Raw genomic sequence first — 57,083 nt, forward strand, 5'->3', positions numbered from 1 at the left:
CATTCATTGTGTCTTCCATCTTGAACCGGGCTTCCCGGTCGTACATGAAAGACTCTTCCTTGTTCAAAAAATGATTTTTGTTACTTGGAGTCGCACTCACGACATCCCTCCATTGCTTAATGGAAGGAAGCCTAGCCGGCGAAATTTAACAGAGTGTTTTGAAGTCCCAAATCAGAACAACTCCTACTGCATATCGCAAGATCACAGTAAACGGATGGTTACTCCTAGATGCGGTAGGCCTTACCTTCTGCATCGAAAAGGTGCAGTTTCTTGAGGTCTGCTGAGAAGCGCATCGTCTCGCCCTTCTTCACCTGTAGAATGCCGGGGATCTTGGCGATGATCGGCTCCTGATCAGCCAAGCCTTCGATATAAAGCAGCGTCACCTCGCCGAGCGCCTCGATGATTCCGATCTGGCCTTCGAAGAGATAGTCCTCGCCTGAGGCAATCGACAAATCTTCCGGCCGCACTCCGAAACTGGCCGTCTTGCCCTTTTCCGAAGCCGCCGTCGGCACCGGCAGGCGCACCGATTTTCCGCCCTTCAGCGCAACCGTGGTCGTCTCGCCGGTTTCCGTAACCGTGGCCGGGATGATGTTCATAGCCGGCGAGCCGATGAAGCGGGCGACAAAGAGGTTTTGCGGCCGCTCGTAAAGTTCGAGCGGGGCGCCGACCTGTTCGATCCGGCCGGCCGAAAGCACGACGATGCGGTCGGCGAGCGTCATCGCCTCCACCTGGTCGTGCGTCACGTAGACCATCGTCGTGTCCGGCATCGAATCCTTCAGCTTGGCGATCTCGATGCGGGTGGCGACGCGCAATGCCGCGTCGAGATTGGAAAGCGGTTCGTCGAACAGGAAGACCTTCGGATCGCGGCAGATGGCGCGGCCGATGGCGACGCGCTGGCGCTGGCCGCCGGACAGTGCCTTCGGCAGGCGGTCGAGATAGGGAGTGAGCTGGAGGATATCGGCCGCCGCACGCACCCGGCGGTCGATCTCGTCACGGCTTTCCTTGGCGATCCGCATGCCGAAGGCCATGTTGTCGTAGACCGTCATATGCGGATAAAGCGCGTAGGACTGGAAGACCATGGCAATGCCGCGCCGCGACGGCGGCACCTCGTTGACGAGTTGGCCGTCGATGAACATCTCGCCGCCGGTGATGCTTTCGAGCCCGGAGATCATCCGCAGCAGCGTGGACTTGCCGCAGCCTGACGGCCCGACAAACACCACGAATTCGCCTTGGCTGATCTCCAGGTCGATGCCGTGCAGCACCTTCACCTGGCCATAGGCCTTGCGGATATCCTTCAGAACGACACCAGCCATGCTTTCCTCCCCTTTGTCATCGTTACGCGTGATGGGCGAAGAACGCCCCCCAGGCCGGTAGTTCGACACGCCTGCCTTCAAGCCCGCTTTCGAAGCCGTGGCCGGTCAGCACTTCCCAATCGCCGGCCGGCAGCTCGGTTGCCGTTTCCGTCGCGCTCATGTTGAACAGGCAGAGCACCGTCTCGTTTCCGTGTTGGCGTTTGTAGCCGAGAACAGCGCCGTCCTCGGCCAGGAACTCGATGTCACCCTTGGCAAAGGCCGGATGCTGCTTGCGGAAGGCGAGGAAGCGCCGGTACTGCTCGAGCACCGAGGCCGGGTCGCCGTATTGAGCGCCAACGGCCCGAAGCTGATGTTCGACCGGGATCGGCAGCCAGGTTTTCTCCGCTGTGGAGAAGCCAGCCTGCAGCGCCTGGCTGTCCCAGACCATCGGGGTGCGGCAACCGTCGCGGCCCTTGAATTCGGGCCAGAATTGGATGCCGTAGGGATCCTGCAGGTCGGCATAGGCGATGTCGGCCTCGGTCAATCCGAGTTCCTCACCCTGGTAGATGCAGACGGAACCGCGCTGGGACATCAGGATGGCCGACGCCATCTTGGCGTAACTGTCGCGATCGAGAACGTCGTGACCCCATCTACTGACATGGCGTACCACATCGTGGTTGGAAAACGCCCAGCAGGCCCAGCCGTCCGGTGCAGCGATGGAGAACGCTTTCTGCACCTCGGAGACCCGCGCCGGCGTCAGCGGATCAGGCGCCAGGAATTCGAACGCGTAGCACATCTGCATCTTGTCGTTGCCGGACGTGTATTCGCCGACGATTTCCAGACCACGCTGGCTGTCGCCCACTTCGCCGACGGCAGCAATCGCCGGGAACTCGTCGAGCACTGCGCGGAAGCGCCTGAGGAATTCCAGGTTCTCCGGCCGGTTCTTGTCGTAGAGATGCTCCTGGAAATTATAGGGATTCACGGCCGGCGCGGTCGAGGCGTTGCGGCGCGAGGGATCGAGCGCCGGGTTGTCGCGCAGGTCCTTGTCGTGGAAATAGAAGTTGATCGTGTCGAGCCGGAAACCGTCGACGCCGCGTTTCAGCCAGAAGCGGGTCATGTCGAGCAGCGCGTCCTGGACTTCCGGATTGTGCAGATTGAGGTCCGGCTGCGAGGTCAGGAAGTTGTGCATGTAATATTGCATGCGGGTCGGGTCCCAGTGCCAGGCCGACCCGCCGAAGATCGACAACCAGTTGTTGGGCGGCGTGCCGTCCGGCCTGGCGTCGGCCCAGACATACCAGTCGGCCTTGGGATTGAAACGGCTCGACCGGCTTTCGATGAACCAGGCGTGCTGGTCGGAGCTGTGCGACATGACAAGATCGATCATCACCTTGATGCCGAGCCGGTGCGCCTCGGCAATCAGGCCGTCGAAATCCGACAGCGAACCGAACATCGGATCGACGTCCGTGTAGTTCGAGACGTCGTAGCCGAAATCCCGCATCGGCGACGGGAAGAAGGGCGAGATCCAGATGGCGTCTGCGCCGAGCGCTGCCACATGCGGCAGGCGGGCGGTGATGCCCTTCAGATCGCCGATACCATCACCGTTCGAGTCCTGATAGGAGCGCGGGTAAATCTGATAAATAACGGCCCCACGCCACCAGTCCTTGTCCGGTGCTGCGGGGGCTTCTGCTGAAACGCTCATTCAATGTCCTGTTGTCGTTCGATGTTGATCAGCCGCCCTTGACGGAGCCGGCAAGCAGTCCGCGGACGAGATATCGCTGAAGGGCGAAAAAGACGATAATCGGCACAACGATTGTTATGAAGGCCGAAGCTGTCAGGATTTCCCACTTTCCACCCATGGAGCCCAGAAGCGCGTTCAGGGCGCCGGTGAGGACCAGTTGGTCCTTGCCGGTGCCGAGGAAGACCATGGCGACGAGGAGGTCGTTCCATGTCCAGAGGAACTGGAAGATCGAGAAGGACGCGAGCGCCGGGAACGACAGCGGCAGGATGATCTTGACGAAGATTTCGAAATCGCTGGCGCCGTCGACGCGGGCGGATTCGATGATTTCCCGCGGCAGCCCGGAAATGTAGTTGCGCAGAAGATAGATCGCGAGCGGCATGCCGAAAGCGGAATGCGCAAGCCAGATGCCCGCGTAACTGCGAGACGGCACGCCAAAGAAATTGCCGATCTCATTGTACATCTTCAGAAGCGGAATAAGCGACATCTGCAAGGGCACGACGATCAGCCCGACGACCAGGGCGATGATCAGGGCACGGCCGGGAAACTCCATCCACGACAGGGCATAGGCTGCAAAGGCGGCGATCAGGATCGGAATGATCGTTGCGGGAACCGCTACCGTCAGCGAGTTGACGAAGGACTGGCCGATCCCTTGGGAGGTCAGCACCGTGCGGTAATTTTCGGTGGTGAAGGATGGCGGAGTGGCAACGGACAAGTAAACGCGTTTGCCGCGGCCCTCGAACGGCGCATTCTTCGAATAGGTATAACTGCCGTCTTCGTTGATGGTCAGCGTCTCGCCATTGCCGATATCGGCGGGCTGCCCCGCTGTAAATTCCGTCGGAGCGGCAACGCGGGTACCAAAGGCGCGCACGGTGCCGCCCTTCCCTCCCTCGAAGGCCGAACCGGAAATGACGTAGTTCGCGCCTTCCTGCTTGGCTGTCGAAGGCTCGCCGAGGCGTGCGGCACTCGTCTCGGCGGCGCCCGTAAAGGCGGTCCACCAGCCCGAGGCGGTAATCTGGCCCGCTTCCCGGAAGGAGGTGACGAGGATGCCGAGCGTCGGGATCAGCCAGATGATGCAGATGACGAGCACGGAGACGTGGACGATAAGGCGCGGAAGGCCGATACGGCGGAGGCTTGCGGCTGCACTCATCTCAATGGCCTCCCATTTCCTTGTTCGCCTGGCGGATGTTCCAGATCATGATCGGCGTGACGGCGGCCATGATGACCAGCGCGATGACCGCGCTTCGGCCGCTGTCGCCCCCGCCGCGGAACATCCAGTCGAACATCAGGTTTGCGAGAACCATGGTGTTCCACTGGCCGTTGGTCATGGTCAGCACGATATCGAAAACCTTGAGCACAAGAATGGTGATCGTCGTCCAGACGACGGCGATCGTGCCCCAAATCTGCGGCACCATGATCTTCCAGAAGATCTGCCAGCCGCTGGCGCCGTCGATCACCGCCGCCTCGATCGTCTCCTCGGGAATGCCGCGAAGTGCGGCCGACAGGATGACCATGGCAAAGCCCGTCTGGATCCAGATCAGGATCGCCATCAGGAAGAAGTTGTTCCAGAACGGCAGCGAGATCCATACCTGCGGCGAGCCGCCAATGGCCTGCACGATGGCGTTGAGGAGGCCGATCTGCGTTTCTGTGCCGCCGCGATATTCGTAGATGAACTTCCAGATGACCGAAGCGCCGACGAAGGAAATCGCCATCGGCATGAAGATCAGGCTTTTGGCGATATTGCCCCACCAGATGCGGTCGGTCAGAACCGCGATGACGAGGCCGAAGAAGGTACACGCCGCCGGCACCACGGCGAGCCAGAGGATGTTGTTGAAGATGGACTGGCGGAACTGCGCGTCCTGGAGTGCCCAGCGATAATTCGCGAGGCCGACGAAATTGCCGCCCGACCGGTCGTAGAAGGAAAGTATGAAGGTCGCGACGACCGGGTAAACCAGATAGACGACCAGCAGGATCAGCGCCGGGCCGAGGAACAGCCAGGGGCGCACCATGGCGCGGCGGTTGAGATTAACGGAGGCGGCGCGGACATTGTCCACCGGCACGGGAAAGACTGCTTGCAGGATCTTGTCGGAGAGCCAGTAATACAAGGCACAGACGAAAACGCCGGCGATCACGACGCCGACGGCTGAAACGATCTGCGATATCATCCCTCTCCCCTTTTCACCGTATTTGCGTAGCTTTTGCTTGTACCGCGCCGGCGTCCGGCGCGGTCATATTTGAGAACCTATGGGGAAGCTTACTTCAAACCGTCCCATGCCTTCTGGATGTCGGTCCCCACCGTCTTTGCATCCTTGCCGCCGACATAATCGACCATGCCGGTCCAGAACGCTCCGGCGCCGATCTTGCCCGGCATCAGGTCGGAGGCATCGAAGCGGAAGGTCGTGGCGGTGGTCAGGAGTTCGCCCTGTTTCTTCAGCACCTCATTGGCGTAGGTATTCGAATTGGCCTCCTTGAAGGGCGTCAGGAACGATGACTGCGCCATCCAGACCTCGTGGGCGATCGGCGTCTTCAGGAATTCGATGAACGCCTTGGCGGCCGGCGAATCCTTGGTGATTGCGAACATCGTGCCGGCGCCGAGGACCGGCGTTCCAAGCTCCGGCTTCGAAGCGTAGGTGGGCAGGTAGAAGAAGTCGGCATCGGTGCCGAGTTTCGTACCCGGCGGGAAGAAGGACGGCACGAAGGATGCCTGGTGATGCAGGTAGCACTTCGGAGGAATGCCGAAGAGGCCCTTCGGGCTGTCGCGGAAGTCGGTGGAGGAAACGGCAGCAACCCCGCCGCTCACATATTTCGGGTTCTTGGCGAACTTGCCGAATTCATCGATCGCGCCAATGACGGCCGGATCATTGAACTTGACCTCGTTGCTCACCCACTTGTCGTAGACTTCCGGCTTCTGGGTGCGCAGCATCATGTCCTCGACCCAGTCGGTCGCCGGCCAGCCCGTCGCGCCGCCGGAGCCGAGACCGATGCACCACGGAACTCCGCCATCCTTGACGATCTGGTCGCTGAGCTTGATCAGGTCCTCCATGGTTTTCGGAACCTCGTAGCCCGCTTCCTCGAAGTTCTCGGGCACATACCAGACCATGGATTTGAAATCGGCCTTGAAGGGGAAACCGAAATAGGCCTCCTTGCCGTCCTTGCCCTTGTAGGTGCCGTAACGGATCCAGTCCCCGCCCGAGCCATAGTTGGTTTTGACCCAGTCGGAGTTCTCCTGGCCGAGCGAGGTCAGGAACCCCTTGGCGGCAAGATCGGCCAGCAGGCCGGGTTGCGGAATGATGGCGATGTTCGGCGGAGAACCGGCCTGCGTGTCGATGACGATCTGCTGTTCGTAGTTTTCCGACGAGGAATAGCGGCCATTGATGCCGGTCGCGGCATTAAAATAGGCCAGAACGCTGTTGAAGAGCACCTCGTCCTCGCCGCGCCAGGGGCCGAAAAGCGTCAGGCTCTGCCCCTTGAGATTGGCGTGGGCAGCCTTGTAATCCTCATAGCTCTTCCAGTTAAATTTCGAATCCTGGCCGGGCGCGAATTTCAGCTCCTGGGCGACCGCGCCACCGGCAACGAGCGCTGCCAGCGCGGTGCCGATCCAAAATGATGCCTTCATGAAATAACCCTCCCGTTGTCCCGACTTTTGCTACCTTGCCGGGAGTTCACAACACGGGAGAGATTTAACGCTCTTGCGGAGGAGTCAACCCCTTCGCAAGCGACTTGGAACAAATGAAAAAATCCGTTCGCGCAGGATCAGAATCCGGGTGCGGTTTTGCCGGCTGTGCGATAGGCGGCGATCACGGTGTTTGCCATCAGCATGGCGATCGTCATCGGGCCGACGCCGCCCGGAACGGGGGTGATGGCACCAGCGACTTCGGCGGCTTCCGCATAGGCCACATCGCCGACCAGCCGGGTCTTGCCCTCACCCTTGTCGGGAGCAACCACGCGGTTGATACCGACGTCGATCACGGTCGCTCCCGGCTTTACCCAGTCGGCCTTGACCATCTGCGGGCGGCCGACGGCGGCAACCAGGATATCGGCGTTGCGGCATACGGATCCAAGATCCTTCGTCTTGGAATGCGCCATGGTGACGGTCGCGTTGGCAGCCAAGAGCAGCAGCCCCATCGGCTTGCCGAACAGGTTGGAACGGCCGATGACGACAGCGTTGAGGCCGGAAAGATCACGGCCGTGTATACGGTTGACCAGAAGCATAGCGCCGGCCGGGGTGCAGGAAATCAACCCGGTCGCCAGGTCTCCGGTGGCGATCTTGCCGGCGTTCACGACGTGCAGACCATCGACGTCCTTCTCCGGCGAAACCGACAGGATGACCGGCTCGGCGTTAAGGTGCTTCGGCAGCGGGAGCTGGACGAGAATGCCATGGATGGATGGGTCGGAGTTGAGCTCGGCCACCAGCTTTTCAAGCGTTTCCTGGCTGGTGTCCTCGGGCAGGCTATGCTGGATCGATTTGAAACCGCACTGCTTGGCCATCTTGCTCTTGGAATTGACATAGGCGTGGCTGGCCGGATCGTCACCGACGATGACCACCGCAAGGCCCGGTTTCACGCCGGTTTCGTTTTCGAGCGAAGCCGATGCCTCGGTCACCGCCGCGATTACAGATGCTGCCGCCTCCTTACCATCGATCACCACAGCCATGCGCACCTCCCGCTTGAAACGGCCACCAATGTATACATTGAGCATGTTCTCAATTTGCCCATCAACGCCCTATGCTGGTCGCAGACAGCAAATGCAAGCGGATTCGATGTCGCAGGCTTGTTATCCTCGGGAGGCGTTCCGGCGGTCGGAATAGACCTGAACCCGTTCGCGCAACTCCGCCATGTTACGGCGAAGCTCGCGAAGTTCCTCCGCCTTCCGGACCTCCTCCGGCGATGGAACCGGGCGACGAGGTGCGCCATAGGACGGCCCATCGGCAAGACGGCCCGCCATGACGGCGGCGACCAAGAAAGGAAGCTCCGCCTCCGAAGCCGGACGGCGATTGACCATCAGCATTTCGCGGATGTGATCGGCAAGCGGACTGTCGTTGGCCGGCGCCGGATGGCGCGGGCGCCGGGAAGGCTCCGGCTCATAGGTCGGCCGATCGTAAGCCGGGTCCTCGGAGAGGAAATCCTGTTCGTCCAGATGCTCCGCAAGCAAGTCCCGGTCAACAATCAGCGCGGGCTCGTCGGCCTGATCCATTTCGTCGGCGGAGCTCGCGGGCCGCAGCGTGCGGCGCCTCAAAAAGACCAGGGCGACGCCGAGGGAGAATCCGATCAAGGCGCCTACGCCGGAAAGCTCGGCGGATGAGGGACCCATCACGGCCGCGGATGCAGCCACGGCCGGAACGACGACCGAGACTTTGGCCTTCGATGCCTTGGCTTCGGAGCCGTGCAGCGCTTCGAGGTAATTCCGCCGCGCCTCGTCCACGGCAGCTTCGAGAGCCGCAAGCCTTGTTCCGGAGTCGGCTATTTCCTTGTCGTCGGGTTTCTTTGCCTGCCGCGCCTTGAGCTCCGCCAGATGTTTGGCTGCCGCGGCCTCTTGCTGACGAAGTGAGCTTCCGAGCTGCTTCAGCGCGTCCTGAATGTCGTTTTTCACATCCGCCAGCGCTGCCTGAGCCGCAGCAAGCCGTGGATGACGCGGGCCGAGATCGCTCGAAAGCTGGTCAACGGCAAGCTTTGCCTCGACATGCCTCTGCCGCTGATAATCGAGGCCGGTATATTCGAGACTGTCCGGCAGGGGCTTGTTCAGCACGTCCGAAAGCTTCATGGCGGACGCCTGTGCCGCCTTCTGCTTCAGCTCGCCCAACTGCGCCGTCACCTCGTTTATCTCTGCCGCGAGCTGCTGTCCCTCGCCCTCGGTCCGGCGCAGTTCGGCGAGCTTCTGCGCGTCGGTCTCGGCGATGAAGCCGGAAAGAGCGGCCTGCGCATGTTCGAGCGTCTGGCGCAGCTTCTCCACGACCGGTGCGGAAGATTTCGTACCTGAGAAGGCAATTTCATCGTGAAAAGTGTCGCCGAGCATGTTGGCGATGCGAGCCGCCTCTTCCGGCTCTCCCGCCGTGACGGAGATCGCAAGCTGGCCGGCGCGGCGGTCGTAGCTCGTTACGATCGCCTGAGAAAGTCGCTCGCGCAGCCGGTTCTCGGCCTCGGACACCGTCATCGCCTCACCGGAGACGATATCGGACACGATCCTGACGACGCTCGGGCGGTCGACCGAAAACTCGCTGTCACGGCCAAGATTCAGCGCGCGGATGACGTTGTCGAGGTTGGTCCTGGAGCGGAGCGCGGCAGCAGCCGTATTGATCGAGCCTTCGCTCGCCGCTTCGACCTTCAGTCGGGTCTCGGCGCTGAACTGATGCGGAACCGTCTCGACGAACAGCAGCGGCAAAAGAGCGCCGATCACCGTGAGGGCGCCGACCTTGAGGGCGGTGGATCGCAGTCCGGCGAACACGGAACCGTTGCCGGCGAGCAGTGCTGCCGGGTCAGGGTTTCGGTCGTCTTCGATTTTCACCGACTGATACATGGGATGACCGCGCTAATCTGAGACCGCCGGCATCCCGCGGGCAGTCCTCTGATTAAGGCAGTCTAAAATTTCATGGCAAAGAAAAGGTTAACCCGTCAGGCGAAAGACGGGAGCTGCGACGAGACTGCCGCCGTGGGCAGCATGCGTGCCGATCTGCCATCGATGAAGCCGGAGAGCCCGGTCCCGGTCATGACCACCAATGCGGTGCGGACCGAAGCAAGCCGGCGTTCGATCCGCCGTTCCTGGGCAAGGCTCGCCGCATCGACGAGGATAAGATCGAAACCCTGCGAGATATCCTCGTCGAGCGCGACCACCGCCACGTCATGCCAGGGCGCGTGGCGGGCAAAATGCTCGCGCAGCGCCTCGGTGCGACCGCTATCTTCGCCGACTATGCCGATGCGATGGCGCTTTTCCAGAAAACTCAAAAGGGCCGGCACGAAGGTTTTGGCCGAGAAGCGCACCGGCGCCGGTTTTTCATGACGCGCTTTGGCGAGGATACCGAAAGCGCGTCCGCCACCCGGCAGAAGCACCCTACGGCCCAACTGATTGCGATAGGCAGGATCGACCATCTGGCGCAAGGCCGTCCGCCCGTCCAGGAAACCGAGCGTGGTACGGTTGCCGCGCAGCGCGATGAGGCTCTCCACGAGGCCGAGCGCGGCATTCCATCCGAGATCGCATACGCGTTGGCCGACCAGGGTCCGGGCCGACGCGGATGCCAGGAAGTCTCCGGATGCGTTCATCGATACACTCCCATGGGGCAAGACCAACTCGTCCCCAAGGTCTAACAGCGCGCTCTGAAATCGCCTTTAAATCGATTGGTAAAATGCGAGCCATCGCCATATTTCCGAGGCTCCTGCAACAAAAAGGCCGACCATCAAGGCCGGCCGGTATTCGCTGTATCGACGCCGGGGCGGTCGTCAGTGGCCGGTCGTGGGCGACGCTTTCGGATCTTCGATCTTCACGCCCTCGACAATCTTCTTGCCCGGGTTCGGGTTCTTGTTGCCGCGCGATGCGTTGTTACGGATGTCTTCCTTGGAGAGGTAGTCGAGCTGTTCGACCAGGACCTCCGCCACCAGTCCATCGCCGAGCTTCTTGTTGAAGTTGTCCTTGATGCTGGTGCGGAATTCTTCGAGGTTGAACGCGCCGGGCTTGCTGAGATCGACCATCTGGTTGCCGATCAGCAGCGTGAAAAGCTGGTCCGTCGTCAGTTCGGTGATCGGCAGCTTGGTATTCTTGATCTTTTCCTTGTCCATCATGAACGAGACACGGCTCAGGAAATACCCGGTGATGGCACCGTCCGCGATCATCGGAATGGTGATCGATTCGCCGCGCACCAGTTCGAGAAGCTCCTTCCGCCTGGCCTCTTCGTCGACCGGCGCAGGTGCTGCGGACATCTGCACGGAGAAATACACCGCCCCAAGCGTGACGATGCAGACCCATAGACCAGTGAGAAGGAGCTTGACCATCAGGCCTCGCCGTAGGTGAACTGTTCTTGGGTGTAGGTACCGTCGTCGTCCGCATCGCGGGCAGCGTTCTTCAAGAGATCGGCGACAGCGCGAACAGCGTGAAGATGCGCCTCGACCCGGCGGGCATTGAGCGCCAGCTTGCTCTTCAACCCGTGCATCTGATCGATATGGCCGGTGGCAAGCTGCTTCGGATCGGTGCCGCGGAACAGCATGGTCAATTCGTAGAGGCAGCGGCTTTTGTGCGCGTTCGACACTTTCAGGTCGAACTCCGGATCGCGGCCGATCCGTTGATTTTCGTTGTCGATTATCATCTCCAACCGGCCAAGCACGGTCTTGATGCGATAATCATTCGAAACAACTTCCATATTCTCTGCCCCAGTCTGATACATGTCAGGCCTCATTCTTCTTTTCGACGCCGAGAACCTGTCGCTCGAAATCGGTGATCATGCTCATTGCGCGGCTACGATCAGTTTCATTGGTGGTCGGATTGACCGTGGCCTGACGTTCCGCACGGGCGAGCGCCTGCGAATACATCTGCTCGGCAATACCGACGCCGCCCTTTTTCGACATCTCGTCGGCGATCTTCTCGGCCATCATGCTCTTCCAGAATTCACCGGCGGAGCCCTTGCCGTAAACTTCCTCGGTCTCCTTTGGGAGCATGGAATTCACGAATGTCGAAAGAACCGATGCTTCAAACTTGCGGTACTCCTCCGGCATTTCTGCGACCTTCTTCGGTGCCTCCGGATTGCCGAGACCCGCCGCCGTGCCGGGCGTGTCGATGAATTTCATGGCGGCACCAAAACCCTTGCCGTTTTCGGCAAGGCTGGTCGCGGCAAAGGCCGCCTTGTTCGCCTTGAGCTTGGCCTGCGCTTCCTGAACGGCCGTCGGATCCGCGGCGCGGACGACGTCCATGACCAGATCGCTCGGGAGTGAAATCGCCACGTCAACTCCTTTCATGACTGCCGCGAGCCGCATCCCTAAAGGTGCAAGAGCGCAGCAACAGATTGAAATGGCACATGATCCCGCCCGACCTCGATCGAACCGGCAATCAGTGCAATGACGAGACTATGAAGGTCGAAGCTTGCTGGAGGCTGGCCAGTCTATTTCACCTGCTCAAGGGCGAGCGTGATATCGATGAGCTCGTAGATCGCATCGTCGGCCACTTCGCGGTCTTCGTGATCACGGGCGTCCTTCATGTTCTCTTCCAGGCGGTCAGCCTTGGTCCGCTCCTTGAGCACCTTCATTTCCTGGATCTGCTGGACGCCGGCAAGCTGGCGTTCCTTGGTGGTCAGGCGGCCGAAACGTTCCGAATAATGCTGGGAGAACTGCCGGTGTACCGGGTTCATCGAGCCGATCGCATCGATGACGTCTTCCATCGACTGATTGACTTCGGCACGGTATCGGGTCGTCGCAGCAAGCTCGTGTTCGGCCATCGTCTCGAGATGCCGCTGGACCGCCACGAGGCGCTTGAGCTTGTCCGACCGCTTGACTGGGCCTGCCATTGCGATCTCCTAGAAGGACCTGAAGATCGGCGCGAAACCATCCGCGTACTGGCGGATAAAGGCGGCGATCGACAGATAGAGAAGGAAAAGCCCTCCCATCAGCAGAAAGGGCGTCGAGATGAAGAAGATCGGGATCTGCGGCGCCATCTTGTTGATGAGGCCGATCGCCACGTTGAACATCAGGCCGAAGATCAGGAAGGGGCTTGCCAGCCGCAACATGATGATGGTCGACGCGCGCAGCGTATCTGTCAGCGTGATCAGTATCTTCTGCGGATCGATCAGCGCGCCGACCGGCGTCGCCGCGTAAGAATCGACCAGCGCGCGGAACACGATGTGGTGGAAGTCCATTATGAACAGCAGCAGCAGGCCGCTCAGCGTCAACAGAATGGTCAGCTGGTTTTCCTGCGAGTCTTCGAAAACGTCATGACCGCCCGGCGCCGTGAAACCGATCGACATGGTCAGGATCGTGCCGGCGAATTGCATGCCGAGCGTATAGAGCCGGGCTATCAATCCATAGACCGCGCCGATCGAGGCCTCGGTGAAGATCAGGCCGAGATAGGTGGCAGTCGGCTCGGAGGCTTTTGGATAAATCTGATCCCAGAGGACCGGCAGCACGGCCATGGACAGGGCGACCGCCACGAACAATCGCACCTGAACCGGCACGCGGCCGCTTCCCAGCCCCGGAAGAACCATCACGCACGTACCCATGCGGCAAAACGCAAGGAAAAGTGCGAGAATGGTCCCCTGCGGGTCTGTGATCATGCGAGAATCGTCCTTTGCGGACAGTCTATCACGAAATGGCGCCCAGTATCTTGATTTCGAGGCCCTTGGCGAGTTCCACATGGGAAAGAACCGGCAGGGTCGCGAACAGCCGCTCGATGATCATGCGGACGTAGGACCGCGTTTCCGGCGAGGTGACGAGCACGAACGGCAGGCCGCGGTCCATGAATTCGCGAATGACCTTGGTCGCCTGTTCGCTGAACTCTTCGAGCGTGCGCGGATCGATGTCGAATTCGACCACTTCGCCCTTGCCGTCGCGCTTGAGCGCCTGGTGGAACAGCATGTCCCATTTGTTGCCGAGACGGAGTACGCGCAGCACTCCGTTGTCGGCGAGGTCGCCGCAGAGCTGCTGCGACATGCGAACACGCACGTGCTCGACGATCTGCTCCGTCTTGCGCACATGCGGAGCAAGCTCGGCAACCGCTTCCAGGATGAGATGCAGGTTGCGGATCGAAACGCGCTCGGCGAGCAGAAGCTTCAGCACCGCCTGCAGGCCGGAATAGGACATGTGCGACGAGCAGATCTCGTCTGCGAGCTTCTTGTATTCCGGATCGAGACGCTCGATCAGGATCTTCACGTCCTTGTAGGAGAGAAGCTGCGGCAGGTTGTTGCGGATGACTTCCGACAAGTGGGTCAGCACGACCGAGACGTTGTCGATCGGGTGGAAGCCTTCACGCTTCAAGTCTTCGGCGAAGGTTTCGAGAATCGACACCGCCGGCATGCCGAAAGCGGGTTCGCGGATCTCGTCGCCCGGAATGCTCGGCTTGCGGCCGGACCCGGTGACCACGAGGACGTCGCCAACCCGCAGGGCGTTCGACGCGATGGTCGTGCCGTGGATACGGATCTGATAGGATTTTTCCTGGATCGAGATGTCGTCCGTAACCTTGATTTCCGGCACCACGAAACCGTACTGGGTCGCGAACTTCTTGCGCATCTTGCCGACGCGGAAGGCGAGCTCCTGGTGAGCGCCAAGCAGACGGGTGGACACCTGCTTGCCGAGAGCGAGCTCGATTTCGGACGTCTTGAGAACCGACTTGACGGAGTCCTTCTCCATCTCCTTGGTCTGGACGACCTTCTGCTCCTCGTCTTCGCGACGAGCCTTGTTCTCCGCCTCGATACGGCGCGGAACAAGCCAGGCGCCGAAACCCATCAGGCCGCCGAGCGCCATGAAGGGCAGGAAGGGCAGTCCGGGGACGATTGCCAGAAGCGCCATCAGGCCGGCCGACATCGAAAGGGCGCGCGGATAGCCGCTCAGCTGATCGACGACGGCCTTGTCGGTGGAGCCGGCGGTGCCGCCGCGGGTGACCAGGAGGCCGGCTGCGAGCGAAACGATGAGGGCCGGGATCTGCGTGACGATACCGTCACCGACCGACAGCTTGACGAAGACATCAGCGGCTTCGCCGATCTGCATGTCGTGGCGGAAATAGCCGATGATGATGCCGCCGAAGATGTTGATGGCGGTGATGATGAGGCCGGCGATCGCATCGCCGCGAACGAATTTCGACGCACCGTCCATGGCACCGAAGAAGGAGCTTTCCTCTTCCAGCTCGGAACGCCGGCGCTGGGCTTCCTTCTCGTCGATGATGCCGGCGGAAAGATCCGCGTCGATCGACATCTGTTTGCCGGGGATGGCGTCGAGGGTGAACCGGGCGCCGACTTCCGCGATACGGGTGGCGCCCTTGGTGATGACGATAAAGTTCACGGTGACGAGGATCATGAAGACGATCACGCCGATCACGAAGTCGCCGGACATGACCAGGCCCGCAAAGCCCTGGATCACGTTACCGGCAGCGCCATGGCCCTCGTTGCCATGCGACAGGATCACTCGCGTCGTCGCGATGTTGAGCGACAACCGCACCATGGTGGCGATGAGCAGGATGGTCGGGAAGGACGAGAAGTCCAGCGGCCTCTGGATCCACAGCGCCACCATCAGGATCAGCACCGAAAACGCGATCGAGAAGGCAAGGCCAAGGTCGATCAGGAACGGCGGGATCGGCAGGAAGAGGATGCAGAGGATGGCGACGATGCCGCCCGCAAATCCGAGGTCGCGACCGTTCGGGGCTACTTTCGGAATGGATAATGAAGGTGGTTGCGCCATGACTTCCCCGTCTCTTCATGAGATGGCGGCAGGAAATACTCCTACCAGTTCATGTCCTGACTAAAGGGCGAAGCTTGCGCGAAGGTGGGTAGATGAAAAAGGACAGGCGGGCAGCAACCGGGTCAGAACCCCGATTGCACCCGCGAGAATACCAGATTGGCAAAAAGATTGATCTGGCCACCGATAAACGGCGCGGTAATGCCGATCGTGATCATGATGGCGACGATTTTCGGCACGAAAGTCAGCGTCATCTCCTGGATCTGCGTCAGAGCCTGGAGAAATGCGATCAGCACGCCCACGACCATCGCCACAAGGACCGCGGGACCGGAGGCGATCAGGATCGTCCAGATCGCCGCCTGCATGATATCAAGGGCATCGGCTTCATTCATTGCGCCGGTTCCGTCTGCTTTAAGGTTTCGGCATCATGCCGCGTCGTCTTGGTCACCGGCGTCGGCAGTGGTCGCCGGAGGTTGATTCGAAAGAATGATTCCAGGCTGTATGAGAACCTTATCACCCTTGTCGGTGATCGCCACCAGACCGTCGGAATAGATTTCCACCTGTTTGATCATGCCGGTGGTCTTGTCGTCGGCGCTGGTGATGTACTTGCCGATCATATCGGCGGCCTGCGAGAACGAGTTCGCCTGGATAAGCGACTGCAGGTTCGAGTTCATCTTCACGGACTGCTCGACCTGCGAGAAGGTGGCGAGCTGGGCAATCTGCTCGCTCGCGTCCATCGGATCGGTCGGATCCTGATACTTCATTTGGGCGATGAGGAGCTGCAGGAAGTTGTCGTAGTTCAGGCCTGCGGCCGACGCGTCGGACGATGCTGCCTTGCCATTGCCCGATGCATAAGGGTTGTTGGTGTTGATCGAGTCTACCGCCACGGTGCGATCTCCTTGCGAATCCGCTCGACAGTTGCCGGCGCGATTTCCCGATTGTTGAGGATGCGGTCCTCGATGGAGTAGAGCGCGCGGATTGCCTTCAGAGCGTCGAAGGCGCGGCCCGATGCAACCATGCCGTCGATGCGCTTGAGTTCCGCCAGCATCTCATCATCGGTAAAGCAGGTCAGCAGCATGGCCACCGACTTGCGGAACAACGTCGTCGACTGTTCCTTGCCCTCGGGGTTGATGAGCGTCATCTGGGCGATAAAGTAGAGCTGCCGAAGCGGCGTCGTCGCATCTTCCGGCTGAAGAACATGGTTCTCCAGGAGGAACGTGACGTCATTGAGAAATTCCAGCGCGACCTTGCGATCAACGCGCAGAACCGCGCCGTTGATGAATATCCGCTCGCCGGATTTCAAAGAGATGCGAAGCGTACTTTTCATTTAAGTCCATCCCTGATGATGGTGGTCACATCGATAATGCCCTGGAAATTCGTCGATTCACGGTTTCTGATCTTTTCGCATTCCTTCAATATCCAGATTGCGATCGAGATCAGATCCGCACGAAGTTCATTGGCCAACTCGTTATCCGGATGCTTCAGATCCTCGACAAAACGGATCCAGACACGCCGGGTATAGAACAAAGCCTCAACCGTGGTGCGCGTATAGTTCTTCTCATCGCGAGCCGCGATCAGAAGATCGATAGAGCGATCCAGGGCCTGCCGCTCGCGATCCTTGGCGTTGGCAACGCCGTCCTCCATGATCTCGGCATATGAAAATTGGTACATTCATGTATCCTTCGTCACGAGCCTTCCTTTATTCATCAAAGGAAGTTGGCCAGGCTCAGCTGCTGTATCTTTGCCGTTACTGTATATGCAGTTTCGAGGAGCGTCTTCATCGTGTTGAGACGGGTTGCCGCCTCTTCGGGATCGACGTTCTCCATCGATCCGAGGCTGGTCGTCAGAATGTCTTTCTGCGCCCGCAACCTTTCCTCAGCCTTGGAGACGCGTTCGGTATAGATACCGACCGACGTCCGCTGCTGGTTGATGCTGCCCTCGCTGTTCATCGCCTTGTTGATGACGCTGGTGGTACGCGTGGCCACGGCTGCACGGGCGTCCTTGTCCATCCCGGTCTGCAGGTATTCCATCGAGATGATCGACGCGAAAGCGAAGTTCCGCATCCCCTGGCTGTTGGCATTGGTCGAGCTTTCGACCACTTCCGTCGGGCTGATGCGGCTCTTCATGTTCTCGTCGCTGGCATCCGAGAAAAAGGTCTTCCAGAAATCCTGGCCTGCAACCGCCGCCGGATGAGGCGGGCTTGTCAACGGCGCAGAACCATTGAACTTGGCTTCCAGATCATCCAGGAAGCCGTTCATCTGGGCCTGCGTCATCTGCTCCTTGCTCGGGATGGCATTATCCGAAAGGTACTGAGTAAGCTCGGCAGCGACTGCGGCCTTGGCCGGCGATCCAGGCGCGAAATAATCATCGAGCGGCTTCACGTCGGAATTGATGCCGGAGAAGATATATTCCCCCTGAACGGCAGTGTTTGCAAAGTTGGTGAATGCGTCCAGCGCGTCGGACATGGCCATGCGAGCCGTCGAAAGGCTCGTCTCGTCGGCCGAGCTTCCGAGCGTCAGGATCGCGCTCTGAATCTTCAAACCCTGCTCGTTCATGCTCTTGAGCGCGAGCTCGGCGGTTTCGAGACGCTGCGTCGCAAGCGCGGCCGTGGTCAGAAGCGAGTCGGTACGGGTGATGTCGCGGGAAAGATCGATTGCGCGCGAGGTGTTGGCGCCAAGCGTGACGCCGAGATCGGCATGTTTCTGGCTCACCGCCTCCTGGTTCGCCTTCACCATCTCGCGCTGAACGTTCGAGATGGAGTTTCGCATCGTGGTCTGGATTGACAATGTGGAAATGAAAGAGGTCTTCATGATCAGCTCGCAATATCCAAAAGGGCTTTCATCATATCGTCGACCGTCGACATGAGCTTGGCTCCCGCCTTGTAGGACTGCTCGATATCGAGAAGCAGCGACAGTTCTTCGTCGAGGCTGACGCCCGTGTTGCTGGAAAACGCTTCCAGACTGCGCGACAACATGGCCGTCTTCGTCTCGTCGGCAGCAGTCGCCGTGCTGCGAAGCTGCTCGAGCCAGCCCATGGAATCGGCGGCAAAAGAGAGGACGTCCGGCGCATCGGCGATTTCCGTGTCCGTATCGAAGACCATCGGGCCGGTCAGGTTTTGGTTGTACTTGTCGAGGAGATCCCCGTAGCTGCTACCGCCGGTGTTCACGATGTAGGCCGCACCATTGATGCCGCCGTCGCGCACCTTGTCGGGCGTGCCCGCCGGGGGGACCACTACCGGGTTGACGAAGATCTTCGAGGCGAGGCCCGGAACGATCGTGCCGGCCGCGGGAATGGCCGTCTGCTGCACACCGGCGCCATCCTTGTACGTGAAGAGACCGGTCTGCGGGAGCAGTGCGCCGGTCGGGCCGGTTTCCGCGAACGAGGTGATCAGACCTCGAGCGATTTCGTCGAGCTGGCTCTGGAACGTCGGTGCGATCTTGTCGCGGATCTGCATGTGGGCCTGGAGCGAGCCCTTGGCGGTCGTGTTGCCCGAATCCCCGGCCTTGAGCGCCACGCCGTCGATATAGACGCCGCTGCCGGTCGTCGATGCGTCGAAGGCTGCGGTCTGCTGGAAGGTCACCTTGCGCGGTACCGCCTCGAACAGCGTCGTGCCGTCCGTGGTGTAGAGCACCATGTCGTTGCCGCCGCGGGTATAGGACGTGACCCCGACGATTTCGGAGATTTTCTTGACGAGGCCGTCGCGCTCATCAAGGGAGTCGTTCGGATCCGTGCCGCTGGAGACCGCGTTCTTAACCTGGTTGTTGACAGTCTCGAACTTCGCAAGCAGCGCATTCAGATCGGTGACGTTCTGCTTGATCTGATCGTCCGCATCCTTGCGGATCTGCTGAAGCTTGTCGGAGGCGATGTTCAGGCCGGCCGCAACGTCCCGGGCACTTGAAATGAAGGCAATGCCGATGCCGGTATCGTTCGCCTTTCCGGCAAAAGCATCAAGATTGTTGCGGAAGGCGGCGATCAGCTTGGCGGGAGAGAGCTCGTTGTCGTTCCCCCCCATCAGGTTCTTGATTTCCTGCAGGCCGTCCAGCACCGTCCGCTGGCCGCTTGCGATCGACGAGCTTGCAATCGTCTGGCGCAACAGCGGCTCGCTGTGGGATCGTGTAATGTCGCCGATTATGGCCCCGTTGCCGCCGGTCACGACCATTGCGGATCGGCGGGTGTAATCGGGGTTCTGTGCATTAGCGATGTTCTTCGCCGATACAGCCGACTGCGTGCCGGAGTTGGTGAAGATCGACTGTGCCGTAGACAATGCTGATGCGAGCGACATTTTTTACTAACCTCTTGAGACTTATTCTCTCGATCGTCGGTCCGATTATCTCTTCAGATTGATCAGGACGTCCATCAGGTCCGAACCGGTCTGGAAGACCTTGGAGTTCGCGGTGTAGACACGCTGCGATTCGATCATTTCCGTCAGTTCGCTGGCGATATCGACGTTGGAGCTTTCAAGCGCGCCGGAATAGATCTGGCCGAAGGCGCCGGCCTGCGGGAAGCCGATGGTGACGACGCCCGAGTCGTTGGTCGGCAGGTAGGCGTTACCGTTCTGCGGAAGCAGCTTGTCGATGCTTGGAACCGTTGCGAGGGCTACCTGGTAGATCGGACGACGCCCGCCATCCTGATAGACCGCCGTGACCACGCCGTCACCACCGATTTCGACGTCGGTGATCGGGCTCGGCGCATTGCCGTCGATGATGCCCTTGCCCGGGGTAAAGGCGGCAGCGAACTGCGTCATATCCGAGAGGTCGATCGTGATCGATTGTGCAGGAGTAGCACCGTCGTTCGGATCGGTGAAGGTAATCGCCTTCGGGGAGGCTGCCGTCAACTTATTGGTGTTCGGATCAAAAGCAAGCGTTACCGTCTGCTGCACAAGAACATTGGGCGCCGTAGCAGTGTAGGGGAAACCGCCGTTGGTCGCCTGATCCTGGCGATAGACCGAAACTTCCCATGTATCAGGGCTAGCAGTTGCCTTGGTGTAGTAGAAATCATAGAGCACCTTAGCACCGGCATGATCGTAAGCGGTCAACGAGCTCTTGTTGGTGACGACGGTGCCTGTCAGCGCGTTGGCGCTCGGACGGTTAGCAAGCGGAACCACAGCCGCTCCCTTGTCCAGGTTGGCCGGGAAGCTGCCTGCCGTCGACGGCGAGGACACCATGCCGAAGTCGTTGATGTTGATTTCCTCGAGACCGTTGAAGCCGTTGACGACGGCTGCCGGCGGGTTCGAGCCGTAGGGATAACCCATCAGGTTGAAACCGGCGGTGTTCTTGAGGAAGCCCGTCGCATCCTTCACGAAGGCGCCGGCGCGGGTCAGGTAAGGAGTACCGTTCGGATCGCTGACGATGAAGAAGCCTTCGCCTTGGATGGCAAGGTCCGTCGACGACGTAGTGTACTGAATGCCGCCCTGTTCCGCGATGCTGTAGCGAACATTGGTTTCGACACCACCGGAAGAATACGACCCTTGAGTCGAGGGCAGAACCAGCGTGGAGAACGCCGTGGAAGAACGCTTGTAACCGACGGTGCTCGAATTCGCGATGTTATCGCCAACGGTACCGAGACGGTTTGCCTGAGCGTTCATGCCCGAGACGGCCGTTTTCATCGTGCCGAAAATACTCATAGGAAATCTCCTTTTTGTCTGATGGAGAGAGTAAGTGGCGGGCCTTGCGTGAAGCTGTCTGCCCACGGTTCCCGCCGAAAATTTGCGGCAAGGCCCTGTTAAAAAATCAGTTCCAGTCGATGCAATAACCAAGGAAACGCTTGGAATCGACCGGATCGAAGCCGAGCTTCTTGCGCAGCTTCTTGCGCAGCTTGCTGATATGGCTTTCGACGACGTTCTCTTCGACTTCTTCGTCGAAGATGCCGTAGATGGCATTGAAGATCTGGGTCTTGGAAACGCGACGACCGCGGTTGGAGACCAGGTATTCGAGGATGCGGCGCTCACGGCGCGGCAGCGCGAAGACATCGCCGTCGATTTCGGGATCGCGACCGTCGGAGAACACCCGGATCGAACCGATGTCGGTGAAATTCGAGATCGCCTTCAGCCGGCGACGGATCGCAGCGGCACGCGCCAGGATCTCGCGGGGATGGATGGGCTTGCGCACCACGTCGTCCACGCCGCTGTCGAAGAAGGCGAGGGTCGCCTCCAGGGAGGGCTGATCGCTGACTGCGATCACCGGTGCCATGGACCGGTCCCGGATGGCCCGCGGCAGTTCGAGCGTACGCTCGCCCTGGCCGATCAGGAAGGCCTCGACCGCGGCAATATCCGAGTCAGCCGCCGTACTCACCCATTCGCCAAATTCTTTTGGATCGAACCCCTGGGAAGGAATTCCTTCACGTCCAAAAAGAGATGTGTAACCGTCTTTCACGAGCTCACGCTCATCAACCACTACGATCATTCGTCCGCCTCCGAATCACTTGTGGTGCTTCAATATGTCTATGGGTACGAATCGGCGGAATCCGAGACAAGCTGTGTGAAGTTAACCAAACAAATTAATAGTTGATTAATAACTGCACCGCGATTTGCACTAGATGTAGTGGGCGCACCAATTTCGGACACAAATTTCCGGTGGAAAAATTAACGCATCGTAAAAGAAGACTTGCATGGCCATTTTTGCCATAAATGCAAATCGCTGCAATTTTGCGATTCTTTATTTTAGCGATTCAACCTTGGATTGCTCATCCGGTGCAGAACCGGGAAGCGTTGGAAGTCCACTCTCCGTAGCCGGTGGCGACGAGATTGCTGATCACCCGGCAGACATATTGCTTCTGAGCGGGATTGTTGTTCGGTCCGGCGTGGTATCGTGCCACGGCCATCGTCCAGGTCTCGTGTTTGTCGTGCAGGTTCCGGAGGAACTTTGCCGCGTATTCCACATTGCGTTTCGGGTCGAACATCTCTTCCGGCGAGGAAAAATTCTCACCGTGGAAGTGGTGATTAATCTGCATGCAGCCGATATCGATGAGCTTCCTGCCCTGCCGTTTGGCGTCGTAAAAGGTTGTCATCGCCGCCTGCTGCGAGGGCGGAAAATAGGCTTTGCCCTCGACATTCATGGCATAGGCGCTGAGGCTGCCCTTGCGGCCGGTCTCGGTGAGACCGACCGAATAGAGAATGCCTTCCGGTACGCCGTATCTCGCCGCAGCGGCCTGTATTTCCCGCTCGCAGACGCCGGAACTCAAAGGCGCACTGACCTTCGGAGCGCTGTAGGCGGGTGCTCTGACAGGCGTGCGTGGTGTTGCCGGAGCCCTGCCGGGAGGTGCAGCGGGCGCAGCGGCACCTTGCTGCCCCCCCCAACCTCCAGAACTGAAGAGCGATCCGGCGCCGGCGTCAGAGGTAGAGCTGACCAGGACGAGAGCCACCAGGAGCGGTGCCAGCAACATTGTCCGATGCCGCGTCATGTGCGTTCCTCGTTCCCTGATCTGCGGCCTGTCGCTCCCCATTCTGCTGCTGGCCACGGCCGGCGGCCTGGCCCTGACGCCCGCCTTCAGCCATGGCCTGCTGGCCTGCCTGGCCGGACTGCCCCTGCTGGCTGCTGGTGCCGTCAGAATCCGCCGTCGGCGCGATGCTGATGGTCACCTGGTCGACCGCGAAGCCCTGGGCACGCAGCGCATCCAGAATGCCGCCGCTGTCTTCGCTGAGCTGACGATAAGCCGCGCGGGTTTCGACGGTCAGATGAACATTGAGTTCTTCGCCGTGAAGCCGCAGCGTGGCCGTCACCGCGCCGAGATCGTGCGGGTTCAACTGCAGCTTCAGCGTATTCACCACCGTGCCGGTGCTGCTCTGCGATGCTGCGTTCGAAAGCGCCGAACTCGGGCTCATTGCGCCCGCCCAATCAGAATCTCCCGACAGCATCGCCGTGAGATTGGCGCCGTTCGAATTCGGCGCGAGCCCGAGGAAGCGGCGTGCATCGAGCACGGTGACGTTTTCGGCGGCACCGCCCGACGACGATCTGAATTCCGCCGTGCTGCGCTCGCCCCGACCGCCGACAGCCATGTCGACATGCTGGTCGTTACGCGCGTTGCTGAAACGGAAGACACGCGTGCCGGGAGCGCTCTTATCCGCATCCACGGGCGTCGAAAGCGGATCCGCGTCGCCGGAGCCTGCGTGCTTGGCATCCTTCAGGGCAAGGGCATCGACCTCACGCCCATCGTCATCCTGGCCCCTGGCTCGCTTGTTCTGCTGTCCAGGCGCATTCTTCGACACCATCGCGTTGATAGCGCCGGTCGCTTCGCCGCTCGTCAAAAGCGAGAGCATGTCGGTGATCTTGGCGTCGTCTGCGGCAAGCATGGAGACATCAAGTCCGTCGTTGCCCTCCGTCTCGACCTCCGCGTCCTTTTCGGGTCTGGCAGCGCGCTTGCCCTGAACATCGTCCGACTTCCGCGCGACGGCTTTCGCGGCCTCAAGGGCTTCGCGGAGCTTCCTCTCAGCCGGAGTCATCTGCTTTTCTTTGGGCTCGTTCGCCAGCGCCTGCTTCAGGGTGCCGGCGGTCTCTTCCGTCTCCTCGATCGGGCGGCGGAGGGATTGCGGCTTGATGTCGATGATCGGCTTCGGCTTGCCCTGCTTCACGTCGCCAGCCATGCGCTCTTCCGCAGAAGACGCGCGGGCGTCCTCATCCGGTAGGTCGTCGGCATTGTTCGGGAGCGCATCGCGGTCAAAACCGGAAAGAGCGTCGGAGAAGCCGCCAGCGGAACCGTCAGCGCCTTTGCGACCGGCAACGCCCTGCTTCGTGGACGAAGCCGCGTCGGCTGCGCCAGTCTTACCACCACCAAGAATGTCAGTAATCATTTGGAAGCGTTCTCCTCCTTCAGCATTTCGTCGATAGCACTCAATTTCGAACGACCGCTATCGACGAATGTCTGGAAGGCCGGATCGAATTTGGCAGCGGTGCCGGCCATCGGACTTTCCGTGGCGGAGGCAGGCCCAGCGATCTCATTCCTGGGCAACGCGACTGGAGATTTCGCGTCTTCTGTATTAGTCACTTTGATAGCTTTATCTTGTGCGAGGCTGTCGACCTTAGGCCGGCTAACAACTTGCTCCGCCACCACTTTTGCAGCCTGCCTCAAAGCGCGGTCACGCGGCGAAAGCGTCGCCTCGGGAACGTCGGCTATCGCCTGGATAGCCTGGCCGATGTCCTTCGTCGGGATATTGGCAAACCCACCATAAAGCTTCGCGAGCGCCTCGGGCGTCGGACTTTTGGCGAGCGCTTCGGCCTTTGCGGAGGCGAGACGCGCGAGATCGTTCTTGCCGGCGATCGCCGCCGAACGAGCGATGCGCAGGAAAATCTCACGGCGCCGGTCGGCGTCCATGAATTCCAGCGCTCCGTCGATATCATCCTCCGTGATCTCACCGAAATGACCGACGGCCAACTGTACGAAGAAATCCGCGAACTGGCTGGCGTAGGGCGAATGGATGAAACGCCGCGCATATTTGCGCGAATAGGAGAGCGCCGGCGCCACCATATTGGCATCGACGGTGATTGCCACCGATCGACGCAGCGCGGCTTCCTCGATGATCGTGCCGGGCGCCGTCAAGCGCGCCCAGTCATAAAAAACCAAGGCGCCCTTGGGATCCTTGGCGACCATCACGTTTCCGCTGACGAGCGAAAGGTAGGGACCGATTTTCTCGTCCCGATATTCCTTGGCCATTTCGCTGAGGCTTTTTTCGATCAGAGTTCCGCGGCCGCCGAGGTATTTTCTCAACCCGTCGGCAACGCGGTTATCGAAATTGCCCGCGACATCGCGCGAAGCGAGATATTCGAGCGTAGCGGGATTGCCACCGCTCATGGCATAGATCAGTGCTGCATCGACATTGCGCGGATCCTCAAAGATCGACGGGGCCGCCGTCCGCAGGCGCTGGTCGATCGTCCCCAGCATGAAGCGCTGCATTTCCGCGGCCGAATGATCGCCGAGCACGACGGAATCCTGCACGAATTGCAAGGAGCGAAGCATCGCATAGGGCGCAAGGTCCGTACGATCCTGAGCCGATGCCGCAGGGGCGAATGCGACCCCGAAAAAGAGGCCGGCCGCAATCAAGGACTTTATGCCCACAGCCATCACTATCCCTCGTCCGCCTCGAGCAGGATTTCGATACGCCGGTTTCCAGCTGCGAGCGGATCGGCCGGCACCTGGAGGCGCCTGTCGGCGAAGCCGGAAACCTGCTTGACGCGATCTTCCGCCAAGCCGCCATGCACCAGCATGTAATAGGCGCTGTGAGCACGGGACATGGAAAGGCGCCAGTTGTCGTTCTCGGTACCCTTGAACTGACGGCCGTCCGTATGCCCGCGCAGGACGATGCTGCCCTTTCGATCCTTGAGGATCTGGCCGATCTTTTCCATCGCCAGCACCATTTCGCGGCGCGGCACGGCCGAACCGATATTGAACATCGGATCATCCGCCTGGTCGGAAATCGACACCAGCAGACCGCCTTCCGCAGGCGTCACGACCAGACCTTCCGCCAGCTTGCCGGCGATACCGGAAATCTGCTGCTGGATTTCCTTCTTCAACTCGTCCGCAGCCTTCAACTCGGCCAGCTCTTCCGCTTTCGCACCATCTTCCGGCTTTTGTCCGTTGAGGTTGGCCGGCTTCACCGCCTGCGCGCCCGGGGCCGTCTGCGGCTTATCCATCTGTGTCGGGTCAGGACGCGGAATGGGAATTGCGACAGCCATTTGGGTCTGCTGCAACTGCGTGTTGGCCTCAGTGGATTTCGGCACCTGCTGGTATTGCGGCGCCTGCCCCATCTGGGCGAGCGGATCGTCACTCGCCGTGGTCTTCACGGCCTGCTCGGGGCCTTCGGCGTGCGACATCTGCATCTGCTTGGTCCAGAAGTCCGGATCGAAGGGGTCGCGGTAGGCCTGACCGCCGTCGGCACCGGTCGCGGGGCCTGAATCGCTGGCACCGCCCTCGCCCTTGGCGCTGACATTGGCCTGCTGGCCCACTTGCTGAGCGATCTCGGCAAGAACGGAATAGGGGTTTTCGAAGAAGTCTGCTTCGGAGTAGTTGGGTTCGTCACCTGACGTCGAGGTCATATCCTCGCCGGTCGCCGCCGCAGAACCCTGAACGTTGCCCTCCGCCTTGACCTTCGACTTCTCGCCGTTTTCCTGACCCTCGGCCGCATCGACCGGCTTTTCCAATCCCTTCGAGGCCGGGGTCTCGTCGGAAAGCTTGATCGGGTTAAAATAGCTCGCCATGGAGGCCTTGGTCTCCTCGTTGGCGGCGTTGACCAGCCACATGACGAGGAAAAACGCCATCATCGCGGTCATGAAGTCGGCATAGGCAATCTTCCAGGCGCCACCATGAGCGCCGTCGTCGTGTCCGCCGCCATGTCGCTTGACGATGACGACCTCGTTCTTGCCGTGGTGATGGTTTTCGCCTTCGCTCATCCCAATACCTTTTTCAGACTCGCCAGCCACGCAGACATGCGGGTGACAAGGGCTGCTTCGCCGATATCGACCGCGATATCGAGGTCAGGCGCTTCGATGTGGCGCAGGAGTGGGGTGGGCTCTCCAAGCGCCGTTTTCAGTTTTTTGAACAGGTGCAGCGGGCCGCGGACGGTCAACGTTCCAACGTCACCCTCGAGCATCGCGCTGCGGATGATATCCGCCATGTCTGATACCGCCTTGGCGACAAGCGCTTCGTCGAGAAGAGGCGACAGGATCCTCGCCGTCTGATCGCTGACCGCCTGGGCCGTCAATCCGGCAATGTCCTGAAGTCCGGTCGCGATCATCGCGGCCGCTTCGGTTTCATATTTTTCGCGAAGCGCCGCCATCTCTTCCGCATGCGCTGCCAGAAGCGCCCGGCGTTCTTCATCAAAACGCTGTTGAAGCTCCTCGGACGCCGCGTCATGGCCTTTCGCATAGGCCTCGGCGCGTTCGGCTTCGATATCGACAGGCTCCTCAACCACAGTGGGAAATGCCATATCGTCTTCGAGGCCGTCGCCGAAACCATCGGCCAGCAAGGGCGACAACGGGGCCTGCGGCTCGCTGAAATCCTTCAGGTAGAAGGCAAGCGAAGCACTCATCGAGCGTCCCCCTGCCCTGCCGTCGCCTTTCGTTCGAGGCTCGTCATAGGCCTCCCGAAAGCGCAAATCGTCACCGCTGCAATCATCGTATCATCCCGACAAGGTTGCCATTCGTTTGTCCCCGGCGACACAAGACACTTCGCCGGACCTTAGCGGAACGGTAGGAAGTTAAACTTGCGCGAGGATGAAGATACCGCATTGCATCGAACCTCGCAGACAGGTTCGACCGAGCATCAGGCGGCGGCCGTGTGACCGGCGCCCCGCAGTCTTACCCCTGCCGGAACAACTGCAGGATGTTTTCGGCGTTGGTGTTGGCGATCTGGAGCGACTGGATGCCGAGCTGCTGCTGGGTCTGCAGTGCCTTCAACCGTGTCGACTCCTCGTTCATGTCCGCATCGACCAGTCGGCCGACACCCTTGTCGATCACGTCGGTCAAGGAGGCGACGAAGCTTTCCTGCAGATCGATGCGCTTCTGGATCGAGCCCAGGCTCGAAGCGGCACTGGTCATCGCCAGAAGCTGTTTGTCGAGGAAACGCTCCATCATATCAAGCACCGCGTCAGTGTTCGGCGCCGAGCCTGGGACCATCGTGTTCATCTTTAAGGCGAGGTCGTTCAGCTTGTTGATGTCGACCGTGGTGACCGATATCCCAAGTTTTCGGTTGTTGAGATTGTTACCAGCGGTCACGACGAAATAATATTTGGTCGTGCCGTCGTCGTGAGCAGGGGTCGTTACCGCCGGTGCCGTAGCCGGATCGGTCGTCGTCACCTGCGCCCACTTGCCTTCCCCGACCTTCAGATAAAAATTGCCGCCGACTGCGTAGATGCTCGTGTCGGCTGTATTCGTATCCGGTCCCAGCGCCATCAATTGGCTTTCGGCGAGAACCGAGACGGCGTAGGACGCGTTTGTTGAACCCATCGTGCCGTTGGAAGTGGTCATATCCACCGCGACTTCGCTCTCGGCAACGAACTTCACGGACGAGTCCAAGATGCCGAGATTGCCGCCGTTGAGGTCGAAAAGGACCGTCTTGGAATCAAGCGTATAGTCGACGGTCTTGACCGCGACCTCACCGGAGGCCGTGCGGGTGAACGACGCAACCACCTGTTTGACGACCGGCTTTTCCTGAGCGTTGGTACCGCCGTCGCTGATATAGTCCTGAAGCCAGTTCTCGCCGGAGAAGGTCGCCGAGTCCGAGATGCTCTTCAGCTGTTCCTGCAGCTGGGCGATTTCTTCCTGGATCTTGCCGCGATTGGAGCCGACGCCGTAAGCCGCAACGATCTTGGATTTGATTTCGACGACGGTGTCGATCGCACTTTCCATCGCCGTGTAGGCGGTGTCCACCTTGGCGGCGCCGAGGCCGAGCGCGTCCTGGATGGTCGAGAGCGCATGATTGTCGGAACGCATCGTGGTTGCGATCGACCAGTAGGCTGCATTGTCCGCGGCCGTCTGGACACGCATGCCCGAGGAAACCCGCGCCTGAGTAATCTCCATGTTGCGGTCGATCGAGCGCAACGTCTGCAGGGCAGCCATAGCGGCGGGATTGGTCAGGATGCTGGTCATCGGCCGTGCCTCGGTCAAATGGTCTGGAAATCCGGAGTACTTCACCGGAAACGACGAGAGGCATCATGCGTACCGCCACATGAGCATCACAGATGCGGGCGGTCTGTCGTTCTTAACAAATCGTTAAATCGACAGTTATCAAACCCGGTTGAGGATTGGCAAGAAGTTAATGAAGTCTTAACGGCCTATCCGACAACCGTGCAGGTTTCGCGCAAGCCACGTGCCAAACGCGAAAAACCGCGCCTCTTTCGAAACGCGGTCTTCTTTCCGGAATATTTGCTATCACGCCAGCAGAGCAGGACGAAACCGCTCCTAGCCTAGAGCGCCGCTTACTGACGGAAGAGCGACAGAATATTCTCGGAACTGGTATTGGCGATCGAGAGCGACTGGATCGCGAGTTGCTGCTGGGTCTGCAGGGCCTTGAGCCTGGTCGACTCTTCGCTCATGTCGGCATCCACCAGTCGGCCGATGCCGCTGTCGATGGAGTCGGTCAGCTTGGAGACGAAAGCTTCCTGCATGTCGATGCGCTTGTTGATCGACCCGAGTTTTGCCGTTGCGCTGATGAGCTTTTCGAGCTGACCATCGACGAACGAGTTGAGGGCGGCCATGAGATCGGCGTCGTTGGCCTTGGTCCCCATCCCGAGATAGCTGACACCGTTCGAATTGCGATAGTCATCGAGCTTGGTGATGTCCAGTTCGGAGATGGAGATGTTGGCGGCGTATTTGATGCCTGCGGTTGCCGTTGCACCGGCCGAGAAGTCGTATCCCTTGGTGGTGTAGATCGCGTCGATGTAGGCGCCGCCGACCTTGATAAGGTAGGTTCCGCTGGTGCCGGACGTATAGATGCCGTTGGTGTCGCCCTTCATGTAGACGCCGCCGCCGACATCCTTCCAGAGCGCGTCCGTTGCATAAAACGCGGCAGTGTTGATCTTGCCGAAGTAATCCTTGTGGTTTGTCGTGCCATCATCATAGTTGATCGCCCGGAAGCCATTGTAGGAATTGCCGTCGAGCAGACCGCCGTGACCGCCGCTCAAGTCGAACAGGACGTTCGTTTCGTTCAGAACGACATCCACTGATTTGACCGCGACGTTGCCATCGGGATCACGGATGAACGAGCTTACAACCTGCTTGACGACCGGGCTGGCCGCATAGATCACGCCCGTGGTGGGGTTGGAGGCACCGCCGACTTCGGCCTGCAGCCAGTTTTCACCGGAGAACGAAGCAGAAGACGTGATGCTCTTCAACTGATCCTGCAGCTGCGAGATTTCTGCCTGGATCTTCGTCTTGTCGACGCCGGCTTCCGAGGCGGTAACGAGCTTGTTCTTGATTTCCTTTACGACGTCGACAACGCTTTCCATTGCGGAATAGGCGGTATCAACCTTGGCGGCGCCGAGACCGAGGGCGTCTTGAACCGCGGAGAGCGCGCCGTTGTCGGAACGCATGGTGGTCGCGATCGACCAGTAGGCGGCGTTGTCGGAAGCGGTGCCGACGCGCAGGCCGGAGGAAACCCGGTCCTGGGTGGTCTGCATCTGGCTGTCGATGTTGCGCAGAGTCTGGAGAGCAGCCATGGCTGCGATATTGGTAAGAATGCTGGTCATCTGATTTGCCCCTTGATTGGCTAGATGGAAGGGACATTTCCGGGATTACACCGGTGAACGTTGGCTTGGCCTGATGCCTGTTAACCTTTTCTTCGTCTTGGTTAACCCATCGTTTCGATGAGCTCAGTTAAGGTGGAAATGGTTAACAAAGGTTAAATGGAATTTAGGAAAGTTAACAAAAACTACCGGGACATAAAAAAAGCCGCGCCCCGGAAGGGCACGGCTTCTTTGTGCGATATGACGCGTCTTGTTAACGGAAGAGCGACAGGATGTTCTGCGAGTCGGAGTTGGCAATCGAGAGCGACTGGATCGCCAGCTGCTGCTGGGTCTGCAGTGCCTTGAGCCTAGTCGACTCCTCGTTCATGTCCGCATCAACCAACCGGCCGACACCCTTGTCGATCGAGTCGGTGAGCTTGGAGACGAAGTCCGACTGCATCTCCAGCCGCTTCGCGACGGCGCCGAGCTTGGCCGCTCCACTGTTCATCGATTCCAGCTGACCGTCGACGAACGAGGTCAATGCCGCCATGATATCTTCATCGCTGGCTCTGGTGCCGAGGCCGAGATAGCTGACACCGCTGGAGTCGCGGTAGTCTTCGAGCTTGGTGATGTCGAGGTCGGAAACCGAGATGTCCGAAGAGTACTTGATGCCAGCCGTTGCAGTTGCACCAGCCGAGAAGTCGTAACCCTTGGTCGTGTAGATTGCGTCGATGTAAGCGCCGCCAACCTTGATCATGTAGGTGCCGTTGGAGCCCGAAGAATAGACACCGTTGGTATCGCCGCGCATGAAGACGCCGCCGCCGATGTCCTTCCAGACGGAGTTGGTCGCATAATACGCCGCAGTATTGATCTTGCCGAAGTATTCCTTCTGGTTCGTCGTGCCGTCGTCGTACTTGATGGCGCGGAAACCGTTGAGAGCGTTGGCGTCGAGAAGACCGCCGCGGCCGCCGCTCAAGTCGAACAGGACGTTGGTTTCGTCGAGGACAACGTTGATGGACTTGACCGTGACATTGCCGTCGGCATCGCGGATGAACGAACCGACGAGCTGCTTGGTAAGTTCGCTGGAAGCATAGATGATGCCGGTGGTGGCGCTCTGCGAGCCGCCGATTTCGGCCTGCAGCCAGTTTTCGCCGGAGAACGAAGCGGAGGAAGCGATGCTCTTCAGCTGGCTCTGCAGCTGGGTGATTTCTTCCTGGACCTTGGACTTGTCGACGCCCGGTTCGGAAGCGGCAACCAGCTTGTTCTTGATTTCGGTGACGACGTCGATGGCCGATTCCATGGCGGAATAGGCGGTATCAACCTTGGCGGCGCCGAGACCGAGAGCGTCCTGAACTGCAGAAAGCGCGCCGTTGTCGGAACGCATGGTGGTCGCGATCGACCAGTAGGCGGCGTTGTCGGACGCAGTGCCGACGCGCAGGCCCGACGAAACGCGGCTCTGGGTGGATTCCATGTCCGATGCGATGCCGCGCAGTGTCTGCAGAGCAGACATGGCTGCAATGTTGGTGAGAATGCTTGTCATTTTAGGTGCCCCTTGAGTGGCTGATTACGAAAAGGGACATTCCGGATTTCACCGGGAACAGCGGTCAGCATCATGCTTGTTAACCATTTAATTTTCTTGGTTAACTCACTGTTTCGATGCTGTTAGGTAACCGCAATATGGTTAATGAATATTGAAGCCGATCGGGAAATTGAGAAAAGCGATTAGGAAATTGAAAAAGCCGCGCCCGAATTCGGACGCGGCCCTTTTTTAAGTCCATGGCGTGGTCAGCCTCCGCGCCATTTTCCCTGGTTCGATTAACGGAACAGCGACAGGATGTTCTGCGAGTCCGAGTTTGCAATCGAGAGCGACTGGATCGCCAGCTGCTGCTGGGTCTGCAGTGCCTTGAGCTTGGTCGACTCTTCGTTCATGTCCGCATCCACCAGTCGGCCGACACCCTTGTCGATCGAGTCCGTCAGGTTGGAGACGAAGTCGGACTGCATTTCAAGGCGCTTCGAGACGGCGCCGAGCTTGGAAGCCGCGCTGTTCATCGATTCCAGCTGACCGTCGACGAACGAGGTCAATGCCGCCATGAGGTCTTCGTCGCTGGCTCTGGTACCCAGGCCGAGATAGCTGACACCGCTGGAGTCGCGGTAGTCTTCGAGCTTGGTGATGTCGAGGTCGGAAACCGAGATGTCCGTACCGTACTTGATGCCTGCGGTTGCCGTCGCACCAGCCGAGAAGTCATAGCCCTTGGTGGTGTAGACTGCGTCGATGTAAGCGCCGCCAACCTTGATCATGTAGGTACCGTTGGAGCCCGAAGAGTAGACGCCGTTGGTGTCGCCCTTCATGAACACGCCGCCTCCGATGTCCTTCCAGACAGCGTTGGTTGCGTAGTAGGCAGACGTGTTGATCTTGCCGAAGTATTCCTTCTGGTTCGTCGTGCCGTCATCGAATTTGATGGCGCGGAAACCGTTGAGAGCGTTGCTGTCGAGCAGGCCGCCATGACCGCCGCTCAAGTCGAACAGGACGTTCTGTTCGTCGAGGAGCACATTGATGGTCTTGACCGAGACGTTGCCGTCGGCATCGCGGATGAACGAACCGACGAGCTGCTTGTTGATCTCGCTGGAAGCATAGATGATGCCGGTGGTCGCGCTCTGCGAGCCGCCGATTTCGGCCTGCAGCCAGTTTTCGCCGGAGAACGAAGCGGAGGAAGCGATGCTCTTCAGCTGGCTCTGCAGCTGGGTGATTTCTTCCTGGACCTTGGACTTGTCGACGCCCGGTTCGGAAGCGGCAACCAGCTTGTTCTTGATTTCGGTGACGACGTCGATGGCCGATTCCATGGCGGAATAGGCGGTATCGACCTTGGCGGCGCCGAGACCGAGAGCGTCCTGGACCGTCGAGAGCGCGCCCTTGTCGGAACGCATGGTGGTCGCGATCGACCAGTAGGCGGCGTTGTCGGAAGCGGTGCCGACGCGCAGGCCCGACGAAACGCGGCTCTGCGTGGATTCCATGTCGCTGCCGATGCCGCGCAGCGTCTGGAGAGCAGCCATGGCTGCAACGTTGGTGAGAATGCTAGTCATATTGATTGCCCCTTGAATGGCTAATTGTAGGAAGGGACATTCCGGACATCACCGGGAACAGCGGTCAGCATCATGCTTGTTAACCATTTAATTTTCTTGGTTAACTCACCGTTTCGATGGCCAAAGAATGCAGCAATATGATTAAGGAACATTGAAGCGAGCCATGGAATAAAAAAGGCCGCGTCCGAATTCGGACGCGGCCCTTTTTGAAGGTCGATGGCGCGGTCAACCGCCGCGCCATTTTCCCTGGTTCGATTAACGGAACAGCGACAGGATGTTCTGCGAGTCCGAGTTTGCAATCGAGAGCGACTGGATCGCCAGCTGCTGCTGGGTCTGCAGTGCCTTGAGCTTGGTCGACTCCTCGTTCATGTCCGCATCAACCAAACGGCCGACACCCTTGTCGATCGAGTCGGTGAGCTTGGAGACGAAGTCCGACTGCATGTCGATGCGCTTGGAGACCGCACCGAGCTTGGCTGCTGCACTGCCCATTGCTTCCAGCTGACCGTCGACGAACGAGGTCAGTGCCTGCATGAGATCCTCATCGCTGGCTTTGGTACCCAGGCCGAGATAGCTGACACCGCTGGAGTCGCGGTAGTCTTCGAGCTTGGTGATGTCGAGGTCGGAAACCGAGATGTCCGCTCCGTACTTGATGCCTGCGGTTGCCGTCGCACCAGCCGAGAAGTCGTAGCCCTTGGTGGTGTAGACTGCGTCGATGTAAGCGCCGCCAACCTTGATCATGTAGGTACCGTTGGAGCCCGAAGAGTAGACGCCGTTGGTGTCGCCCTTCATGAACACGCCGCCGCCGATGTCCTTCCAGACAGCGTTGGTTGCGTAGATCGCCGAGGTGTTGATCTTGCCGAAGTATTCCTTGTGGTTCGTCGTGCCGTCGTCGAAGTTGATGGCGCGGAAACCGTTGAGGGCGTTCTGGTCGAGAAGACCGCCGCGGCCACCGCTCAAGTCGAACAGGACGTTGGTTTCGTCGAGGACGACGTTGACGGACTTGACCGAGACGTTGCCGTCGCTGTCACGAACAAACGAACCGATGAGCTGCTTGGTGATCTCAGTGCCGGCCTGCATGATGCCGGTGGTGGCGTTCTGAGTGCCGCCGATTTCGGCCTGCAGCCAGTTTTCGCCGGAGAACGAAGCGGAGGAAGCGATGCTCTTCAGCTGGCTCTGCAACTGGGTGATTTCTTCCTGGACCTTGGACTTGTCGACGCCCGGTTCGGAAGCGGCAACCAGCTTGTTCTTGATTTCGGTGACGACGTCGATGGCCGATTCCATGGCGGAATAGGCAGTGTCGACCTTGGCAGCGCCGAGACCGAGGGCGTCCTGAACCGTCGAGAGCGACCCCTTGTCCGAACGCATGGTGGTGGCGATCGACCAATAGGCGGCGTTGTCGGAAGCAGAACCGACGCGCAGGCCGGAAGAAACGCGGCTCTGGGTGGATTCCATGTCGTTGCTGATGCCGCGCAGCGTCTGGAGCGCGGCCATCGCCGACACGTTGGTGAGAATGCTAGCCATAGTTGATTGTCCCTTTGAACGAAATACATGGAGGGGGACATACCGGACTGTATATATTACCGGCACTTCGGTCCGGCATCATGCCAACTCGGTCTCTTCAATCTGAAGGAACACCAAACCCGTCGTGTGGGGCAAATCTCGCAGCAAATCCTTGCTAAGTTCTTTAAACAGCACGGAGACTTGAAAGCCGTTCGACCATCATCATTAACGAAAGGTGTACGGCTCGCGGCCTCAGGGAGGTCGGCTTCATGCAAGCTTGGCTTGCCACGATGCGCGGTGAAGCCGATTTGCCGGGACGCCGGCACAACTTTACTGGAGCGGGAAGCCTTGAAACCCCTGAAGATACAACGGCAATACGTCGCAGCACAAAATCACTTCGACAAAAAAGAATATCACGATGTATTGGGCATCCTGAACAAGCTGCTGGATGTTCACAAGGATCCGAGGCACTACGCACTCCTGGGCGCCACGCTGTTGAAGCTCAAGATGAAGACCGAGGCCGCTCAGGCTTTCCAAATTGCCGGCGAGATGGAATCGCCGCACAAGCTCAAATACACGCGCGAAGCCATGCGGCTTCATTTCTCCAATAACGACGACATTAACGTCCTGCGCCTCGGCGCGCGCAACCTCAAGGAGGCGATTGCCGATCCGGATATGGCCGTCCTGATGTCCGGCGCTCTGATGCGCCAGGAACTGGAAGGCGCCGAGGCATTTCGCAACACGCTCGCGCGAAGCGACGAGCCGACACACCGCCAGCTTGCAGCCCGTTCGATCCGGCTCCAGGATCGAAGCGACGAAGAGAACAAGTGCATCCTGGAGATCTTCGAGAAAGATCCCGAGGATCGGATCGTGCGCAATTTCTATCTCTCAGCCATGAGAGACGCCCTCGATTACGATATCATCCGCAAATACGAGCCTATCCAATTCGAGGAAATCGCCAGGGGCGAATTCGAAGCGATCGCCGACGAGGTGTCACTCTTCAATCTACGCTGGTGCGACGACGAAAAGACGAACGCCATCGCGGGCTCCAGAATGGGAGAACGGAAGCCCAGAAATGCCGCCTCGAAAAGGCATAACATGCCGCATCGCTGGGGTCATAAATTGCGCGTCGGCTATCTCTCTGCCGACCTTTGGACGGAACACGCCGTCATGAAGGCGCTTCGCGGCATATTGGAATCGCACGACAAGAGCCGTTTCGACATCACGCTCTTCTGCAACGCTCCTGCCGAACGGCTGCGCAACGACAACAACGCCATCCGCGAGGAATGGGGCAGGGTTGTCCGGATACGGGGCATGACGGATGACGAGGCGGCCGAAGCCATCAAGGCCGAGAATATCGACATCCTGGTCGACCTGCAGGGGCATACCGCAGAAAACCGGGTATTCGTGATGAACCGCCAGACCGCACCGGTGCATGCGACCTGGCTCGGCTATCCGGGCACCGTGGTCAACGTCGACATCGACTACCTCATCGCGGACAAAACGGTGGTGCCGGAAAGCTCCTTCCCGCACTATTACGAAAAGATCTGCTGGATGCCTGAGACGTTCTTCCCGAACGAAGCGGTCCACCGCCCGATGCCGCAGCCGATCGACCGGGCGCTCTGCGATATGCCGCAGGACGCCTTCATCTTCTCGTGCTTCCACAGCCACTGGAAGTTCACGCCCGCGACCATCGACCTCTGGGTCCGCGTCCTCAAGGAAACGCCGGAGAGCTATCTGTTCCTGATCTGCCGCGAACGGTTCGGGGCTCGAAAGAACCTGATCAAGGCCTTTGTGGAAGCGGGAATCCCCGAGAGCCGCCTGATGTTCGGCGATCGCGTCAACAACTATGCGGCCTATATCAATCGTATCGGCCTGACCGATCTCGGTCTCGATACCTATCCTTATAACGGCCATACCACGACCTCCGAAAAGCTCTGGGCCGGGCTTCCGATGCTGACGCACAAGGGCAAGAACTTTGCATCGCGCGTCAGCGAAAGCCTGCTGAATGCCCTGGGCCTGCCGGAAATGGTTGCCGAGGACAAGGATGACTTCGTTCGCCGCGCGGTCCACTACTACAACAACCGCGAGGAGCTCAAAGAGGTCCGCAAAAGGCTCGAGGCAAACCGCTTCACGCACCCGCTGTTCGACGCCGAACGGTATTGCCGGCATCTTGAAACCGCCTACACGATGATGGCCGACAAGGCCAAGGCCAAGATCAAGCCCGACCACTTCAGCGTTCCGGCCCTTCCGCCGCGGGAAGGCCCCTTCAGCTCACGCAATAACTGATATGCGAATGGAAACGGCGGGGATCCCCCGCCGTTTCCATTTCAGCAGCGCTGCTGCAAAGTTAATTGAAGGAACGAACCAGGCTGCCGACCAGCAGGTTCCAGCCATCGATAAGGACAAAGAAAAGAATCTTGAAGGGCAACGAGATCGATGTCGGCGGCAGCATCATCATGCCCATCGCCATGGTGATTGCGGCGACGATCATGTCGATGACCAGGAACGGCAGGATGATCAGGAAGCCGATTTCGAAACCGCGCCGTATTTCCGAGAGCATGAAGGCGGGAACCAGAATACGATAGTCGATCGCCTGCGGCGTGCCGACCGGCTGGTTTCGCTCCCGGGCGATTTCGACGAAGAGCTGCAGATCCTTGTCGCGGGTATTGGCCGACATGAACACCCTGAAGGGTTCCGCGATCCGCTGAACTGCCTCCGCCTCGGTGACCCGGTTCTGAAGAAGCGGCTGGACGCCCTCGTTCCACGCCCTGTCGAAGGTGGGCGACATGACGTAAAACGTCATGAACAGCGCCATCGAGACCAATATCATGTTCGACGGCGCGGTCGAGAGGCCCATGCCTGAGCGCAGGATCGAGAAGGCGATTACGATCCTTGGGAAGCTCGTGACCATGATCAGGATGCCGGGAGCGACGGAAAGAACCGTCAACAGCCCGAAAGTCCGGATGATCCACGCCGCTGCGGAACCATCGACCGGCAGATTGAGAAGATCCGCCGGCGATTGCTGGGCGAGCGCGAGCCCGGGTGCCGCCATCAGAGCGACGAACAGGTAGATCAGCCGAATCATGCGATCACGAAGGTCCTTTGCGTCATCTTCGATAGTCACCCCGACCAATGCAGGTCAACACCTGCGGGACGCGCGCGGGTACTCGTACACAGAAAGCCACGCCGGCCTGGCCCAACCATAATGCCTGGGCTGCCGACGCGATCTTCATTCAGCTTGGCGCAAGTCTGGTCGAATAGCCTCAATCCAGGAATAGCTAATGGACGTACAGAGCCTGGAAAAGCCCATGCTGGCTCTCGCGTCGATCGGAAGCGCCTCGGAACATCCGCCGCTGAGTGTCCCTTGCTTGCGGCGAGCCCGCTGCGCTTTCGAACAAATCAGATCGAGGAAATTCGGTGTCTTACATCAAACTCAGCATATGCATCCCGACTTACAACCGTGAGAAACACCTGCACGATTGCCTGGAACGGTGCCATCGCGATTTCCGCTTCGATTTCCCCTATGAAATCGTCATTTCCGACAACGCCTCGACCGACAATACCGGCGCGGTCGCCAAGGAATTCATCGAGCGGGGAATGCCGATCCGTTACGTCAGGAGCGCCGAGAATGTGGGGATGATCCCCAACATGAACAGCGCCCTGCGGCTGGGGCGTGGCGAATACATGCTCTACCTCGCCGATGACGATCGCCTCATCCCGCAGGAAGTCGCCAATATCGTCGCGTATCTCGACGAAAACCCCAACATCACGGTCGTCCATGCGCCATGGGCAATGTATGACGGCATCAACGAAGTCGAGGGCGGACTGTTCTACACGGTCAACGAAGACAAGGTTTTTCCGCAGAAAAGCTTCGCCGAAGTTTTCAACTACATGTTCCGGGGCCACATCTTCCCTGAAATCGGCATCTACCGCGCCAGCGCGTTCCGGTCCTCATGGGTTCCCAGGGACATCTGCTTTTACCCCTTCCCCATGCTGGCCCACTTCCTGGACCAGGGCGACATCGCCTTCCGCAAAACGCCCTTCTATCGCCAGGTCATCGCATCCGGCGTCGAACGCGATCGTGTTCAGGGGGGCGCTCAGATCGCAGCAACCGGATGGGACCAGTACCGCGGCGGACTGGAATACTTCCTCTACTTCGCATCCAAACGCGGCAAGGTCGGCACCTCGCCTGACGAACGCGCGACGCAGGAGCATCTCTGCAGAAACTTCACGCTACAGCGAATGGCCGTCTCGATGCGACTGCTCGTCGGCATGCGCGAATACGTGAAGGCGTACGAGGTCTATACGAGAATGGTCTTCGGAGGCTTCGACGAGCATCCGGAAGTCATGTCCTTCAAGGAAGGCGGATTGCTCGCAACGGCACTGCAGACCCTTTCCTGGCAGTTGGGGGTAACTGCAGGCATCGAGAATCTCGTCATCTCCGGATACCCGGACATCGTAACCCTCAAGGAACGGCTCCAAAGGGTACGGTTGCCTTCGCGACTGGAGATCATCGACGAGCCGGCGGAACCTACGCCCGCGCAGCTCGAGAATACGGCGATCCTTGTGCATTTGCCGGAAGAGCGGGCCCGTTTCGTTGAGATGGGTTATCTGCCCAACCTCGTGTTCGCCCAGGACGACCTGATCAAGACCATTTTGCTTTAGCGCATGAAGGCGTTTAGCCGATCGCCAGAGAAGCCTATTCGCATGGTTTGCTGGCGGTGGTCGTTCAATGGATAAGCCGTCAGTTACGGAGAGACGGAATTGAAAGCTGTAATTCTCGCCGGTGGGTTGGGAACCCGCATCTCCGAGGAGACGCATCTCAAGCCCAAGCCGATGATCGAAATTGGCGGACGGCCGATCCTGTGGCACATCATGAAGCTCTACTCCGCCCATGGCGTGAACGAGTTCATCATCTGCTGCGGATACAAGGGCTACGTCATCAAGGAGTATTTCGCGAACTACTTCCTGCACATGTCGGACGTCACCTTCGACATGGCCTATAACGAAAAGCAGGTCCATCGCCGCAGCGCCGAGCCCTGGAAAGTCACGCTGATCGATACCGGCGAAGCGACGATGACCGGCGGGCGGCTGAAGCGGGTCTCCGAATATCTGCGTAACGAGGAAAGCTTCTGCTTCACCTATGGTGACGGCTTGAGCGACGTGAACATCACCGAGCTCGTCAAGTTCCATCGGTCGCACGGCAGGAATGCGACGGTTACCGCTGTGCATCCGCCCGGTCGCTACGGCGCGCTCGAACGCTCCGGCAACCAGGTCACCGGTTTCGTCGAAAAACCGCGCGGCGATGGCGGCATGATCAATGGCGGTTTCTTCGTGCTTTCGCCGAAATGCATCGACCTCATCGAGGGCGACAACATTCCGTGGGAATCCGCGCCGATGGCGAACCTTGCCACGATGGGCGAGCTGATGGCCTATGAGCATGAAGGTTTCTGGCAGCCGATGGACACGCTGCGCGAAAAGAACCTTCTCGAAGACCTCTGGGCCTCTGGAAAAGCGCCATGGAAAATCTGGCCGTGAGCGGCGGGGCTCGCCCGGACCGTGGTTTCTGGGCGGGTAAACGCGTTGTTCTGACGGGGCATACGGGTTTCAAGGGCGCCTGGCTTTCGATCTGGCTCGGGCATCTCGGCGCCGAGGTCACCGGCATTGCCTTGCCGCCCGAGACGCAGCCCAGCCTTTTTGCACTCGCACGGCCCGATCTCAAGGAAAGCCATTTCCAGGACATTCGCGACGCGGGGAAACTCGCCGAACTCGTGCGGGCCGCCTCCCCCGATATCGTGATGCATCTCGGCGCCCAGGCCCTGGTGCGCCCGAGCTATCAGGACCCGCTCGGCACGTTCGCGACCAACGTGCTCGGAACGGCCAACCTGCTCGAGGCAGTCCGTTCGGTCCCAACGGCGCGCGTCGTTGTCGCGATCACCACGGACAAGGTCTACCGCAACCTTGAACATGCCTTCCCCTACCGGGAGACGGACCATCTCGGCGGGCACGACCCCTATAGCGCCAGCAAGGCGGCATCAGAGATCGTCATTGCGAGCTACCGCGATTCGTTTCTCCGCGAAAAAGGCGTGGCGGTCGCCAGCGCCCGAGCCGGCAACGTGATCGGCGGCGGCGACTGGTCGGCCGACCGTCTGCTGCCGGATGCGGTGCGCGCCTGGCAGTCCGGCAACACCGTCAGCGTCCGACGCCCGGAGGCGAAGCGCCCGTGGCAGCATGTGCTCGAGCCGCTTTCGGCCTATCTCGTGCTTGCGGAACGGCTGTGGGTCAATCCGGCGATCGGTGATGCCTTCAATTTCGGCCCGATCAGCCACGAAGCGGCGCCGGTGCGCCAGGTCATCGAGATTGCCCGCGCCTCCTACGGCCGCGGCGAAGTCGAATATGGCGACGGCACCGAAGGACCGCACGAAGCGGGCTGGCTTGCCTTGGAAACCGCCAAGGCGCGGCATACGCTGGGCATCGAACCACGCTGGTCGCTGGCGGAAGCTGTCGACCGGACCATGAAATGGTATCGTGCGCAGCATGACGGCGCCGATGCCCGCGCACTTTGCGAAGCCGAAATCGCCGAATACGAGGCACGCCCTTGAGCCGCTTCACCGTCACCGACCTGCCGCTTGCCGGCCTGAAACTCGTCGAACGCCAGAATCTCGGTGATTCGCGCGGTTTCCTGTCGCGCATGTTCTGCGCAGACGAGCTGGCGGCGGCGGGTTGGGCAAAACCGATCGCCCAGATCAACCTGACGATGACGGCGCGCAGGGGCACGGTGCGCGGCATGCATCTCCAGCACCCGCCGCATGCGGAGATGAAGCTCGTCAACTGCCTGCGCGGCGCAGTCTGGGATGTCGCCGTGGATCTCAGGCGCGATTCCCCGACCTTCCTGAAATGGCATGCACAAGAGCTTTCCGCCGAGAACCGCCATTCGCTCCTAATCCCGGAAGGGTTCGCGCACGGCTTTCAAACTCTGACGGACGACTGCGACCTCCTCTATTTCCATTCGATGCCCTACGCATCGGGCTCCGAGGGCGCGCTGAACGCGCAGGATCCCGCACTCGACATCGCCTGGCCGCTGGTAATCACCGAAATGTCGGATCGGGATCGCGGTCATTCCAACCTGACATCACAATTCACGGGACTGACGCCATGAACTGCCGCCACTGCGGTACCACGCTCCGCTGCGATTTCCTGGACCTCGGCTTCGCGCCGCCGTCCAACGCCTATCTGACCGCCGAGGATCTCTCCAGGCCGGAAGTCTATTTTCCCTTGAGGCTGCAGGTCTGCGAGGAATGCTGGCTGGTCCAGACGGAGGACTATGCTTCCGCCGAATCACTCTTCAGTGCCGAATATGCGTATTTCTCCAGCGCATCGACGAGCTGGCTTGCCCACGCGGCCCGTTATGTCGAGATGATCACTTCCCGTCTCGGTCTCGGCCGGGACAGCATGGTCATCGAGGTCGCCTCCAACGACGGTTATCTGCTCAAGAATTTCGTCAAGGCCGGCATTCCCTGCCTCGGCGTCGAGCCGACGGCGAGCACGGCCGAAGCCGCCGAGGCGCTCGGCATTCCGGTCCGCCGGGAGTTCTTTGGGGAGGCGCTGGGCAAGCAATTGGCCGGCGAAGGCAAGGGTGCCGATCTCATCCTCGGCAACAATGTCTATGCCCATGTCCCCGATATCAACGATTTCACGCGCGGTCTGAAGGCGGTGCTTAAGGCCGGCGGCACGGTGACGCTCGAATTCCCGCATGTGATGCGGCTCATCGAGCACAACCAGTTCGACACGGTCTATCACGAGCACTTCTCCTATCTTTCGCTCTTCACGGTCGGAAAGATCTTCGAAGCGGGGGGCTTACGCGTCTTCGATGTCGAGGAATTGCCGACCCATGGCGGCAGCCTGCGCGTCTACGGCTGCCATGCAGGTGATTCGCGCCAGACGACCGAAGCCGTCACCACGCTGCTCACCGAAGAGGCGCGTCGCGGTCTCCAGACGTCGGCGACCTATGCGGACTTCCAAGCTAAGGCCGAGAAGGTCAAGAACGATACGCTCGTCTTCCTTCTGCAGGCAAAGCGCGAGGGCAAGACGGTGGCAGCCTATGGGGCTGCGGCCAAGGGCAACACCCTGCTCAACTTCGCCGGCGTCAAGCCGGACCTGCTGCCCTATGTCTGCGATGCGGCCGCCGCCAAGCAGAACAAATTCATGCCGGGCAGCCATATCCCGATCCTGCATCCCGACGAGATCGTCGCGCGCCGGCCGGACTATGTGATGATCCTGCCCTGGAACATTGCGACCGAAGTCCGCCAGCAACTGGCTTCGCTTGCCGAACAGGGCACCAGGTTCGTGACGGCGGTGCCGGAGTTGCAGATCGTATGACGCGACTGGTTCTGCTCACCGGAGGAACAGGTTTTGTCGGCCGGCAGGTGCTTCGGTCGCTGACCGAATCCGGTGCGCGCGTTCGTGTTGTCCTACGGGAAGGATCAGCCGAGAGCCGGCTTGGCGATCCCTCCGCCGTCGAGAGCATGGTGCGGACGCCGGACCTGTTCCGCGAGCCGGTCGAGTGGTGGGCGAAGGCGCTTGAAGGCGTCGATACCGTCGCGCATGTCGCCTGGTATGCCGAGCCCGGCAAATACCTGCAGTCGCCGGAAAATATCGTCTGCCTCGAGGGCACGTTGCGCATGGCGCAGGGCGCGGCACTCGCCAGGGTCAAACGGTTCGTCGGCGTCGGCACATGTTTCGAATACGATGTCTCGGTCGGCATGCTGGCCACCGATACGCCGCTGCGCCCGATCAGCCCCTATGCGGGCGCGAAAGCCGCGGTATTCCTGGCTCTGTCGCAATGGCTGCCCCTGCATCAGATCAGCTTTGCCTGGTGCCGGCTCTTTTATCTTTTCGGCGAAGGCGAGGACGAGCGCCGTCTCTTCCCCTATCTTCGGACGCAGCTTGCCGCAGGCAAGCCCGTGGATCTGACGAGCGGCAACCAGATCCGCGACTTTCTGGACGTGCGGGAAGCGGGAAGGCAGATTGCCGATATCGGACTCGGCGACAGAACGGGAGCAGCCAACGTCTGCTCCGGAATTCCGGTCACGGTGCGGCAGATAGCCGAGCGGTTAGCCGACGAGTATGGTCGCCGCGATCTCTTACGATTCGGCGCCCGTCCCGATAATCTGGTGGATCCGCCTTGCGTCGTGGGACTGAGGCGGTAGGAAACGTGGCATAGCTGTTAGGCGGCCCGACAGCCGCGACAGCCTGCCTTGGGTAAACGGCAACCGGTGGTGCTGCGTTGGGATTGCCAAAGAGAATTCGAACAAAGTTGCAACGCTGACATACAGAGGACCCATCATGACTGATTTCCAGAAGGAAGTCGAAACTCGCGTCGAAGCCGTCGCCGGCAACAGCGAGTTGAAGGACAAGGCCGCAAAATTCTTGGAAGCGTCGGTGGCGTCCAAATATTCCTACAACTTCTTCTGGCTCGGCCGGCCCATCATCCAGTACCCCCAGGACATGGTGGCGATGCAGGAACTGATCTGGGCGGTGAAGCCGGACCTGATCATCGAAACCGGCATCGCACATGGCGGATCCCTGATCCTCAGCGCGTCGATGCTCGCCATGATCGAATTGGCGGAAGCTGCGGAAAAGGGCGAGGTCGTCGATCCGAACAAGCCGAAGCGCAAGGTTCTCGGCATCGACATCGACATCCGCGCCCATAACAAGGCGGCGATCGAGGCGCATCCTTTCTATCCGCGGATCCAGATGATCCAGGGGTCGAGCGTTGCCGACGACATCATCGCCCAGGTTCGCGAGGTCGCCTCGCAGTATTCGAACATCCTGGTCTGCCTCGACAGCAACCACACCCATGAGCATGTCCTCAGGGAACTCGAACTCTACGCGCCGCTGACGAGCATCGGCAGCTATTGCGTCGTCTTCGACACCCTGGTCGAGAACATGCCGGCGGAAACCTCCAACGATCGCCCCTGGGGTCCCGGGGACAATCCGATGACGGCCGTGCACGAATATCTGAAAACCCATTCGGAATTCGTCATCGACAAGCATGTCGAGAACAAGCTGCTGGTCACCGTCGCTCCGGACGGCTACCTCAAGCGCGTCCGTTGACGCTTTACAGACGAAATAGATCCCGGCGCGCCGGATACGCGTCGGGGTCGCCTCGGTCCGGCGATCCGGGCGCACTAGAGTTAAATTTCCAGATATAAAAAGGCGGCGAAGCATGGCTTCGCCGCCTTTTTATATGACCGGATCGCTTGCCTTTATTCGATCACGAAGGACCGGAACATCACCTTGGCGACCTTGCCCTGAGAGCGAAGATCGACGCGTTCCTTGATATCGTCCTTGAGATACTGGAAGCCGCGTGGGCCCTCGATCTGCTGCAGCGAAACGGTGCGCATGTAGGCAAGGATATCCTGGTGGATATTTTCCGCGAGCGGCAATTCCGGCGGCCCCTTGAATGCAAGCGCCACTTCGAGCCGGATCCAGTTTTCGGACGGATAGGCGAGATTGGTGGTAATCGGCTCGAGGAGAACGACGCCGTTCGCCTCGGTGGAAATGTGGGGAAGCCCCTCTTCCTTCTTGCCGGCCTCGCCGTGTTCGCCGCCGGCTGCCGCCGTCTCGTGCTTCTGCGCCGCGTTCGGGTCCTTCGGAGCGATCATGCCGCCGACGACCCAGCCGCCGCCGGCGCCGATCACGGTCAGGATCGCGACGCCCGCGATGACCATGATGGTGCCGTTCTTCTTCTTAGCGGCGTCGGCCGCCTGTGCTTCATCCGCCATGGTCTTCAAACCTTCACATCAAGAGACCTTCGCCCAGGTCCGTCAGAAGGGCGAGAACATATCGACGACCTGCTGACCGACCGGCGGCTGCTGGACTTCCGTCAGGCGGCCACGGCCACCGTAGGAGATGCGGGCCTCGGCGATCTTGTCGTAGGAGATCATATTGGTGGAATCGACATCCTGCGGCCGGACGATGCCGGCAACATTCAGAATGCGGATTTCGTGATTGACGCGCACTTCCTGCGAGCCGCTGATCAGGAGATTGCCGTTTTCGAGAATCCCGGTCACGACGGCAGCCACGAGCAGCTTCAGGCTTTCGGCACGCTTGGTCGTTCCCTTGCCCTGCGAATCCGTGCTCGAATCCGTACCGAGATCGCCGGTCGTGCCCGCTTTCGGGGTCCAGCCGAACAGGTTGCTGAGATTGGCCCCCCAGGTCAGGCTGGTCGAATTCGTGCGGTTGCGTTCCGTCTCGTTGTCGAACGACGCCTTGTCGTTGATCTTGATATCGACCGTCAGGATGTCGCCGACATTCAAAGCGCGAGAATCCTTGAAAAGCGCAGCCTGATTGTCGCTCCAGAGCGAATAGCCGCTGGCCATCTGCCGCGGCTGCTTCGGATAGGACGACATCTGCGGCGCCTGCGCATATTGCAGGCCGCTGCCGATCGGGCTCATCGCCGGCGCATTGCCGATCTCCTTGATCGTCTGGCTCGAACAACCAGCCAGGAACAGAACGGCCATGATGGCGGGAATGCGTTTCGTCATGAGGGCACTTTCGGAACATTGGGAGCGCGTGCTTTCGACGTGTTGGGGTCGGAAGCGCTTGAGATGATCGTGGAGATCATGCCGGCCTTCTGCGGGTCCATTTCCGCGAGGAAAAGGGCCGACTGGCGGGCGGGAAGCTGCATGATGATCGCGGCTGCGACCTCCATGTTCATTTCTCCGAGCTGCGGCGCTGCCGCATCCGGTTTCATCGTCTTGAAGATATCGACCAGGCCCGCCTGGGCCCGCGCCAGGAAGTCGTTGCGGCGCTTCAGCCAGTCCTGGTATTCGGCGGTACGATCCTGGAGGGCCTTGATGCGGTCGTCGACATCGGCCTGCAGCTTTTCGAGCTCCTGCTTCTGCAGGAGATAACGCTGATCGCGCGCGGCATCGGCGATATTGGTGCAGAATTTCTGGATTTCGTCGCTGGTCGACACTTCGGTGACCGGCGGCGGCTGCTGTGCTCCGACCTGAGACACCAGTGTCAGGACAGCCGCGGCAGCGAGGACGCGGCGCGCCAGCGTCTTGGATACGGAAATGGTGAATAGCGTCTCGGTCATTGCAGGACGAGCTCCGCTTGAAGGGCGCCGGCGGACTTGATGCCTTGCAGGATGGCGATGATGCCGTCCGGCTTGACGCCGATGCTGTTGAGACCGGCGACCAAGGTCCGCAGATCCGGACCGTTGAGGAGCGCGACCTGGCCGCCGTCCTTCATCGCCATGATATCCGTCTGGGGCTGAACCGCCGTCTCGCCGCGCGAGAAAGGTTCGGGCTGGATCACCTGCGGGGTCTCCGTGACCTGCACCGTCAGCGTCCCGTAGCTCACGGCAACGCGCGAGATCTTCACATCCGCGCCGATGACGATCGTGCCGGTCCGCTCATTGACGACGACCTTGGCCGGCGTATCGGTCTCGACCACGAGGTTCTCGATCTCGGCCATCAGGCGCGTCAGATCGGCGGACTTCGGCTTTTGAACGATCACTTCCTGGCTGTCGCGAGGTTCTGCGATCGGACCGCCGTACCGGCGGGCCGCGAAGCTGTTGACGATGTCGGAGACACGCACCGCGGTCGAGAAATCCGGATTGCGGAGCTGCAGGACGAGGTTCACCGAGTCCTTGAACTTGGACGGCAATTCGCGCTCGACGATCGCACCGTTCGGAACGCGGGCCGCCGTCGTCACGCCTTCGGTCAACGTGGCCGCCTGGCCCTGGGCCGAGAAACCGGACACGACCAGCGCACCCTGGGCGACGGCGTAGATCTGGCCGTCGGCGCCGGAAAGCGAGGTCATGACCAGCGTGCCGCCGCGTAGCGAGGTCGCGTCGCCGAGCGAGCTGACCGTGACGTCGATGCGGCTGCCGGGGCTGGCGAAGGGAGGCAGGTTGGCCGTGACCATGACGGCCGCGACGTTCTTGGCGTTGGACTGGCTGCCCTGGGTCGAGATGCCGAGGTTCTGCAGCATCGCCTTCATCGACTGGTCGGTAAAGGGAGACGAGCGCAGGCTGTCGCCCGAGCCCTGAAGACCGACGACGAGGCCGTAGCCGATCAGCTGGTTGTCGCGGCCGGCCTGCAGGGACGCGATGTCCTTGATACGGGCGGTGACGACATAGGGACCGTCGGCGGATGCCGGCGCGCCGCCCAGGAGGGAGCCGATCACGGCAAGTGTTGTGAGGAAGAGACGGGTTCTCATTTCGCCATCACCTGGATCGTCCCATCAGCCATGACGGTACCGCTGACCGTGACACCCGAATCGATGTTGCGCACACGAATGACATCCCCGACCGCCGCATTCTCAAGCGGCGCGCCGGAGGCCGAAATGGTCATGGCGCCGATGGTGAAGGTCAGGCGAACCGACTTGCCGCGCGTGACCGCGAAGGCTTCGCGAAGTGCCGAAACCGGAACGGTGCGCCCGGCCAACAGCGTGCGTTTTGCCACCATGCCCACGACTTCCTCGGTCCTGCGGGCATAGTCGCCGCCCAGATTCGGATTGGTGACCTGCACCTCCTCGACCCTGCCCTCGGTGATCTCTTCGCCGGGATAAATGGTCTGGACCGGCACAACAGCCGTCCCCATGCCGGCGAGGGCCGGCGAGCCCGTTACGGCAAGAAGCGCTGCCAGGAGCCGCAAGGCCAGCCTGGCGCCAATCGCATTTTTCCGGCGAAACTTCATGTCTGCCCGTCTCCTGTTTATTATTTCAGGTTCTTGCTGACGATCGTAGCCATCTCATCGGCGGTGGTGATGACCTTGGAGTTCATCTCGTAGGCGCGCTGGGCGGAGATCAGATCGGTGATCTCCCGGACGGCGTCGACGTTCGAACTCTCCAGATAACCCTGCTTCAGATAACCGAAGCCTGGATCCTCGGGGGCTGCCACGATCGGTTCGCCGGATGCGGCGGTCTGCGCAAACAGGTTGTCGCCGAGCGGCTGCAGGCCGGCCTCGTTGACGAAGTTGGCGGTTGTGAGCTGGCCGATCTCGGTGAAATCGGGGGAATTGCCGATGCGGACCATGACCTGGCCGGTGCGGGTGATCTTGGTTTCGCTGACATCTGCCGGGAAGGTGATGTTCGGCACGACTGCATAACCGTCAATCGTGACCAGCTGGCCATCGGCGTTCTTGTTGAAGGCGCCGGCGCGGCTGTAGAGCGTCTGGCCATCCGGGGTCTGGATCTGATACCAGCCGCGGCCGACGATCGCCACGTCGAGATCGTTCTCGGTATGGGTCAGTTCACCCTGGGTGTGGATGTTGCGAACAGCCGAGGTCTGCACGCCGAGACCGATGTTCGCGCCTTCGGGCACGATCGCCTGGTTGGCGCGGTTCGGAACGCCCTGGGCACGCTCGCTTTGATAGAGAAGATCGGAAAACTCGGCGCGGGCGCGCTTGTAACCGGTCGTGTTGATGTTCGCGATGTTGTTCGCGATGACTTCGAGATTGGTCTGCTGGGCATCCATGCCCGTTGCTGCGACGGAAAGCGCTCTCATGTCTTCGTCCTCAAACTCTAGATCTGCATTTTCGTGACTTCGAGATAGGCGGAGACGATCTTGTCTCGCAGCGCCATGGCGGTCTGGAGCGACTGCTGCGCTTCAAGAACCGCATCTACGACTTCGCGGGTATTGGCCTTGCCCTGGATGGCCTTGAACGACATCGATTCCGCGCCCTTCAGGCTGTTCATCGTGTCCGTCGCCATGTTGGCCATGACGCTGCCGAAATCCATGCCGGTGTTCTGGCCGGGCGTCGTCGCGATGCCGCCGGCGAGCGTGGAGCTGCTTGCGGAACCGACCTCGTCGAGGCCGTTGGTCAGCGAGAGAGAGCTAAGGTTTTGAATCTTGTCAATCATTGTCCGGCCTTCAGAAGGTCAATCGTCGCAGCGATCAGTTCGCGCGTCTGCTTGATGGTCTGGATGTTTGCGTCGTAGGAGCGATTGGCCTCGCGCATGTCGGCCATCTCAATCAGCATGTTGACGTTGGGCATCTTGACCATGCCCTTGGCATCGGCGGCCGGATGGTCCGGATCATATTCCTCGATGAACTTGGAGCTGTCGTTGCCGAGCTTCTTGATCTCGACCACGTCCACGCCGCTTGCTCTATCCAACTCGGAGCCGAAGGTTATCGTCTTGCGGCGGTAGGGGTCGGCACCGGGCGTGTCGCCGGTGGAGCGGGCGTTGGCGATGTTTTCGGAAACGATGCGCAGACGTGTCGACTGCGCCTCCATTCCCGATCCAGCGATCTTCAGGGAGGCTGAAAGCGGATCCATTTGCTTACCTCTTAACTAACGTCAGCATCATGCTGTGAAACGATTTCACTAGTCCTGTGCTCAATTCGTATTGGCGTTTGATTTCACCCGTCTTCGTCAGCTCGTCGGCCAGCGAGACGGTATTTCCGGATTCCTGGACACCGATTTCCTCGTTCAGTTCCGATGCCTTGATGTCGATCTCATCGCTGAGGTCGTTGCTGGCGAAATGGGCCGGATTGGTGCGGGCCATCGGAACATGCGTGCGGTCCAGCACCGAGTCGAAAGGCGTGATATCCTTCGCCTTGAACTTCGGCGTGTTGGCATTGGCGATGTTGCCCGCAACAACTTCCTGGCGCACCGAAAGCCACTCGGCCTGACGGGATGCCATTTCGAACAATTGAATCGGTTGCATAGGCTTGTCTCCATCTTCTGTCCGGAAACTAAGCCAGTAACCTTGCGTCGGACTTACGGGCGAGCACTCCCGCCGGTGTCCTGATAAACTTCTCCGCTGGAAGTAATGATCACCCACTTGCCGCCACGTTGTTCGAGCGTGGCGAGCTTGCTGTTGTCGGGCAAAACCGAGCCGACCCGGACCATATACATGCCGGAGCCGTCCTCGATGAGCGCGCGGCCATTGGCGACGTGCAGCAGCCGGAAATTGCCTCGCCCCGGAAAGGGCTGCTCTTCCTGCAGATTGCCGTCCTTGCGCGTCTCGCCAAGGGACGACGTGGTGGCCGTGGTCAGCGCATCCATCGGCTCGACAGGCTTCGGCCAATCGTCCTTGGAACTGTCGGTCATGGCAAGAGGCGATACGGTGACGACTGAGCGCGCGGCGCCCGGGGGCAGATCGCGCGTCCGGCCGAGCGCTTCCGTCCGGATGCCGAACTTGTCGGCATTCAGGAAGACGTACCAGGGAAAGAAGGCGGAGGCCGCGGCCAGCGTGATGCCCGTCGCGACAAGGATCTTGTCGCCCAATCGCGACCGAGCCTCTTCCGATTGAGCCGCCGCTTCCTGGTTGTTCTTGTCGCTCATCGAATAATCACCTTCTTGCTATGGCCGACTGCGGATTGCCCTGCCCTGCCGCCGCCCGCAGCGCATTGGCCAGATCCGCGTAAGCATCGAGCGCCGGCTTCTCCCCCGGCGTCTGCTTCAAGACTTCGTAGATGACCGGCACCTGCTTGATCGCCATGTCGAGATCCGGATCGCTGCCGGCGCGGTAACCGCCGATCAGGCGCAGGTCGCGCGTCTCCTCGTAGCGGTGCACCAGCGATTTCAGGCGCGACACCAGCTTTTCCTGATCCTCGGTCCAGGCCTTTCGGGCAAGACGCGAGATCGAGGAGAGCGGGTTGATCGGCGGGTAACGGCCTTCCTCGGCAAGCGAACGCTCGAGAACGATGTGACCGTCGAGAATGCCGCGGGTCGAGTCGGCGATCGGGTCGTTGTGGTTGTCGCCATCGACAAGGATGGAGATGATCGCGGTGATCGTACCCGTTCCCTCGACGCCCGGGCCAGCGCGTTCAAGCAGGCGCGGCAGCTCGGTGAAGACCGACGCCGGATAACCGCGGGCGATCGGCGGCTCGCCTGCCGCAACGGCGACCTCGCGAATCGCATGGGCAAAACGGGTGACGCTGTCGGCGATGAACAGGACGTTGTCGCCCTGATCGCGGAAATGTTCGGCGATGGTGATCGCCACCAGCGGCGCCATCTTGCGCAGCATCGGGCTTTCGTCGCTGGTCGCAACGACGGCGATCGATTTCGACATGTGCTCGCCGAGCGTATCCTCGATGAATTCGCGCACTTCGCGGCCACGCTCGCCGACCAACGCGATCACCACCTTATCGAAGGAGTCGGCTCTGGCGAGCATCGAGAGAAGCGTCGACTTGCCGACGCCTGAGCCGGCGAAAATGCCAAGGCGCTGGCCGAGGCAGAGCGGCGAGAAGATGTCGATTGCCCGGACCCCGGTCCTGAAACCCTTTTCAACGCGGCTGCGCGTCATCGAAGGCGGAGCGGTATTGGCGATCGACCGCGGATGAAGACCGCGCCCGACCGGACCCTTGCCGTCGATCGGCTCTCCGAGCGAATTGATCGTGCGTCCACACCAGCTATTGTCCGGCGCGACACGAAAGGCGCCCTTACGGATCACCGTATCGCCGATGCCGATCGGCTCGCCGGGCTCGATGGGGCAGACGTAGATAATGTCCGGCTCGACGCGGACCACTTCGCCGAGATGGATGCCGGTCGCGCTGCGATGGGCGACGAATTCGCCAAGCCGCACGTGTTTCGACAAGCCCGCGACGGTATAATGTCCTGCAGCGATGGTCCTGACATGACCACCGTGGGCGACCGAGAAGGCCGGGTCGGAATAACGTGCCGAAAGGCCGGCAAGCTGGACCAGCTTGCCGCCGTTGACTGCATCGAGGATAGCCGCTTCCATCATGGTGGGCCCTCTTTCCTATCGTTTAGGCGTTGGAGCCGCCGAGTGTCTTGATCGCATCGTCCAGCGAGGTCTCGCTATCGCGCATCAGCGACGAGATGCTTTCGAAAGCGCGGTTGACCTGGATCAGCTGGGTCATTTCGCGGATGCCGTTGACGTTCGCCCCTTCGAGGTAGCCCTGAACGACGGAATTCTCGATGCCCTCGAGCACCGGCTGCGGGGTATCGACGGTGATGACACCGGAGTTGTCGTGGCGGACGAAGCCCTTCGTGACGTCGGCCGTGAACAGACCGAGACTGGCGACGGGCTGTTCGTTCTGCCGGATGATACCGTCGGAGCCGACAGTCGGAGGGCCGCCGTCGCGGTTGAGCTGGATCGGCGCGCCACCGGCATCGAGAACCGCATAACCGCGGATCGAACGGAGCTGGCCGAGTTCGTCCATCGTGAAACGGCCGTCGCGGGTCAGCACCTGGCCGGCGGGTGTGTCGATGGCGAACCAGGCATTGCCCTTGATCGCGAAGTCGAGAGGGTTGCCGGTGCGTTGCATTTCGCCGGTCCGGGTCGACAGATAGTCGTTGCCCTGGGTGACGAACGCGACCTTTGCACCGATATCGTTCTGGGTCTTGCTCAGGACCTCGTCGAACTTGACCTCCGTGGAACGGAAGCCGACGGTGTTCATGTTGGCCATATTGTCGGCGATCGTGTTCAAGCGGCGCTCGAGCGCGATCTGGGAAGAGATGCCGACGTAAAGTCCGGACTGCATATCATTTGCCTCCGAGTTTCAGGTTATTGATCGAGATCAGGAGATCCGTGGAAATTCCGCTCGAGGATGGGGAATTGAAGACGGCGAGCGGATCGTAGCTCTCGGTGGGATTGCTGATCTCCCACATGGCCGTGAACCGCTCGAGAAACTTGTTGACCTTGGCCGGGTCCTGGAAATCCGCGATCTTGACCGTGTCTTCGATGTATTTGGCCTGGCGGTCGAGGTCGGCGCCGATCATCTCGGCCGACATGCCAAGCGCGGTGCGCATGACCTCCGAAAGCGCGTCGTCGGCAAGAACTTCCATGCCGGATTTGATCGTCGGGGCAGTGCGCTCGAAATAGAGCGCCAGCCGGACGCCCATGTTGTCGACGCCCGCATCCTCTTCCAGCGTCTGGCGCTGGAACTTGTCGACGACGCCCTTCTGGGCCTTGTCGAAGGAGGTGGCGGTGGAGCCGAAGGCGGCAAAATTCAGGGATTCGGCGAGCTGCGCATAACGGCTGTCCGAGAGCTGGTTGGCGAAATCCGCCTTGTTGTCGGTGCCCTCCTTCAGGACCTTGCGGATGAATGCCTTGGCATAAGCCATGTCCTCGAGACCGTGAGCCTTCAGCGCGTAGTTATAGATGCGCGTATCGGCCATGAAGTCGTCGATGGTTTTGATGCTGCCGATCTTGGAGAGATAATATTCGCTCTCGCGCGCAACTTCCGGCTTTTCGGCGACGCGTTGCAGCGACTTCGACATGTCACGGCTGATCATTGCGTAGCTGGTATAGGTCGTGATCACGGTAGCTCTACCTAAGTCCGCGGAAGCGGCGGACGTCGCTGCGGAGCGGGCAATCCGGTCCGATCGTCGGCAGAACTAGGCTCGAAGACTTGTGCGAAGCTGTTCCGGACCTGCTTTCATTGGCGTCTCCACAGCCAGCCTCACGCAAGCCAGACGCCTTATCCCCAAGACAAACGAAAACGATCGGGCACAGGTACGCGATGAATATTATTATCGGCTTTGTCATCACCGTTGGCTGTATTCTCGGCGGCTTCATGGCCATGGGGGGCCATATCGATGTCCTCATCCAGCCCTTCGAGCTGATGATCATCGGCGGCGCCGGCCTCGGTGGCTTCATCATGGCCAACCCGATGAAGGTGGTGAAGGATAGCGGCAAGGCGCTCGGAGAGGCGTTCAAGAACGCGGTGCCGAAAGAGCGCAACTATCTCGACGTTCTCGGCGTGCTTTATTCGCTGATGCGCGACCTCAGAACCAAGTCGCGCAACGAAATCGAAGCGCATATCGACAATCCGGAGGAATCGCCGATCTTCCAGACCGCTCCGACGGTCCTGAAGAACAAGGAACTGACGGCCTTCATCTGCGACTACGTGCGCCTTATCATCATCGGCAATGCCCGCTCTCACGAAATCGAGGCGCTGATGGACGAAGAAATCAGCACCATGTTCGCCGACAAGATGAAGCCCTATCACGCGATCACCGCGATGGGAGATTCCTTTCCGGCCATCGGCATCGTCGCCGCCGTTCTCGGGGTTATCAAGGCGATGGGCAAGATCAACGAATCGCCGGAAGTTCTCGGCGGCCTCATCGGTGCGGCTCTCGTCGGCACCATGCTCGGCATCTTCCTATCCTATTCGGTCTGCAACCCGCTGACCTCGCAGATCAAGATCGTCCGCACCAAGCAGCATCGCCTGTACATCATCGTCAAGCAGACCCTGCTTGCCTACATGAACGGCTCCGTGCCGCAGGTCGCGCTCGAATACGGACGTAAGACGATTTCCAACAAAGAACGGCCCTCGATCGACTCAGTCGAGCAGGAAATGATGAATCCTGGTGGAGAAAAGGCGGCATGATGACGTCGAACCAAGCAAACCAATCACCGGCGCCGGGCATGGACCTGGCGCTCCTGGCAAAACTGACCGGAGGCCTCGGCGACAAGAAAACCGTCGAGAAGATCAGCAGCGAATTCGCACAGCTCTATGCGGAATTCCTGCCGGACGTCTTCCACAGCGAAACCGGCATCCGGATCGGCGTCTCCTATGTGAGCTGCACGTCCGGCCTGATGACCGATCTCATTGCCGATCTCGGCGATGGGTTTGCCCTTTCCGATGGATCCCTGCGCAACTGGTCGCCGAACTTCGTGCTCGGTTGCGGCAACAGTTTCGTGATTGCGCTCATGGAGCTAATGCTGGGCTCCGCGCTCGAGACGATCGCACAGCCGATCGAACGCCCGCTTTCGGATATCGAACTCGACCTCGCCGTGATGGTCTTCGAGCGGATTGCCGATGTGCTGCGATCGGGTGTCAACGCTCAGGGAGGCTTCGAAGCAAGCCTTGAACGGCCTCACAACGCCGAAGACCGCCCAAAGCCGGACGATCTGTCGCGCCCGGAATTCGGCGTCTCCATCCGCATGGCGTTCGAGCTCGGCTCGGTGACCTCCGAATTCGCTCTCGTCATCCCTCAACGTGCTTTCCTGAAGACCAAGGTCACCGCGCCGAAGGCGAAGGCCCAGGCTTCGAAAGCCAAGCAGGAATGGACGGACCGCATGAACGACCAGGTCCGCCGCTCGCACGTCACCCTCGAGGCCCGCATCCGCCTGCAGAAGCTGACGCTCGGTACGATCTCGCGGCTCGCAGCCGGCGACGTGATCGCCTTCCAGGACAAGCGCGATGTCCAGGTTCAGGTCAGTGCAAACGGCCGGGATATGTATTCGTGCGAATTCGGGCGGTCCGGCGAGCGATATACAGTCCGCGTAAAGGATAACATCAGCACGGACGACGAGATTCTCCAACACCTGATAGGCTAGACCCGCGGCCAGCCCGCCATCGGTTTTTTTCGCCAAGGCAGGCTGACGCAAGTTTCAACAGGAATAATCACCGCATGGCTACGAAGAAGACACCTCTCACTGACGACGACTCGCTGATGCCGCTCGGCAATGATGCCGATCTGGATCAGGCCATCGACGATTTGCGCGGCGTCTTGAAGACGGATGCCGACGGCGGCGCGCCTGATTTCGATGCCGATTTCGGTTCGTCCGCAACCTCCGATTTTTCGGCCGACGCTCCGTCCTTCGGCGGCGGTTTCGAAGCACCGGCCGATACATTCGGCGGCGGTGGCTTCGGTGGCGGTGCCTCGGGCCTTGGCGGCGCAAAAAACTTCGGCGGCAACGATTTCGGCAGCTCGACATCCAGCAGCGCCGCCTACCAGGAACCGGGCAGCGCGCTCAACGCCAATCTCGACCTGATCATGGATATCCCGATCGACGTCGAGATCGTGCTCGGCACGAGCCGCATGCAGGTGTCGGGCCTGATGACCCTCGAGGAGGGTGCGACGATCGCACTCGACAAGAAGATCGGCGAGCCGGTTGAAATCGTGGTCAACGGACGCCGCATCGGCAAGGGCGAAATCACCGTGCTGGAAAATGACGATACGCGTTTCGGTGTGCGACTGACGGAAGTACTGAGCACGAGAAGAACCTGATCCCTGTTTGGGACAGAGAAG

At 60.1% G+C, this 57,083-nt stretch carries 58 protein-coding genes (1 of these 58 running past the window's edge); 11 read left to right on the top strand and 47 right to left on the bottom strand.

The annotated features are described in order from the left end of the window. The 33 genes from ABCW43_RS08220 to ABCW43_RS08380 all read right to left on the bottom strand — a co-directional run. Positions 1–46: the 5' end (the start) of a hypothetical protein gene (locus tag ABCW43_RS08220; RefSeq protein WP_037085252.1), read on the bottom strand. It extends 311 nt beyond the left edge of the window; 46 of the gene's 357 nt are visible here — the first part of the coding sequence; it begins with the start codon at positions 44–46; the stop codon falls past the left edge of the window. Positions 47–224: 178 nt separating this feature from the next. Then, the gene (locus ABCW43_RS08225) at positions 225–1,313 is read right to left on the bottom strand and encodes an ABC transporter ATP-binding protein (RefSeq protein ID WP_345922927.1); all 1,089 of its coding nucleotides are present in this window, start codon (positions 1,311–1,313) and stop codon (positions 225–227) included. A 22-nt stretch (positions 1,314–1,335) separates the two neighbouring features. Then, the gene (bglA, locus tag ABCW43_RS08230) at positions 1,336–2,991 is read right to left on the bottom strand and encodes a beta-galactosidase BglA (RefSeq protein WP_345922928.1); all 1,656 of its coding nucleotides are present in this window, start codon (positions 2,989–2,991) and stop codon (positions 1,336–1,338) included. Between the two features lie 28 nt (positions 2,992–3,019). Further along, positions 3,020–4,177 carry a carbohydrate ABC transporter permease gene (locus ABCW43_RS08235; RefSeq protein ID WP_345922929.1) on the bottom strand — a complete coding sequence of 386 codons (1,158 nt, stop codon included), beginning with the start codon at positions 4,175–4,177 and terminating at the stop codon, positions 3,020–3,022. 1 nt (position 4,178) lies between these two features. Next, the gene (locus ABCW43_RS08240) at positions 4,179–5,192 is read right to left on the bottom strand and encodes a carbohydrate ABC transporter permease (RefSeq protein WP_345922930.1); all 1,014 of its coding nucleotides are present in this window, start codon (positions 5,190–5,192) and stop codon (positions 4,179–4,181) included. 89 nt (positions 5,193–5,281) lie between these two features. After that, positions 5,282–6,643, bottom strand: coding sequence for an ABC transporter substrate-binding protein (locus ABCW43_RS08245; protein ID WP_345922931.1), 1,362 nt, complete (start codon positions 6,641–6,643; stop codon positions 5,282–5,284). Positions 6,644–6,780: 137 nt separating this feature from the next. Then, positions 6,781–7,680: a bifunctional methylenetetrahydrofolate dehydrogenase/methenyltetrahydrofolate cyclohydrolase FolD gene (gene folD, locus ABCW43_RS08250; RefSeq protein WP_345922932.1), complete on the bottom strand. Its 900-nt coding sequence runs from the start codon at positions 7,678–7,680 to the stop codon at positions 6,781–6,783. A 120-nt stretch (positions 7,681–7,800) separates the two neighbouring features. Further along, positions 7,801–9,528: a GumC domain-containing protein gene (locus ABCW43_RS08255; protein ID WP_345922933.1), complete on the bottom strand. Its 1,728-nt coding sequence runs from the start codon at positions 9,526–9,528 to the stop codon at positions 7,801–7,803. Between the two features lie 107 nt (positions 9,529–9,635). Continuing rightward, positions 9,636–10,280 (bottom strand): hypothetical protein, encoded by a 645-nt coding sequence (locus ABCW43_RS08260; protein ID WP_345922934.1) that lies wholly within the window; start codon positions 10,278–10,280, stop codon positions 9,636–9,638. Positions 10,281–10,457: 177 nt separating this feature from the next. Then, positions 10,458–11,006: a hypothetical protein gene (locus ABCW43_RS08265; protein ID WP_345922935.1), complete on the bottom strand. Its 549-nt coding sequence runs from the start codon at positions 11,004–11,006 to the stop codon at positions 10,458–10,460. Beyond that, on the bottom strand, positions 11,006–11,371 hold the full coding sequence (locus ABCW43_RS08270) for a hypothetical protein (RefSeq protein WP_037085524.1): 366 nt from the start codon (positions 11,369–11,371) through the stop codon (positions 11,006–11,008). The genes ABCW43_RS08265 and ABCW43_RS08270 overlap by 1 nt, the downstream gene beginning before the upstream one ends. Before the next feature lie 25 nt (positions 11,372–11,396). Continuing rightward, positions 11,397–11,948: a rod-binding protein gene (locus ABCW43_RS08275; RefSeq protein WP_345922936.1), complete on the bottom strand. Its 552-nt coding sequence runs from the start codon at positions 11,946–11,948 to the stop codon at positions 11,397–11,399. Between the two features lie 158 nt (positions 11,949–12,106). Next, the gene (locus ABCW43_RS08280; protein ID WP_046628243.1) at positions 12,107–12,508 is read right to left on the bottom strand and encodes a hypothetical protein; all 402 of its coding nucleotides are present in this window, start codon (positions 12,506–12,508) and stop codon (positions 12,107–12,109) included. Between the two features lie 9 nt (positions 12,509–12,517). After that, a complete protein-coding gene (gene fliR / locus ABCW43_RS08285) occupies positions 12,518–13,270 on the bottom strand; it encodes a flagellar biosynthetic protein FliR (RefSeq protein ID WP_345922937.1) in 753 nt (250 codons plus the stop codon). Between the two features lie 28 nt (positions 13,271–13,298). After that, the gene (flhA, locus tag ABCW43_RS08290) at positions 13,299–15,386 is read right to left on the bottom strand and encodes a flagellar biosynthesis protein FlhA (RefSeq protein WP_345922938.1); all 2,088 of its coding nucleotides are present in this window, start codon (positions 15,384–15,386) and stop codon (positions 13,299–13,301) included. A 122-nt stretch (positions 15,387–15,508) separates the two neighbouring features. Next, on the bottom strand, positions 15,509–15,775 hold the full coding sequence (fliQ, locus tag ABCW43_RS08295; protein ID WP_037085216.1) for a flagellar biosynthesis protein FliQ: 267 nt from the start codon (positions 15,773–15,775) through the stop codon (positions 15,509–15,511). A gap of 33 nt (positions 15,776–15,808) precedes the next feature. Continuing rightward, entirely contained in the window at positions 15,809–16,270 is a 462-nt protein-coding gene (flgD, locus tag ABCW43_RS08300) for a flagellar hook assembly protein FlgD (RefSeq protein WP_345922939.1), read from the bottom strand. Further along, positions 16,261–16,710: a flagellar biosynthesis repressor FlbT gene (gene flbT / locus ABCW43_RS08305; protein WP_345922940.1), complete on the bottom strand. Its 450-nt coding sequence runs from the start codon at positions 16,708–16,710 to the stop codon at positions 16,261–16,263. Before flbT ends, flgD begins: the two co-directional genes overlap by 10 nt. Next, the gene (gene flaF / locus ABCW43_RS08310) at positions 16,707–17,054 is read right to left on the bottom strand and encodes a flagellar biosynthesis regulator FlaF (RefSeq protein WP_037085209.1); all 348 of its coding nucleotides are present in this window, start codon (positions 17,052–17,054) and stop codon (positions 16,707–16,709) included. The genes flbT and flaF overlap by 4 nt, the downstream gene beginning before the upstream one ends. A 35-nt stretch (positions 17,055–17,089) precedes the next feature. Then, positions 17,090–18,193, bottom strand: coding sequence for a flagellar hook-associated family protein (locus tag ABCW43_RS08315; RefSeq protein WP_345922941.1), 1,104 nt, complete (start codon positions 18,191–18,193; stop codon positions 17,090–17,092). 2 nt (positions 18,194–18,195) lie between these two features. Continuing rightward, entirely contained in the window at positions 18,196–19,665 is a 1,470-nt protein-coding gene (flgK, locus tag ABCW43_RS08320; protein ID WP_345922942.1) for a flagellar hook-associated protein FlgK, read from the bottom strand. A 45-nt stretch (positions 19,666–19,710) separates the two neighbouring features. Beyond that, entirely contained in the window at positions 19,711–21,006 is a 1,296-nt protein-coding gene (locus tag ABCW43_RS08325; RefSeq protein WP_345922943.1) for a flagellar hook protein FlgE, read from the bottom strand. A gap of 106 nt (positions 21,007–21,112) precedes the next feature. Further along, positions 21,113–21,784: a transcriptional activator Rem gene (rem, locus tag ABCW43_RS08330; RefSeq protein ID WP_037085198.1), complete on the bottom strand. Its 672-nt coding sequence runs from the start codon at positions 21,782–21,784 to the stop codon at positions 21,113–21,115. Between the two features lie 280 nt (positions 21,785–22,064). After that, positions 22,065–22,562, bottom strand: a complete 498-nt coding sequence (locus ABCW43_RS08335) for a transglycosylase SLT domain-containing protein (RefSeq protein ID WP_345922944.1) — start codon at positions 22,560–22,562, stop codon at positions 22,065–22,067. A gap of 148 nt (positions 22,563–22,710) precedes the next feature. After that, on the bottom strand, positions 22,711–24,168 hold the full coding sequence (fliK, locus tag ABCW43_RS08340; protein WP_345922945.1) for a flagellar hook-length control protein FliK: 1,458 nt from the start codon (positions 24,166–24,168) through the stop codon (positions 22,711–22,713). Then, on the bottom strand, positions 24,165–25,436 hold the full coding sequence (motC, locus tag ABCW43_RS08345) for a chemotaxis protein MotC (protein ID WP_345922947.1): 1,272 nt from the start codon (positions 25,434–25,436) through the stop codon (positions 24,165–24,167). Before motC ends, fliK begins: the two co-directional genes overlap by 4 nt. Positions 25,437–25,438: 2 nt before the next feature. Further along, positions 25,439–26,761 carry a MotB family protein gene (locus ABCW43_RS08350; RefSeq protein ID WP_345922949.1) on the bottom strand — a complete coding sequence of 441 codons (1,323 nt, stop codon included), beginning with the start codon at positions 26,759–26,761 and terminating at the stop codon, positions 25,439–25,441. Continuing rightward, positions 26,758–27,399 carry a hypothetical protein gene (locus ABCW43_RS08355; RefSeq protein ID WP_345922951.1) on the bottom strand — a complete coding sequence of 214 codons (642 nt, stop codon included), beginning with the start codon at positions 27,397–27,399 and terminating at the stop codon, positions 26,758–26,760. Before ABCW43_RS08355 ends, ABCW43_RS08350 begins: the two co-directional genes overlap by 4 nt. Before the next feature lie 268 nt (positions 27,400–27,667). After that, entirely contained in the window at positions 27,668–28,957 is a 1,290-nt protein-coding gene (locus ABCW43_RS08360) for a flagellin N-terminal helical domain-containing protein (RefSeq protein ID WP_345922953.1), read from the bottom strand. Positions 28,958–29,286: 329 nt separating this feature from the next. Then, positions 29,287–30,555 (bottom strand): flagellin N-terminal helical domain-containing protein, encoded by a 1,269-nt coding sequence (locus tag ABCW43_RS08365; RefSeq protein ID WP_345922955.1) that lies wholly within the window; start codon positions 30,553–30,555, stop codon positions 29,287–29,289. A gap of 250 nt (positions 30,556–30,805) precedes the next feature. Then, entirely contained in the window at positions 30,806–32,071 is a 1,266-nt protein-coding gene (locus tag ABCW43_RS08370) for a flagellin N-terminal helical domain-containing protein (protein WP_345922957.1), read from the bottom strand. A gap of 275 nt (positions 32,072–32,346) precedes the next feature. Further along, a complete protein-coding gene (locus tag ABCW43_RS08375) occupies positions 32,347–33,612 on the bottom strand; it encodes a flagellin N-terminal helical domain-containing protein (RefSeq protein WP_345922959.1) in 1,266 nt (421 codons plus the stop codon). A 255-nt stretch (positions 33,613–33,867) separates the two neighbouring features. Next, the gene (locus ABCW43_RS08380; protein WP_345922961.1) at positions 33,868–35,133 is read right to left on the bottom strand and encodes a flagellin N-terminal helical domain-containing protein; all 1,266 of its coding nucleotides are present in this window, start codon (positions 35,131–35,133) and stop codon (positions 33,868–33,870) included. 402 nt (positions 35,134–35,535) lie between these two features. On the opposite strand from ABCW43_RS08380, the gene ABCW43_RS08385 reads away from it, so the two are divergent. After that, on the top strand, positions 35,536–37,401 hold the full coding sequence (locus ABCW43_RS08385) for an O-linked N-acetylglucosamine transferase, SPINDLY family protein (RefSeq protein ID WP_345922963.1): 1,866 nt from the start codon (positions 35,536–35,538) through the stop codon (positions 37,399–37,401). A 61-nt stretch (positions 37,402–37,462) separates the two neighbouring features. On the opposite strand, the gene fliP is transcribed toward ABCW43_RS08385, so the two are convergent. Continuing rightward, a complete protein-coding gene (fliP, locus tag ABCW43_RS08390) occupies positions 37,463–38,200 on the bottom strand; it encodes a flagellar type III secretion system pore protein FliP (protein ID WP_345922965.1) in 738 nt (245 codons plus the stop codon). Between the two features lie 332 nt (positions 38,201–38,532). Here fliP and ABCW43_RS08395 point away from each other — a divergent pair, with 332 nt between their 5' ends. The 7 genes from ABCW43_RS08395 to ABCW43_RS08425 all read left to right on the top strand — a co-directional run bounded on the left by ABCW43_RS08395 (position 38,533) and on the right by ABCW43_RS08425 (position 45,231). Continuing rightward, positions 38,533–39,780 (top strand): glycosyltransferase family 2 protein, encoded by a 1,248-nt coding sequence (locus ABCW43_RS08395; protein ID WP_345922968.1) that lies wholly within the window; start codon positions 38,533–38,535, stop codon positions 39,778–39,780. Positions 39,781–39,879: 99 nt separating this feature from the next. Next, positions 39,880–40,653: a glucose-1-phosphate cytidylyltransferase gene (rfbF, locus tag ABCW43_RS08400; RefSeq protein ID WP_037087070.1), complete on the top strand. Its 774-nt coding sequence runs from the start codon at positions 39,880–39,882 to the stop codon at positions 40,651–40,653. Further along, the gene (gene rfbG / locus ABCW43_RS08405; protein WP_345922973.1) at positions 40,635–41,717 is read left to right on the top strand and encodes a CDP-glucose 4,6-dehydratase; all 1,083 of its coding nucleotides are present in this window, start codon (positions 40,635–40,637) and stop codon (positions 41,715–41,717) included. The genes rfbF and rfbG overlap by 19 nt, the downstream gene beginning before the upstream one ends. Beyond that, positions 41,714–42,274 carry a dTDP-4-dehydrorhamnose 3,5-epimerase family protein gene (locus ABCW43_RS08410; RefSeq protein ID WP_345922975.1) on the top strand — a complete coding sequence of 187 codons (561 nt, stop codon included), beginning with the start codon at positions 41,714–41,716 and terminating at the stop codon, positions 42,272–42,274. Before rfbG ends, ABCW43_RS08410 begins: the two co-directional genes overlap by 4 nt. Then, entirely contained in the window at positions 42,271–43,494 is a 1,224-nt protein-coding gene (locus ABCW43_RS08415; protein WP_345922977.1) for a class I SAM-dependent methyltransferase, read from the top strand. The genes ABCW43_RS08410 and ABCW43_RS08415 overlap by 4 nt, the downstream gene beginning before the upstream one ends. Beyond that, positions 43,491–44,324, top strand: coding sequence for an NAD-dependent epimerase/dehydratase family protein (locus ABCW43_RS08420; protein ID WP_345922980.1), 834 nt, complete (start codon positions 43,491–43,493; stop codon positions 44,322–44,324). The genes ABCW43_RS08415 and ABCW43_RS08420 overlap by 4 nt, the downstream gene beginning before the upstream one ends. Before the next feature lie 136 nt (positions 44,325–44,460). Then, entirely contained in the window at positions 44,461–45,231 is a 771-nt protein-coding gene (locus tag ABCW43_RS08425; RefSeq protein WP_345922982.1) for a cephalosporin hydroxylase family protein, read from the top strand. Between the two features lie 152 nt (positions 45,232–45,383). Here ABCW43_RS08425 and ABCW43_RS08430 read toward each other — a convergent pair whose 3' ends face one another. Genes ABCW43_RS08430 through ABCW43_RS08490 form a run of 13 tightly spaced genes read right to left on the bottom strand, consistent with a single transcriptional unit; the run spans position 45,384 to position 54,365 of the window. Continuing rightward, positions 45,384–45,902, bottom strand: coding sequence for a flagellar basal body-associated FliL family protein (locus ABCW43_RS08430; RefSeq protein ID WP_345922984.1), 519 nt, complete (start codon positions 45,900–45,902; stop codon positions 45,384–45,386). A gap of 42 nt (positions 45,903–45,944) precedes the next feature. Then, on the bottom strand, positions 45,945–46,664 hold the full coding sequence (flgH, locus tag ABCW43_RS08435; protein ID WP_037087079.1) for a flagellar basal body L-ring protein FlgH: 720 nt from the start codon (positions 46,662–46,664) through the stop codon (positions 45,945–45,947). Further along, complete coding sequence (locus tag ABCW43_RS08440) at positions 46,661–47,221, bottom strand: MotE family protein (protein ID WP_345922988.1); 561 nt, start codon at positions 47,219–47,221, stop codon at positions 46,661–46,663. The genes flgH and ABCW43_RS08440 overlap by 4 nt, the downstream gene beginning before the upstream one ends. Beyond that, positions 47,218–48,348 (bottom strand): flagellar basal body P-ring protein FlgI, encoded by a 1,131-nt coding sequence (locus tag ABCW43_RS08445; protein ID WP_345922990.1) that lies wholly within the window; start codon positions 48,346–48,348, stop codon positions 47,218–47,220. Before ABCW43_RS08445 ends, ABCW43_RS08440 begins: the two co-directional genes overlap by 4 nt. Continuing rightward, complete coding sequence (gene flgA / locus ABCW43_RS08450) at positions 48,345–48,827, bottom strand: flagellar basal body P-ring formation chaperone FlgA (protein WP_345922992.1); 483 nt, start codon at positions 48,825–48,827, stop codon at positions 48,345–48,347. The genes ABCW43_RS08445 and flgA overlap by 4 nt, the downstream gene beginning before the upstream one ends. Positions 48,828–48,847: 20 nt before the next feature. Continuing rightward, positions 48,848–49,636, bottom strand: coding sequence for a flagellar basal-body rod protein FlgG (flgG, locus tag ABCW43_RS08455; protein ID WP_037087082.1), 789 nt, complete (start codon positions 49,634–49,636; stop codon positions 48,848–48,850). Positions 49,637–49,653: 17 nt separating this feature from the next. After that, positions 49,654–49,992, bottom strand: coding sequence for a flagellar hook-basal body complex protein FliE (gene fliE, locus ABCW43_RS08460; protein ID WP_345922995.1), 339 nt, complete (start codon positions 49,990–49,992; stop codon positions 49,654–49,656). Next, the gene (flgC, locus tag ABCW43_RS08465; RefSeq protein WP_345922997.1) at positions 49,989–50,408 is read right to left on the bottom strand and encodes a flagellar basal body rod protein FlgC; all 420 of its coding nucleotides are present in this window, start codon (positions 50,406–50,408) and stop codon (positions 49,989–49,991) included. Before flgC ends, fliE begins: the two co-directional genes overlap by 4 nt. 4 nt (positions 50,409–50,412) lie before the next feature. Beyond that, positions 50,413–50,799 (bottom strand): flagellar basal body rod protein FlgB, encoded by a 387-nt coding sequence (gene flgB, locus ABCW43_RS08470; RefSeq protein WP_037087087.1) that lies wholly within the window; start codon positions 50,797–50,799, stop codon positions 50,413–50,415. Positions 50,800–50,852: 53 nt separating this feature from the next. Further along, a complete protein-coding gene (locus tag ABCW43_RS08475; RefSeq protein WP_046603236.1) occupies positions 50,853–51,419 on the bottom strand; it encodes a hypothetical protein in 567 nt (188 codons plus the stop codon). A 7-nt stretch (positions 51,420–51,426) separates the two neighbouring features. Then, positions 51,427–52,824, bottom strand: coding sequence for a flagellar protein export ATPase FliI (gene fliI, locus ABCW43_RS08480; RefSeq protein ID WP_345923003.1), 1,398 nt, complete (start codon positions 52,822–52,824; stop codon positions 51,427–51,429). A gap of 22 nt (positions 52,825–52,846) precedes the next feature. Beyond that, positions 52,847–53,584: a flagellar basal-body rod protein FlgF gene (gene flgF / locus ABCW43_RS08485; RefSeq protein WP_037087090.1), complete on the bottom strand. Its 738-nt coding sequence runs from the start codon at positions 53,582–53,584 to the stop codon at positions 52,847–52,849. Position 53,585: 1 nt separating this feature from the next. Next, positions 53,586–54,365 carry a DUF1217 domain-containing protein gene (locus ABCW43_RS08490; RefSeq protein ID WP_345923006.1) on the bottom strand — a complete coding sequence of 260 codons (780 nt, stop codon included), beginning with the start codon at positions 54,363–54,365 and terminating at the stop codon, positions 53,586–53,588. Positions 54,366–54,565: 200 nt separating this feature from the next. Between ABCW43_RS08490 and motA the strand changes: the two genes are divergently transcribed. The 3 genes from motA to fliN all read left to right on the top strand — a co-directional run bounded on the left by motA (position 54,566) and on the right by fliN (position 57,062). Continuing rightward, complete coding sequence (motA, locus tag ABCW43_RS08495) at positions 54,566–55,435, top strand: flagellar motor stator protein MotA (protein ID WP_345923008.1); 870 nt, start codon at positions 54,566–54,568, stop codon at positions 55,433–55,435. Continuing rightward, positions 55,435–56,388, top strand: coding sequence for a FliM/FliN family flagellar motor switch protein (locus tag ABCW43_RS08500; protein WP_345923413.1), 954 nt, complete (start codon positions 55,435–55,437; stop codon positions 56,386–56,388). The genes motA and ABCW43_RS08500 overlap by 1 nt, the downstream gene beginning before the upstream one ends. Positions 56,389–56,462: 74 nt before the next feature. Continuing rightward, complete coding sequence (fliN, locus tag ABCW43_RS08505) at positions 56,463–57,062, top strand: flagellar motor switch protein FliN (protein ID WP_345923010.1); 600 nt, start codon at positions 56,463–56,465, stop codon at positions 57,060–57,062. Positions 57,063–57,083 lie beyond the last annotated feature (21 nt).

The organism is Neorhizobium tunisiense, assembly GCF_039631515.1.
In the GTDB taxonomy this organism is placed as follows: Bacteria; Pseudomonadota; Alphaproteobacteria; order Rhizobiales; family Rhizobiaceae; genus Neorhizobium.

Coding starts and splice junctions, on each gene's coding strand:
- ABCW43_RS08260 (WP_345922934.1), bottom strand. CDS start 10,280: ATGAACGCATCCGGAGACTTCCTGGCATCCGCGTCGGCCCGGACCCTG.
- ABCW43_RS08355 (WP_345922951.1), bottom strand. CDS start 27,399: ATGAGTGCTTCGCTTGCCTTCTACCTGAAGGATTTCAGCGAGCCGCAG.
- ABCW43_RS08445 (WP_345922990.1), bottom strand. CDS start 48,348: ATGAGAACCCGTCTCTTCCTCACAACACTTGCCGTGATCGGCTCCCTC.
- ABCW43_RS08315 (WP_345922941.1), bottom strand. CDS start 18,193: ATGAAGACCTCTTTCATTTCCACATTGTCAATCCAGACCACGATGCGA.
- ABCW43_RS08380 (WP_345922961.1), bottom strand. CDS start 35,133: ATGGCTAGCATTCTCACCAACGTGTCGGCGATGGCCGCGCTCCAGACG.
- flgC (WP_345922997.1), bottom strand. CDS start 50,408: ATGGATCCGCTTTCAGCCTCCCTGAAGATCGCTGGATCGGGAATGGAG.
- ABCW43_RS08270 (WP_037085524.1), bottom strand. CDS start 11,371: ATGGAAGTTGTTTCGAATGATTATCGCATCAAGACCGTGCTTGGCCGG.
- flgF (WP_037087090.1), bottom strand. CDS start 53,584: ATGCAGTCCGGACTTTACGTCGGCATCTCTTCCCAGATCGCGCTCGAG.
- rem (WP_037085198.1), bottom strand. CDS start 21,784: ATGATCGTAGTGGTTGATGAGCGTGAGCTCGTGAAAGACGGTTACACA.
- fliK (WP_345922945.1), bottom strand. CDS start 24,168: ATGATTACTGACATTCTTGGTGGTGGTAAGACTGGCGCAGCCGACGCG.
- flbT (WP_345922940.1), bottom strand. CDS start 16,710: ATGAAAAGTACGCTTCGCATCTCTTTGAAATCCGGCGAGCGGATATTC.
- motA (WP_345923008.1), top strand. CDS start 54,566: ATGAATATTATTATCGGCTTTGTCATCACCGTTGGCTGTATTCTCGGC.
- ABCW43_RS08280 (WP_046628243.1), bottom strand. CDS start 12,508: ATGGCAGGCCCAGTCAAGCGGTCGGACAAGCTCAAGCGCCTCGTGGCG.
- fliR (WP_345922937.1), bottom strand. CDS start 13,270: ATGATCACAGACCCGCAGGGGACCATTCTCGCACTTTTCCTTGCGTTT.
- fliN (WP_345923010.1), top strand. CDS start 56,463: ATGGCTACGAAGAAGACACCTCTCACTGACGACGACTCGCTGATGCCG.
- ABCW43_RS08365 (WP_345922955.1), bottom strand. CDS start 30,555: ATGACCAGCATTCTTACCAATATCGCAGCCATGGCTGCTCTCCAGACT.
- rfbG (WP_345922973.1), top strand. CDS start 40,635: ATGGAAAATCTGGCCGTGAGCGGCGGGGCTCGCCCGGACCGTGGTTTC.
- fliQ (WP_037085216.1), bottom strand. CDS start 15,775: ATGAATGAAGCCGATGCCCTTGATATCATGCAGGCGGCGATCTGGACG.
- ABCW43_RS08440 (WP_345922988.1), bottom strand. CDS start 47,221: ATGACCGAGACGCTATTCACCATTTCCGTATCCAAGACGCTGGCGCGC.
- flhA (WP_345922938.1), bottom strand. CDS start 15,386: ATGGCGCAACCACCTTCATTATCCATTCCGAAAGTAGCCCCGAACGGT.
- folD (WP_345922932.1), bottom strand. CDS start 7,680: ATGGCTGTGGTGATCGATGGTAAGGAGGCGGCAGCATCTGTAATCGCG.
- ABCW43_RS08420 (WP_345922980.1), top strand. CDS start 43,491: ATGACGCGACTGGTTCTGCTCACCGGAGGAACAGGTTTTGTCGGCCGG.
- ABCW43_RS08245 (WP_345922931.1), bottom strand. CDS start 6,643: ATGAAGGCATCATTTTGGATCGGCACCGCGCTGGCAGCGCTCGTTGCC.
- fliI (WP_345923003.1), bottom strand. CDS start 52,824: ATGATGGAAGCGGCTATCCTCGATGCAGTCAACGGCGGCAAGCTGGTC.
- ABCW43_RS08265 (WP_345922935.1), bottom strand. CDS start 11,006: ATGGTCAAGCTCCTTCTCACTGGTCTATGGGTCTGCATCGTCACGCTT.
- flgB (WP_037087087.1), bottom strand. CDS start 50,799: ATGCAACCGATTCAATTGTTCGAAATGGCATCCCGTCAGGCCGAGTGG.
- flgK (WP_345922942.1), bottom strand. CDS start 19,665: ATGTCGCTCGCATCAGCATTGTCTACGGCACAGTCGATCTTCACCAAC.
- ABCW43_RS08375 (WP_345922959.1), bottom strand. CDS start 33,612: ATGACTAGCATTCTCACCAACGTTGCAGCCATGGCTGCTCTCCAGACG.
- ABCW43_RS08235 (WP_345922929.1), bottom strand. CDS start 4,177: ATGAGTGCAGCCGCAAGCCTCCGCCGTATCGGCCTTCCGCGCCTTATC.
- flgG (WP_037087082.1), bottom strand. CDS start 49,636: ATGAGAGCGCTTTCCGTCGCAGCAACGGGCATGGATGCCCAGCAGACC.
- flgA (WP_345922992.1), bottom strand. CDS start 48,827: ATGAAGTTTCGCCGGAAAAATGCGATTGGCGCCAGGCTGGCCTTGCGG.
- ABCW43_RS08350 (WP_345922949.1), bottom strand. CDS start 26,761: ATGAGCGAAGGCGAAAACCATCACCACGGCAAGAACGAGGTCGTCATC.
- ABCW43_RS08500 (WP_345923413.1), top strand. CDS start 55,435: ATGACGTCGAACCAAGCAAACCAATCACCGGCGCCGGGCATGGACCTG.
- motC (WP_345922947.1), bottom strand. CDS start 25,436: ATGGCTGTGGGCATAAAGTCCTTGATTGCGGCCGGCCTCTTTTTCGGG.
- ABCW43_RS08225 (WP_345922927.1), bottom strand. CDS start 1,313: ATGGCTGGTGTCGTTCTGAAGGATATCCGCAAGGCCTATGGCCAGGTG.
- ABCW43_RS08325 (WP_345922943.1), bottom strand. CDS start 21,006: ATGAGTATTTTCGGCACGATGAAAACGGCCGTCTCGGGCATGAACGCT.
- flgH (WP_037087079.1), bottom strand. CDS start 46,664: ATGACGAAACGCATTCCCGCCATCATGGCCGTTCTGTTCCTGGCTGGT.
- ABCW43_RS08425 (WP_345922982.1), top strand. CDS start 44,461: ATGACTGATTTCCAGAAGGAAGTCGAAACTCGCGTCGAAGCCGTCGCC.
- ABCW43_RS08415 (WP_345922977.1), top strand. CDS start 42,271: ATGAACTGCCGCCACTGCGGTACCACGCTCCGCTGCGATTTCCTGGAC.
- fliP (WP_345922965.1), bottom strand. CDS start 38,200: ATGATTCGGCTGATCTACCTGTTCGTCGCTCTGATGGCGGCACCCGGG.
- ABCW43_RS08370 (WP_345922957.1), bottom strand. CDS start 32,071: ATGACAAGCATTCTCACCAACATTGCAGCCATGTCTGCTCTGCAGACA.
- flaF (WP_037085209.1), bottom strand. CDS start 17,054: ATGTACCAATTTTCATATGCCGAGATCATGGAGGACGGCGTTGCCAAC.
- ABCW43_RS08240 (WP_345922930.1), bottom strand. CDS start 5,192: ATGATATCGCAGATCGTTTCAGCCGTCGGCGTCGTGATCGCCGGCGTT.
- bglA (WP_345922928.1), bottom strand. CDS start 2,991: ATGAGCGTTTCAGCAGAAGCCCCCGCAGCACCGGACAAGGACTGGTGG.
- fliE (WP_345922995.1), bottom strand. CDS start 49,992: ATGATTGACAAGATTCAAAACCTTAGCTCTCTCTCGCTGACCAACGGC.
- ABCW43_RS08475 (WP_046603236.1), bottom strand. CDS start 51,419: ATGAGCGACAAGAACAACCAGGAAGCGGCGGCTCAATCGGAAGAGGCT.
- ABCW43_RS08430 (WP_345922984.1), bottom strand. CDS start 45,902: ATGGCGGATGAAGCACAGGCGGCCGACGCCGCTAAGAAGAAGAACGGC.
- ABCW43_RS08360 (WP_345922953.1), bottom strand. CDS start 28,957: ATGACCAGCATCCTGACCAATCCCGCCGCTATGGCTGCCCTGCAGACG.